The sequence below is a fragment of the Streptomyces sp. NPDC048462 genome, assembly GCF_043200175.1.
Classification (GTDB): Bacteria; Actinomycetota; Actinomycetes; order Streptomycetales; family Streptomycetaceae; genus Streptomyces.
In genome coordinates this window covers 148,412-205,620 of sequence record NZ_JBICXG010000013.1, presented here as the reverse complement: position 1 = coordinate 205,620, position 57,209 = coordinate 148,412, and the positions used below count along the sequence as shown (strand labels likewise).

Annotated in this window: 50 protein-coding genes (1 of these 50 cut by a window edge); 24 read left to right on the top strand and 26 right to left on the bottom strand. The window is 72.1% G+C overall.

What is annotated here, in order from left to right; translation table 11 throughout:
- Positions 1-733, bottom strand: partial view of a hypothetical protein gene (locus tag ACGFU6_RS22825; protein ID WP_393613335.1) — the 5' portion only. 428 nt of this gene lie to the left of the window's left edge; 733 of the gene's 1,161 nt are visible here — the first part of the coding sequence; it begins with the start codon at positions 731-733; its stop codon lies off the left edge, out of view.
- A 75-nt stretch (positions 734-808) separates the two neighbouring features.
- On the opposite strand from ACGFU6_RS22825, the gene ACGFU6_RS22820 reads away from it, so the two are divergent.
- Together ACGFU6_RS22820 and ACGFU6_RS22815 are read left to right on the top strand one after the other, a co-directional pair.
- Complete coding sequence (locus ACGFU6_RS22820; protein WP_393613333.1) at positions 809-3,262, top strand: helicase C-terminal domain-containing protein; 2,454 nt, start codon at positions 809-811, stop codon at positions 3,260-3,262.
- A gap of 270 nt (positions 3,263-3,532) precedes the next feature.
- Positions 3,533-5,176, top strand: a complete 1,644-nt coding sequence (locus ACGFU6_RS22815; protein ID WP_393613331.1) for a DNA repair helicase XPB — start codon at positions 3,533-3,535, stop codon at positions 5,174-5,176.
- 12 nt (positions 5,177-5,188) lie between these two features.
- Here the strand turns inward: ACGFU6_RS22815 and ACGFU6_RS22810 are convergent, their stop codons facing one another.
- The gene (locus ACGFU6_RS22810) at positions 5,189-5,377 is read right to left on the bottom strand and encodes a hypothetical protein (protein ID WP_393613329.1); all 189 of its coding nucleotides are present in this window, start codon (positions 5,375-5,377) and stop codon (positions 5,189-5,191) included.
- Positions 5,378-5,783: 406 nt separating this feature from the next.
- On the opposite strand from ACGFU6_RS22810, the gene ACGFU6_RS22805 reads away from it, so the two are divergent.
- Entirely contained in the window at positions 5,784-7,886 is a 2,103-nt protein-coding gene (locus ACGFU6_RS22805; RefSeq protein ID WP_393613327.1) for a HelD family protein, read from the top strand.
- 150 nt (positions 7,887-8,036) lie between these two features.
- Here ACGFU6_RS22805 and ACGFU6_RS22800 read toward each other — a convergent pair whose 3' ends face one another.
- Positions 8,037-8,726, bottom strand: a complete 690-nt coding sequence (locus ACGFU6_RS22800; RefSeq protein WP_393613325.1) for a copper homeostasis protein CutC — start codon at positions 8,724-8,726, stop codon at positions 8,037-8,039.
- Between the two features lie 250 nt (positions 8,727-8,976).
- Between ACGFU6_RS22800 and ACGFU6_RS22795 the strand changes: the two genes are divergently transcribed.
- On the top strand, positions 8,977-11,280 hold the full coding sequence (locus ACGFU6_RS22795) for a heavy metal translocating P-type ATPase (RefSeq protein WP_393613323.1): 2,304 nt from the start codon (positions 8,977-8,979) through the stop codon (positions 11,278-11,280).
- A gap of 36 nt (positions 11,281-11,316) precedes the next feature.
- Here ACGFU6_RS22795 and ACGFU6_RS22790 read toward each other — a convergent pair whose 3' ends face one another.
- A complete protein-coding gene (locus tag ACGFU6_RS22790) occupies positions 11,317-11,979 on the bottom strand; it encodes a GNAT family N-acetyltransferase (RefSeq protein WP_393613321.1) in 663 nt (220 codons plus the stop codon).
- Positions 11,980-12,134: 155 nt separating this feature from the next.
- On the opposite strand from ACGFU6_RS22790, the gene ACGFU6_RS22785 reads away from it, so the two are divergent.
- The gene (locus tag ACGFU6_RS22785) at positions 12,135-12,683 is read left to right on the top strand and encodes a hypothetical protein (protein WP_393613319.1); all 549 of its coding nucleotides are present in this window, start codon (positions 12,135-12,137) and stop codon (positions 12,681-12,683) included.
- 5 nt (positions 12,684-12,688) lie between these two features.
- Positions 12,689-13,222, top strand: coding sequence for a hypothetical protein (locus ACGFU6_RS22780; RefSeq protein ID WP_393613317.1), 534 nt, complete (start codon positions 12,689-12,691; stop codon positions 13,220-13,222).
- 15 nt (positions 13,223-13,237) lie between these two features.
- Here ACGFU6_RS22780 and ACGFU6_RS22775 read toward each other — a convergent pair whose 3' ends face one another.
- From ACGFU6_RS22775 to ACGFU6_RS22760, 4 genes are all read right to left on the bottom strand, one after another.
- Positions 13,238-14,116, bottom strand: coding sequence for a biotin-dependent carboxyltransferase family protein (locus ACGFU6_RS22775; RefSeq protein ID WP_393613315.1), 879 nt, complete (start codon positions 14,114-14,116; stop codon positions 13,238-13,240).
- Positions 14,113-14,799 (bottom strand): allophanate hydrolase subunit 1, encoded by a 687-nt coding sequence (locus tag ACGFU6_RS22770; RefSeq protein ID WP_393613384.1) that lies wholly within the window; start codon positions 14,797-14,799, stop codon positions 14,113-14,115. The genes ACGFU6_RS22775 and ACGFU6_RS22770 overlap by 4 nt, the downstream gene beginning before the upstream one ends.
- A gap of 47 nt (positions 14,800-14,846) precedes the next feature.
- A complete protein-coding gene (locus tag ACGFU6_RS22765; protein ID WP_393613383.1) occupies positions 14,847-15,596 on the bottom strand; it encodes a LamB/YcsF family protein in 750 nt (249 codons plus the stop codon).
- A gap of 97 nt (positions 15,597-15,693) precedes the next feature.
- Positions 15,694-16,371 (bottom strand): maleylpyruvate isomerase family mycothiol-dependent enzyme, encoded by a 678-nt coding sequence (locus ACGFU6_RS22760; RefSeq protein WP_393613313.1) that lies wholly within the window; start codon positions 16,369-16,371, stop codon positions 15,694-15,696.
- Between the two features lie 95 nt (positions 16,372-16,466).
- Between ACGFU6_RS22760 and ACGFU6_RS22755 the strand changes: the two genes are divergently transcribed.
- The 4 genes from ACGFU6_RS22755 (at position 16,467) to ACGFU6_RS22740 (ending at position 20,091) form a co-directional block, all read left to right on the top strand.
- Positions 16,467-17,141, top strand: a complete 675-nt coding sequence (locus tag ACGFU6_RS22755; protein WP_393613312.1) for a hypothetical protein — start codon at positions 16,467-16,469, stop codon at positions 17,139-17,141.
- Between the two features lie 135 nt (positions 17,142-17,276).
- Positions 17,277-18,509, top strand: a complete 1,233-nt coding sequence (locus ACGFU6_RS22750; protein WP_393613310.1) for a Cmx/CmrA family chloramphenicol efflux MFS transporter — start codon at positions 17,277-17,279, stop codon at positions 18,507-18,509.
- Positions 18,510-18,649: 140 nt separating this feature from the next.
- Positions 18,650-19,027, top strand: coding sequence for a MerR family transcriptional regulator (locus ACGFU6_RS22745; protein WP_393613308.1), 378 nt, complete (start codon positions 18,650-18,652; stop codon positions 19,025-19,027).
- Positions 19,028-19,161: 134 nt separating this feature from the next.
- Positions 19,162-20,091 carry an NADP-dependent oxidoreductase gene (locus ACGFU6_RS22740; RefSeq protein ID WP_393613306.1) on the top strand — a complete coding sequence of 310 codons (930 nt, stop codon included), beginning with the start codon at positions 19,162-19,164 and terminating at the stop codon, positions 20,089-20,091.
- A 534-nt stretch (positions 20,092-20,625) separates the two neighbouring features.
- Here the strand turns inward: ACGFU6_RS22740 and ACGFU6_RS22735 are convergent.
- Together ACGFU6_RS22735 and ACGFU6_RS22730 are read right to left on the bottom strand one after the other, a co-directional pair.
- Entirely contained in the window at positions 20,626-20,898 is a 273-nt protein-coding gene (locus tag ACGFU6_RS22735; protein ID WP_393613305.1) for a DUF4031 domain-containing protein, read from the bottom strand.
- Positions 20,895-21,263 (bottom strand): hypothetical protein, encoded by a 369-nt coding sequence (locus ACGFU6_RS22730; protein ID WP_393613303.1) that lies wholly within the window; start codon positions 21,261-21,263, stop codon positions 20,895-20,897. Before ACGFU6_RS22730 ends, ACGFU6_RS22735 begins: the two co-directional genes overlap by 4 nt.
- A 99-nt stretch (positions 21,264-21,362) precedes the next feature.
- Between ACGFU6_RS22730 and ACGFU6_RS22725 the strand changes: the two genes are divergently transcribed.
- The 3 genes from ACGFU6_RS22725 (at position 21,363) to ACGFU6_RS22715 (ending at position 24,918) form a co-directional block, all read left to right on the top strand.
- Complete coding sequence (locus tag ACGFU6_RS22725) at positions 21,363-22,280, top strand: MurR/RpiR family transcriptional regulator (RefSeq protein WP_393613302.1); 918 nt, start codon at positions 21,363-21,365, stop codon at positions 22,278-22,280.
- A 98-nt stretch (positions 22,281-22,378) separates the two neighbouring features.
- The gene (gene murQ, locus ACGFU6_RS22720) at positions 22,379-23,344 is read left to right on the top strand and encodes an N-acetylmuramic acid 6-phosphate etherase (protein WP_393613300.1); all 966 of its coding nucleotides are present in this window, start codon (positions 22,379-22,381) and stop codon (positions 23,342-23,344) included.
- Positions 23,345-23,382: 38 nt separating this feature from the next.
- A complete protein-coding gene (locus ACGFU6_RS22715) occupies positions 23,383-24,918 on the top strand; it encodes a PTS transporter subunit EIIC (RefSeq protein WP_393613298.1) in 1,536 nt (511 codons plus the stop codon).
- A gap of 115 nt (positions 24,919-25,033) precedes the next feature.
- Here ACGFU6_RS22715 and ACGFU6_RS22710 read toward each other — a convergent pair whose 3' ends face one another.
- Positions 25,034-25,234 carry a DUF6059 family protein gene (locus tag ACGFU6_RS22710; RefSeq protein WP_148083840.1) on the bottom strand — a complete coding sequence of 67 codons (201 nt, stop codon included), beginning with the start codon at positions 25,232-25,234 and terminating at the stop codon, positions 25,034-25,036.
- Positions 25,235-25,442: 208 nt separating this feature from the next.
- Here ACGFU6_RS22710 and ACGFU6_RS22705 point away from each other — a divergent pair, with 208 nt between their 5' ends.
- From ACGFU6_RS22705 to ACGFU6_RS22690, 4 genes are all read left to right on the top strand, one after another.
- Positions 25,443-25,616, top strand: a complete 174-nt coding sequence (locus ACGFU6_RS22705; RefSeq protein WP_393613296.1) for a hypothetical protein — start codon at positions 25,443-25,445, stop codon at positions 25,614-25,616.
- Positions 25,613-27,946 (top strand): TOMM precursor leader peptide-binding protein, encoded by a 2,334-nt coding sequence (locus ACGFU6_RS22700; RefSeq protein WP_393613295.1) that lies wholly within the window; start codon positions 25,613-25,615, stop codon positions 27,944-27,946. Before ACGFU6_RS22705 ends, ACGFU6_RS22700 begins: the two co-directional genes overlap by 4 nt.
- Positions 27,947-28,129: 183 nt before the next feature.
- Positions 28,130-29,215 carry a sensor histidine kinase gene (locus ACGFU6_RS22695; RefSeq protein ID WP_393613293.1) on the top strand — a complete coding sequence of 362 codons (1,086 nt, stop codon included), beginning with the start codon at positions 28,130-28,132 and terminating at the stop codon, positions 29,213-29,215.
- A 176-nt stretch (positions 29,216-29,391) separates the two neighbouring features.
- Positions 29,392-30,000: a response regulator transcription factor gene (locus ACGFU6_RS22690; protein ID WP_393613291.1), complete on the top strand. Its 609-nt coding sequence runs from the start codon at positions 29,392-29,394 to the stop codon at positions 29,998-30,000.
- 6 nt (positions 30,001-30,006) lie between these two features.
- Here ACGFU6_RS22690 and ACGFU6_RS22685 read toward each other — a convergent pair whose 3' ends face one another.
- Positions 30,007-30,708 carry an NADH oxidase gene (locus tag ACGFU6_RS22685; RefSeq protein WP_393613290.1) on the bottom strand — a complete coding sequence of 234 codons (702 nt, stop codon included), beginning with the start codon at positions 30,706-30,708 and terminating at the stop codon, positions 30,007-30,009.
- Between the two features lie 200 nt (positions 30,709-30,908).
- Between ACGFU6_RS22685 and ACGFU6_RS22680 the strand changes: the two genes are divergently transcribed.
- The 5 genes from ACGFU6_RS22680 (at position 30,909) to ACGFU6_RS22660 (ending at position 38,131) form a co-directional block, all read left to right on the top strand.
- Positions 30,909-32,816: a 2-oxoacid:acceptor oxidoreductase subunit alpha gene (locus ACGFU6_RS22680; protein ID WP_393613288.1), complete on the top strand. Its 1,908-nt coding sequence runs from the start codon at positions 30,909-30,911 to the stop codon at positions 32,814-32,816.
- 4 nt (positions 32,817-32,820) lie between these two features.
- A complete protein-coding gene (locus ACGFU6_RS22675; protein ID WP_393613382.1) occupies positions 32,821-33,888 on the top strand; it encodes a 2-oxoacid:ferredoxin oxidoreductase subunit beta in 1,068 nt (355 codons plus the stop codon).
- The gene (fdxA, locus tag ACGFU6_RS22670; RefSeq protein WP_393613286.1) at positions 33,885-34,208 is read left to right on the top strand and encodes a ferredoxin; all 324 of its coding nucleotides are present in this window, start codon (positions 33,885-33,887) and stop codon (positions 34,206-34,208) included. The genes ACGFU6_RS22675 and fdxA overlap by 4 nt, the downstream gene beginning before the upstream one ends.
- Positions 34,209-34,365: 157 nt before the next feature.
- Entirely contained in the window at positions 34,366-35,433 is a 1,068-nt protein-coding gene (locus ACGFU6_RS22665; RefSeq protein WP_393613284.1) for an AfsA-related hotdog domain-containing protein, read from the top strand.
- 49 nt (positions 35,434-35,482) lie between these two features.
- Positions 35,483-38,131 (top strand): BTAD domain-containing putative transcriptional regulator, encoded by a 2,649-nt coding sequence (locus ACGFU6_RS22660; protein WP_393613282.1) that lies wholly within the window; start codon positions 35,483-35,485, stop codon positions 38,129-38,131.
- Positions 38,132-38,201: 70 nt separating this feature from the next.
- On the opposite strand, the gene ACGFU6_RS22655 is transcribed toward ACGFU6_RS22660, so the two are convergent.
- The 14 genes from ACGFU6_RS22655 to ACGFU6_RS22590 form a co-directional block, all read right to left on the bottom strand.
- Complete coding sequence (locus ACGFU6_RS22655) at positions 38,202-39,215, bottom strand: alpha/beta fold hydrolase (protein ID WP_393613280.1); 1,014 nt, start codon at positions 39,213-39,215, stop codon at positions 38,202-38,204.
- Positions 39,212-39,394, bottom strand: a complete 183-nt coding sequence (locus ACGFU6_RS22650; RefSeq protein ID WP_123524454.1) for a hypothetical protein — start codon at positions 39,392-39,394, stop codon at positions 39,212-39,214. The genes ACGFU6_RS22655 and ACGFU6_RS22650 overlap by 4 nt, the downstream gene beginning before the upstream one ends.
- Positions 39,391-40,464, bottom strand: coding sequence for an alpha/beta fold hydrolase (locus ACGFU6_RS22645; protein WP_393613278.1), 1,074 nt, complete (start codon positions 40,462-40,464; stop codon positions 39,391-39,393). Before ACGFU6_RS22645 ends, ACGFU6_RS22650 begins: the two co-directional genes overlap by 4 nt.
- A 91-nt stretch (positions 40,465-40,555) precedes the next feature.
- Positions 40,556-41,434, bottom strand: coding sequence for a 4'-phosphopantetheinyl transferase family protein (locus tag ACGFU6_RS22640; RefSeq protein ID WP_393613276.1), 879 nt, complete (start codon positions 41,432-41,434; stop codon positions 40,556-40,558).
- On the bottom strand, positions 41,391-42,215 hold the full coding sequence (locus ACGFU6_RS22635) for a 2-oxo acid dehydrogenase subunit E2 (protein ID WP_393613275.1): 825 nt from the start codon (positions 42,213-42,215) through the stop codon (positions 41,391-41,393). The genes ACGFU6_RS22640 and ACGFU6_RS22635 overlap by 44 nt, the downstream gene beginning before the upstream one ends.
- Positions 42,212-42,460, bottom strand: a complete 249-nt coding sequence (locus tag ACGFU6_RS22630; protein WP_393613273.1) for an acyl carrier protein — start codon at positions 42,458-42,460, stop codon at positions 42,212-42,214. The genes ACGFU6_RS22635 and ACGFU6_RS22630 overlap by 4 nt, the downstream gene beginning before the upstream one ends.
- A 13-nt stretch (positions 42,461-42,473) precedes the next feature.
- Positions 42,474-43,508 (bottom strand): 3-oxoacyl-ACP synthase III family protein, encoded by a 1,035-nt coding sequence (locus ACGFU6_RS22625; protein WP_393613271.1) that lies wholly within the window; start codon positions 43,506-43,508, stop codon positions 42,474-42,476.
- On the bottom strand, positions 43,505-46,573 hold the full coding sequence (locus ACGFU6_RS22620; protein WP_393613269.1) for a beta-ketoacyl synthase N-terminal-like domain-containing protein: 3,069 nt from the start codon (positions 46,571-46,573) through the stop codon (positions 43,505-43,507). Before ACGFU6_RS22620 ends, ACGFU6_RS22625 begins: the two co-directional genes overlap by 4 nt.
- The gene (locus tag ACGFU6_RS22615; protein WP_123524458.1) at positions 46,573-46,851 is read right to left on the bottom strand and encodes an acyl carrier protein; all 279 of its coding nucleotides are present in this window, start codon (positions 46,849-46,851) and stop codon (positions 46,573-46,575) included. Before ACGFU6_RS22615 ends, ACGFU6_RS22620 begins: the two co-directional genes overlap by 1 nt.
- Before the next feature lie 57 nt (positions 46,852-46,908).
- Positions 46,909-48,693, bottom strand: a complete 1,785-nt coding sequence (locus tag ACGFU6_RS22610; protein WP_393613267.1) for an acyl-CoA dehydrogenase family protein — start codon at positions 48,691-48,693, stop codon at positions 46,909-46,911.
- Between the two features lie 11 nt (positions 48,694-48,704).
- Positions 48,705-50,486: an acyl-CoA dehydrogenase family protein gene (locus tag ACGFU6_RS22605; RefSeq protein WP_393613265.1), complete on the bottom strand. Its 1,782-nt coding sequence runs from the start codon at positions 50,484-50,486 to the stop codon at positions 48,705-48,707.
- Between the two features lies 1 nt (position 50,487).
- Entirely contained in the window at positions 50,488-52,278 is a 1,791-nt protein-coding gene (locus ACGFU6_RS22600; RefSeq protein WP_393613263.1) for a fatty acyl-AMP ligase, read from the bottom strand.
- A gap of 201 nt (positions 52,279-52,479) precedes the next feature.
- Complete coding sequence (locus ACGFU6_RS22595; protein WP_393613261.1) at positions 52,480-54,411, bottom strand: HAD-IIIC family phosphatase; 1,932 nt, start codon at positions 54,409-54,411, stop codon at positions 52,480-52,482.
- Positions 54,408-55,115 (bottom strand): hemerythrin domain-containing protein, encoded by a 708-nt coding sequence (locus tag ACGFU6_RS22590; protein WP_393613259.1) that lies wholly within the window; start codon positions 55,113-55,115, stop codon positions 54,408-54,410. Before ACGFU6_RS22590 ends, ACGFU6_RS22595 begins: the two co-directional genes overlap by 4 nt.
- A 206-nt stretch (positions 55,116-55,321) precedes the next feature.
- Here ACGFU6_RS22590 and ACGFU6_RS22585 point away from each other — a divergent pair, with 206 nt between their 5' ends.
- Positions 55,322-55,768 carry an SRPBCC family protein gene (locus tag ACGFU6_RS22585; protein ID WP_393613257.1) on the top strand — a complete coding sequence of 149 codons (447 nt, stop codon included), beginning with the start codon at positions 55,322-55,324 and terminating at the stop codon, positions 55,766-55,768.
- Between the two features lie 52 nt (positions 55,769-55,820).
- The gene (locus ACGFU6_RS22580) at positions 55,821-57,071 is read left to right on the top strand and encodes an FAD-dependent oxidoreductase (RefSeq protein WP_393613256.1); all 1,251 of its coding nucleotides are present in this window, start codon (positions 55,821-55,823) and stop codon (positions 57,069-57,071) included.
- The last annotated feature ends 138 nt before the right edge of the window (positions 57,072-57,209 follow it).

The window sequence follows — 57,209 nt, the reverse complement described above, 5'->3', positions numbered from 1 at the left end:
GCTCCTCCTCGTACTCCTCCTCCCCGGGCTGCTCCTCGACGCCCTCGTCGTACTCGTCCTCGTCGTCCTCGTCGTCGTCCGCGACCGGCGGGCGCAGCAGCGCCGGGATCTCCACGCCGCCGCGGAACCCCGCCACCTCGGTGCCCGCGCCGAACTCGCCGGTCTCGCCGAAGGGGCCCGGCTCGACGCGCCACCAGTCGGCCTCGCTGCCGGACGGACCGAGCTCGTCCGTGCCGGCCCGGTGCGGCGCGGACGGCCCGCCGCCGGCCGGCATCCCGCCCCGTGTCCCGTCCCAGAGCCCGAACGGATCGCCGGCCGGGGCCGCCGGGGGCTCCGACGCGCCCTTGGCGGAACTGTCTTTCCGGCTGTCTTTCCGCCCGGCCGGGCGGCCCTCCCCGCGACTGTCCCGGCGGAGCTTCGGCCTGCGCGGCCGGGGAACCCCGGGCGCCTTCGCGGGACCCGGCTCCGCCTCCGGCCGCTGCGGCGGTCGCACCGATCCGTCGGCCGACGAGGCCGCCGCGGCGACCAGTTCGTCGGGCGTGCCGAGCTTCCCGATGATGCGGCGCACCGCCGCCGGAGTGTCGGCGGCCTGCGTCACCCGCTGCCGGTCGATCTCGCCCCGCAACTCCGAAACGAGTCTCATCCGGGTGCCCGAGGACAGCTGTTGCCGCTGTGCCATGTCCCCGACCCGGCTCAGGTAGTCGTAGACCAGCTGATCGCTCTCGATCCCCACGCGATGGTTCCCCTCTACCGCCCTGCACCGACGGTAGCGCCCTCGGGCCCGTCCGGAGCGACTACCGTGGGACGGATGGGGATGACCACACCACCGCGGACGCTGGCCGAGGCTCTGCGCGCCCGGGACGACGAGTCACTGGCCGGGCTGCTGCACGCCCGGCCCGACCTCCTCAACCCCGTGCCGGGCGACATCACCCAGCTCGCGACCCGGGCGGGCACCCGTGCCTCCGTCGTCCGCGCGCTGGAACACCTCGACCGGTTCGCCCTGCAGACCGCCGAAGCGCTCGCGGTAGCGCCCGATCCCGCTCCCTACGACACCCTGCTCGGGCTGCTCACGGGTGACGGCCGGGACGACGGCGAGCTCCGCGGCGACGCGGGCGCCGCCATCGTGGACGCGCTGCCCGGGGCCCTCACCACCCTGCGCGAACAGGCCCTCGTCTGGGGCGAGGACGAACGGCTGCACCTGGTGCGGACCGCCCGCGAGCTCCTCGCGCCCTCACCGCAGCACCCCTCGCCCACCGGTCTCGGCCCGACCGTCTCGGAGGCCACCGCCGGCATGTCGCCGGGCCGGCTCCAGGAGATCCTCACCGCGGCCGGACTGCCCGCCACCTACGACCCGGTCTCCGCGGTGAGCTCCCTCTCCGCGCTCTTCACCGACCGGACCAGGATGGGCGAACTGCTGGACACCGCCCCCGTGGAGGCGCTGTCGGTGCTGGACCGGCTGGTGTGGGGCCCGCCGTACGGCGAGGTGACCCCGAATCCGACGCCGCCCGTGAAGTGGCTGCGCGACCGGGGGCTGCTGCTGCCGGTGTCGACCCGCACCGTCGTACTGCCGCGCGAGGCCGCCCTGCACCTGCGGGCCGGGCGGGCCCACCGGGTGCCCGAGCCGCTGCCGCCGGTCGTGGCGGCCGCCGCCGAACGCGATCCACAGGCTGTGGACAGCGCGGCGGCCGGCCAGGCGTTCCTGTCGGTCTCCACCGTCGAGGAGCTGCTCAAGAGCTGGAACGGCGGCGGCCCCGCCATACTGCGGGCCGGCGGCCTCAGCGTCCGCGAGCTGAAGAAGACCGCGACGGTACTGGACGTGTCGGAGCCCGTCGCCGCGTTCTGGATCGAACTGGCCTACGCGGCCGGGCTGCTGGCCTCCGACGGTGAGGCCGACGAGCGGTACGCGCCGACCCCCGCGTACGACGACTGGACCGAACTCCCCGCCGAGGACCGCTGGGTGCGCCTGGCCGCCGCCTGGCTCGCCGCCACCCGCACCTCGGGGCTGGTGGGCGGCCAGGACGCCAAGGGCCGCGCCCTGTCCACCCTCGGCCCCGGCCTGGACCGCTCGGCCGCCCCCGAGGTCCGCCACCGCGTGCTGGCCCTGCTCGACGCGCTGGCGCCCGGCACCGCGCCGGAACCGGAGACCCTGCTGGCCCGGCTGCGCTGGGAACGCCCGCTGCGCGGCGCCTCCAACTCCGCCGGGGACACCACCGACCTGCGGTCCCGGATCGCCCTGTGGACGCTGAACGAGTCGGAGCTCCTCGGCATCACCGGCCGCGGCGCCCTCGCCTCGCAGACCCGCGCCCTGCTGACATCCGGCCCCGCCGAGGCCGCGGCCCGCCTCGCCCCGCTCATCCCGGAGCCCCTGGACCACGTCCTGCTCCAGGCCGACCTGACCGCCGTGGCCCCCGGCCCGCTGGAACGCCCCCTCGCCGACATGCTCGCCGCGCTCGCGGACATCGAGTCGAAGGGCGGCGCGACGGTCTACCGGTTCACGCCCGGCTCCGTACGGCGCGCCCTGGACGCCGGGCAGTCCGCCGCCGACCTGCACGCCTTCCTGGCCGCGCACAGCCGTACGCCGGTGCCGCAGCCGCTGAGCTACCTCATCGACGACGTCGCCCGGCGCCACGGCCACCTGCGGATCGGCGCCGCCTCCTCGTACGTGCGCTGCGACGACGAGGCCGTCCTCAACGAGATCCTCGCCGACAAGCGCTCGGCCACCCTGCGGCTGCGCCGCCTCGCCCCCACGGCCCTCGCCGCCCAGATCGACCCGGCCTCGCTCCTGGACGGCCTGCGCGAACTCGGCTACGCGCCCGCCGCGGAGTCCGCCGACGGCGACGTCCTGATCACCCGGGCGGGCGCCCGCCGCACCCCGCCCCGCTCGGCCCCCGCCCCCGTACCCGAGGGCCCGCCGCTCCCGGAGCCCGCCCTGCTGGGCGCGGCGGTCCGGGCGATCCGGGCCGGTGACACGGCCGCCACGGTCGTCCACAAGGACACCGGCCCCTCGGCGCCCGGGGACGCGCTGCCCCGTACGACGTCGGCCGAGACCCTCGTCACGGTCCAGGCGGCCGCGATGACGGGCTCCGCGATCTGGATCGGCTACGTCAACGCGGAGGGCGCCGCCAGCCAGCGCGTCATCGCCCCGGTCCGCGTCGAGGGCGGCTACGTCACGGCCTACGACCACACGGCCGACGAGGTCCGCACGTACCCCCTGCACCGGATCACGGGCGTCGCGGAACTGGCGGACGACCAGCGCGCCTGACGGCCCGGGGTACGGGTGCTCCGCCGGGTGCGGGGCCTGCGGGTGCGGGGTTCCGTCCTCAAGCGCCGGACGGGCTTGAGCTGGGGTCCCTCCGGGCGGAACACACCCTGCGGGGCACCCGCGCCTATGGAGCCCGTCCGGCGTTTGAGGCGGAACCCCGCGCCCAGGAACCCCGCACCCGGGCCGAGCACCCGCATCCCGCCACCGCATACGGCACACTGGACGTTTGGCCGGTACACGGCCACCCCGCCGTAGAAAGGGCCGAAGCGCGTGACCGGACCCCTCATCGTCCAGAGCGACAAGACGCTGCTGCTGGAAGTCGACCACGAGCAGGCCGACGCCTGCCGTCGTGTGATCGCGCCCTTCGCCGAGCTGGAGCGCGCGCCCGAGCACATCCACACCTACCGGCTGACCCCGCTCGGGCTGTGGAACGCGCGGGCCGCCGGACACGACGCCGAGCAGGTCGTCGACGCGCTGGTGAAGTACTCGCGCTACCCCGTACCGCACGCGCTGCTCGTCGACATCGCAGAGACGATGGGCCGGTACGGCCGCCTCACGCTCTCCAAGCACCCGGTCCACGGACTGGTGCTGACCTCCACCGACCGGCCCGTCCTGGAGGAGATCCTCCGGTCGAAGAAGGTGCAGCCGCTGGTCGGCACCCGGATCGACCCCGACACCGTGGCCGTCCACCCGTCCGAGCGCGGGCAGGTCAAGCAGACACTGCTGAAGCTGGGCTGGCCCGCCGAGGACCTCGCCGGTTACGTGGACGGCGAGGCGCACGCGATCGAGCTGGACGAGACCAGCTGGTCCCTGCGGCCCTACCAGCAGCAGGCCGTCGAGGGGTTCTGGCACGGCGGTTCCGGTGTCGTCGTGCTGCCCTGCGGGGCGGGCAAGACGCTGGTCGGCGCCGGTGCGATGGCGCAGGCCAAGGCGACCACGCTGATCCTGGTCACCAACACCGTCTCCGCCCGGCAGTGGAAACACGAGCTGGTGAAGCGGACCTCGCTGACCGAGGAGGAGATCGGCGAGTACAGCGGTACCCGCAAGGAGATCCGGCCGGTCACCATCGCCACGTACCAGGTGCTCACGACACGCCGCAAGGGCGTCTACGCGCACCTGGAGCTGTTCGACTCCCGCGACTGGGGCCTGGTGATCTACGACGAGGTGCACCTGCTGCCCGCGCCGGTCTTCAAGTTCACCGCCGATCTCCAGGCGCGGCGCCGGCTGGGGCTGACGGCCACGCTGGTCAGGGAGGACGGCCGCGAGTCGGACGTCTTCTCGCTGATCGGGCCCAAGCGGTTCGACGCCCCGTGGAAGGAGATCGAGGCGCAGGGCTACATCGCCCCCGCCGACTGTGTCGAGGTACGGGTCAATCTGACGGACAGCGAGCGGCTCGCGTACGCGACCGCCGAGGCTGAGGAGAAGTACCGGTACTGCGCCACGACCGCGACCAAGCGGAAGGTCACCGAGGCTCTGGTGCGCAAGCACAAGGGCGAGCAGACCCTGGTCATCGGGCAGTACATCGACCAGCTCGACGAGCTGGGCGAGCATCTGGACGCGCCCGTGATCAAGGGCGAGACCAGCAACGCCCAGCGGGAGAAGCTGTTCGGCGCGTTCCGGGAGGGCGAGATCAGCGTGCTCGTCGTGTCGAAGGTGGCGAACTTCTCCATCGACCTGCCGGAGGCCACCGTCGCGATCCAGGTGTCCGGAACGTTCGGCTCGCGCCAGGAGGAGGCCCAGCGGCTCGGCCGGGTGCTGCGGCCGAAGGCGGACGGGCACGAGGCGCGCTTCTACTCGGTGGTCGCCCGCGACACGATCGACCAGGACTTCGCGGCCCACCGCCAGCGCTTCCTGGCCGAGCAGGGCTACGCGTACCGGATCGTCGACGCGGACGAGCTGCTGACGGACAACTGAGGCGGGCGGCGGTCAGCGGTTGCGGCGGACGCCCGCCTCCTCCGCGTACTCACCGAGGACGACGACGCCGAACGCGGTCCGTACGAAGATCCCGGCGGCGCGCAGGGCCTTCCCGGCGCGGTGGCCGTAGTGGTGACCGGTGGCCGCGGTCGCGCCGTGCGCGGGGCCGGTCCTTCGCGGGTTCAGGGTGACGGTGCTCATGTATTCCATGGTGCTCCGCCCGGCCCGCGAAGGCGTCGGCCCGCAGGGGGAAGGTTCCGGGGCCGCTCCTGCACCTGAGGTCGGATGCCGTCCCCTACGGGGTGGACCCGCCGTGGCCCCGTGGGCGTACGCCGTTCTTCGTTCGCGGATATTCATTCGCACCCGGCCCGGCCCGTCGATACAATCGCCGGTCTGCCCGCCTCCCGCACCGTGGTACCGGCAGCCCGGAAGGGCTCGCGCCGGCAGCCGGGGGAGCGCCGCCGACCGGACGGAAACCGGCCGACAGCCGTACGCGCACCCTCGCGCGTACCAGTGATCGATCCCCGAGCGGACCGCATCGCCCCCGGTGAACGGCCGGGGACGGGAAGCGGTCCGCCGTCCTGCGTTGAATGCCGGAGGCAACACCGTGCCCGCGCACGAACACGAAAGCGACACCACCACCGACCCCCTGGCTCATGAACGCGCCCATCTCGCCGCCTCGCGCGCCGCGCTGCGCGCCATGCGCGAGGACGCCCAGGCCCTGAACATCCGCGATGTCACGGCGAACTGGGTGAACGCCGCAGTGCTGCAGGCCCAGATCACCGACCGCATCAAGTCGCTGGCCGACCTCTCCCACACCCCGCTCTTCTTCGGGCGCCTGGACTACCTCCACGTGGTCGGCGCGGAGAAGGCCGAGGGCGCGGAGGGCGAGCAGTTCTACATCGGGCGCCGCCACGTCCACGACGCCGACGGCGACCCGATGGTGATCGACTGGCGGGCGCCGGTCTCCCAGCCGTTCTACCGGGCGTCCCGCAACGAGCCGCTCGACGTCGGCCAGCGGCGCCGCTTCGGCTACACCGGCGGCGAGCTGACCGCCTACGAGGACGAACACCTCACCGACCCGGCCGAGACGACGCAGACCAGCAAGCTCCTCCAGGCGGAGATCGAGCGGCCGCGCGTCGGCCCGATGCGCGACATCGTCGCGACGATCCAGCCGGAGCAGGACGAGATCGTCCGCAGCGGGCTGGGCGGCTCGGTCTGCGTGCAGGGCGGCCCCGGCACCGGGAAGACCGCCGTCGGCCTGCACCGGGTCGCGTATCTGCTGTACGCGCACCGGGAACGGCTGGCCCGAACAGGGACGCTGGTCATCGGACCGAACCGGTCCTTCCTGCACTACATCGAGCAGGTGCTGCCGGCCCTCGGTGAGCTGGAGGTCAAGCAGGCGACCGTCGACGACCTGGTGACCACGCACATCGAGGTACGGGGCACGGACGAGGCGCCGGCCGCCGTCGTGAAGGGCGACGCCCGGATGGCGCAGGTGCTGCGGCGGGCGATCCGTTCGCACGTGACGCCGCCGACGGAGCCGGTGATGGTGGTGCGCGGCTCGCGGCGCTGGCGGGTGCCCGCGTACGAGATCGAGGAGATGGTCGACGAGCTGCTGGCCCGCGACATGCGGTACGGGGCGGCGCACGAGGCCCTTCCGCAGCGCATCGCGCACGCCGTGCTGGTGCGGATGGAGGAGGCGGGCGAGGCGCCCGACGACCGGGTGCAGAACGCCGTGGCGCGCAACCCCGCGGTGAAGGCGGCGGTGAAGGCGGCCTGGCCCTCGGTCGAGCCGGCGAAGCTGGTGCTGCGGCTGCTGTCCGACCCGGAGTTCCTGGCCGCGCAGGCGGAGGGGCTGCTGACCGAGGACGAGCAGAAGACGATCCTGTGGGCCAAGCCGGCCCGCAGCGTGAAGTCCGCGAAGTGGTCGGCGGCGGACGCGGTGCTGATCGACGAGGCGAACGACCTGGTGGCGCGCACGCACTCGCTGGGCCATGTGGTGATCGACGAGGCGCAGGACCTCTCCCCCATGCAGTACCGGGCGGTGGGCCGGCGCTGTTCGACCGGTTCGGCCACGGTCCTCGGGGACCTGGCGCAGGGCACGACGCCGTGGTCGACGCAGAGCTGGGAGCAGGCGCTGCACCACCTGGGCAAGTCCGACGCGGTGGTGGAGGAGCTGACGGCCGGTTTCCGCGTGCCGCGCGAGGTGATCGCGTACGCGTCCCGGCTGCTGCCGGTGATCTCTCCGGGCCTGGCGGCGGTCGAGTCGGTGCGTGAGTCGCCCGGTTCGCTGTCGGTACGGGAGGTGCCGGGTGTGGGGCCACTGGACGCGGAGGCGCCGGATTCGGGGGCGCTGGACGCGGCGGTGGTCGCGGCCTGCGAGGAGTCCCTGAAGCAGGAGGGTTCGACCGGCCTGATCGCCGCCGACGCCCGTATTCCGGCGCTGGCGGCCGCCCTGGCGGCGGCGGGCCACAGCCACCTCTCCCCCGGCGAGGAGACGACCGCCGAGTCCCGGCTGACCCTGGTCCCGGCGTCACTGGCGAAGGGCCTGGAGTACGACTACGTGGTGCTGGACGAGCCGGCGGCCGTCGTCGACGGCGAACCGGACGAGCGGACCGGCCTGCGCCGCCTGTACGTGGCCCTGACCCGAGCGGTCTCCGGCCTCATCGTGGTCCACGCGACCCGGCTGCCGGACCAGCTGACCTGAGCAGCCCCATCAAGCCCCTCCGCCAATCGAGGAACGGGGGCCCCATCAAGCCCCTCCGGCGATTGAGGAGCGGGGGTCCGGGGGCGGAGCCCCCGCTCCACGGACCGGGCCCCCGCCCACCGGAGGACGAACCCCGGCGGCTCCGCCGCCCTACGCGTCGAGCACCGCCCGCCACTCCCGTACCGCCGCCGCGTCCACCGGACCCGACCAGCCGTAGGGCCGCGCCGCACCGCCGATGTGGACGGCGTCGATCCCCGCCTCCAGCAGTTCCGGCAGGTGGTCGAGGCGCAGCCCGCCCCCGACGAGGATCTGCGGCTCGTACCCCGGCTCCCCCTTGCGCGCGGCCTCGACCAGCAGCGTGGGGATTCCGTCGTCCACCCCGGCCGCCGATCCCGCCGTGAGGTACGTGTCCAGCCCCGGCAGGTCCGCGAGCGCCTTGCGCAGGCCGTCCCGGTCGGGGGCGCGGTCGATCGCGCGGTGGAAGGTCCAGGCGCAGCCGTCCAGCTCCGCGATGATCCGCTCGACCGCGACGAGGTCCGGGCGGCCCTCCTCGTCCAGGAAGCCGAACACGAACTCGTCCGCGCCCTCCGCCCGCAGCTCGCGCGCCTTGCGTACGAGTACGTCGATGTCACCGGCCGCGAAGCCGTCCGCCACTCTGAGCATCACCCGCAGGGGGATGTCCACCGCGGCGCGGATCGCCGCGAAGGTCGCACAGGACGGGGTGAGGCCGTCCGCCGCCATGTCGGTGACCAGCTCAAGCCGGTCCGCACCACCCGCCTGGGCAGCGACCGCGTCCTCCGCGTCGAGAGCGATCACCTCCAGGACTGCACGGTTGCTCATGGGAACCCAATCCTCCAGGAAGCAGCTATAGGTCTAGTCCAATGGCCAGCCTACGGGCCGAGCGGCCCAGGACACAGCCTCACCGCGCACGTGAAGATACGCGAGGTCAGAGGCGTGCCAGCCGACCGGACAGCCGGAATCCGCGCATCCATCACGGACCACTCTTGCGGATCGATAGGGGTAGGGGGTATACCTGAATCAGCACCGCATACCCCCTAGGGGTATAAATGATCCCTACCGAGGAGGCCCAGTGTCCGCGCAGACCGCAGCCACCACCGGCGCCACCGGTACCACCAGCACCGCTGGTACCGGCGCCGCAGAGGTCGAGCTCGCCATCGGCGGCATGACCTGCGCCTCGTGCGCGGCCCGTATCGAGAAGAAGCTCAACCGGATGGACGGGGTCGAGGCCACCGTCAACTACGCCACCGAGAAGGCCAGGGTCAGCTACCGGGGCGAGGACGTCTCCGTGCAGGACCTGATCGCCACCGTCGAGAAGACCGGGTACACCGCGCAGGAGCCCGCTCCCCCGGTGCGTGCGCAGGAGGCACCGGCCGAAACGGCCGAGGCCGACGAGCTCCGCCCGCTGCGGCAGCGGCTGATCACCTCGGTCCTGCTCGCGGTGCCGGTGATCGCGATGTCGATGATCCCGGCGCTCCAGTTCGACAACTGGCAGTGGCTCTCGCTGACCCTCGCCGCGCCCGTCGTCACGTACGCCGGCTGGCCCTTCCACCGGGCCGCGTGGACCAACGCCCGGCACGGCGCGGCCACCATGGACACCCTGGTCTCGGTCGGCACCTCCGCCGCGTTCCTGTGGTCGCTGTGGGCGCTCTTCTTCGGCACCGCCGGGATGACCGGCATGACGCACCCCTTCGAGCTGACCATCGGCCGCAGCGACGGCGCCGGGAACATCTACCTCGAAGCCGCCGCCGGAGTCACCGCGTTCATCCTGGCCGGGCGCTACTTCGAGGCCCGCTCCAAGCGGAAGGCGGGCGCCGCGCTGAAGGCCCTGCTCGAACTGGGCGCCAAGGAGGTCACCGTCCTGCGCGACGGCCGCGAGGTGACCGTGGACACGGCGGACCTCCAGGTCGGGGACCGCTTCCTGGTCCGGCCCGGCGAGAAGATCGCCACCGACGGCACCGTCGTCGAGGGCAACTCGGCGGTGGACGCCTCCATGCTCACCGGCGAGTCCGTCCCCGTCGAGGTCGGCATCGGGGACCCGGTGACCGGTGCCACGCTCAACGCGGGCGGCCGGCTCGTCATCGAGGCGACCCGGATCGGCTCCGACACCCAGCTGGCCCGGATGGCGAAGCTGGTCGAGGACGCGCAGAACGGCAAGGCGGCGGCCCAGCGGCTCGCGGACCGGATCTCGGCGGTGTTCGTCCCCGTGGTGATCCTGCTCGCGCTCGGCACGCTCGGCTTCTGGCTGGCCACCGGCTCGGGCCTGACGGCCGCGTTCACCGCCGCCGTCGCCGTACTGATCATCGCCTGCCCCTGCGCCCTCGGCCTCGCCACCCCCACCGCCCTCATGGTCGGGACCGGACGCGGCGCGCAGCTCGGCATCCTGATCAAGGGCCCCGAAGTCCTGGAGACCACCCGCCGCATCGACACGATCGTCCTCGACAAGACCGGCACCGTCACCACCGGCAAGATGACCCTCCAAGCCGTCCACACCACCCCCGGCACCGCCGAACCCGACGTCCTGCGCCTCGCCGGCGCCCTGGAACACGCCTCCGAACACCCCATCGCCCAGGCCGTCGCCACCGGAGCCACCGAACGCACCACCACCACCACCCCCCTCCCCGCCCCCGAGGACTTCACCAACGTCCCCGGCCTCGGCGTCCAAGGCGTCGTCGAGGGCCATGCCGTCCTCGTCGGCCGCGAACAGTTGCTGGCCAAGTGGGAGATCCGCCTCCCCGCGGAGCTGGCGCGCCGCAAGGCCGAGGCCGAGGCGGCGGGCCGTACGGCGATCGCGGTCGCCTGGGACGGCGAGGCGCGGGCGGTCCTGGAGGTGGCCGACGCGGTGAAGGACACCAGCGCCGAGGCGATCGTGCGGCTCCGTGCACTCGGTCTGACACCGATCCTGCTGACCGGTGACAACCGGGCGGTGGCGGAGTCGGTCGCGGCCGAGGTCGGCATCGAAGAGGTGTACGCGGAGGTCATGCCCGAGGACAAGGTCGACGTCGTCAAGCGCCTCCAGGCACAGGGCCGTTCGGTCGCGATGGTCGGGGACGGCGTGAACGACGCGGCCGCCCTCGCCCAGGCCGACCTGGGCCTCGCGATGGGCACCGGCACGGACGCGGCGATCGAGGCCGGAGACCTGACCCTGGTCCGGGGCGACCTGCGGGCCGCAGCCGACGCGATCCGGCTGTCGCGCAGGACGCTGGGCACCATCCGGACGAACCTGTTCTGGGCCTTCGCCTACAACGTGGCCGCCCTGCCGCTGGCCGCCGCCGGCCTGCTCAACCCGATGATCGCGGGTGCGGCCATGGCGTTCTCGTCGGTGTTCGTGGTCGGCAACTCGCTGCGGCTGCGGGGCTTCCGCGCCGCGGCGTGACCGATCGCGTCCCTCCCGCCCCCGGGCGGCCGGGGCTCAGCTCCCTCCGGGGAGCCGGGCCTGCGGCCGCCCTTCGGCGCGTCCGCGTGCGAGATGCTCTTCGAGCCGCGCCCGGACGTCCGGCCACTCCGCGGCGGTGACCGAGAAGACCGCGGAGTCCCGCAGCCGCCCGTCCTCACCCGGCGCCGACGACCGGGACCAGTTCCGCAGCACGCCCTCGAACCGGGCGCCCACCCGCTCGATCGCGGCCCGCGAACGGGCGTTGCGGGCATCGGTCTTCAGGTCGACCCGTTCCACGCCCCACGCCTCGAAGGCGTGCCGGAACAGCAGGTACTTCGACTCGGTGTTCACCCCCGTGCCCTGGGCGGACGCGCCGAGCCAGGTGTACCCGACCTCGATCGCGCTCAGGACGTCCTCGCCCAGCCAGTACCGGGGCTCCCAGTACGCCGTCGCTCCGACCGCCCGCCCGGACTCCCGGTCCACCTGCGCGTACGGGGCCATCATCCCGGACGCGGCACGGGCCAACTGTGCGTCGACGTACCCCTCGGCCTCGGCGGGACTTCCCGGCACCCAGGTGAACCCGTAGGAGCCGCGGTCCTCCCGCGCGGCCCTGAACAGATCCTCCGCATGCCGGTGCGCCAACGGTTCGAGGCGCACCCGCGCGCCTTCCAGAACCGGTCCCTCCAGCGTGAAACCCATGGCTCCCCCTTCGATCGGCAGCGCGGCCACCCGCCCCCGGGCCCGAAGGGTCCCAGAGGGACCGCGCCCTGTCGCGCGAATATCGCCTGCCGGACGGCCGCTCAACAGGGCGGCCGTATCGCCTTGTTGTCAGTGGCCGCGCTTAGGATTCCGGCATGATCAGCTGGATGCACGATTCGTTTCCCGGCCACGAGGTGAACCTCGTCCTCGCGCGTGGCCAGTCACTCGACGCCCTGACGGCCGGCCTGCGCGAGCTGGACCGCGAGCCGCTCGCCCACGGCGAGGCGGGCGGCTGGGCGTGGGCGGTGCACGACATGGTGGACGAGGGTTCCGAGGACTACGCGGAGGTCGACTACCGGCCCCTGTGCCCCGAGGGCACGGAGCTCGTGGTGTTCGTGACCGAGCCGTGCAGCGCGAAGGCGCACGGGCCCCAGTTCCACTACCTGCGCGACGGCGTCCCGACCCTGTACTTCAGTTTCGAGGACATCGGCCAGCGGCTGGGCGCGAACCCCGACTACATATCGGCGGAGCTCCTCGCCGCGAACCTCATCGGCCCGGATGCCGAGTGCGAGAAGTGGCACGCCGACGAGAGCCACCACTGCGACGAGCACGAGGACGGTGCGCGGGAGCGGCTGGTGAAGACGATCGCCGAGGCCTTCGCCCTGCCGTCGCCCCCGCTCGCACGTGAGGTGACGGCGAAGTGAACCCGATGGCTCCGAACACCTACCTCACCTACGCCAGGGGCCTGGACCTGCCCACCCTCACGGCCATCCACACCGAGGCGATGCTCCCCGTCCGCACGGCGGGCGAAGCGAACGGCTGGGCCTGGGTGACGCACGACGCGACCACCGTCAGCGGTGAGACGGTCACGTCCCTGGCCCGCGACATCACCGGTTTCCGCTACGCGGAGCGGTTCGGCGGGCCGGACCGGGTGGATACGGTCTTCCTGGCCTCCACCCCCGCGTGCGAGTGCCCGCACGGGCAGAACTACTCGATCCCGCACTGCGAGGACCACCCGTTCAACTACTCCTACAGCCGGGGCGGGTTCGAGCTGGACTACTTCAACATCGGAATGCGCCGCGAGGCGCACCGCAGTGGCGACCTGTTGATCCGGGGGCTGCTCGACGCCGGGATCGCCGGCCGGGAGACCCCCGTGTACGACACCGATCCGGCGTACAACGCCGACGGCTCGGTGACGTTGCGGATCATCACCGACCACTTCGGACTGCCCGCCGCGAACTGAGCGGCGCCCTGCGGCTCACCTCGCCGTGAGCACGAACCGCACCACCGTTCCCGGGGTCACCCGCGCCGCCCCGGCCAGCGCGGGTTCCGGGACGACGCCCACCACCGGGTAACCGCCCGTCGTCGGATGGTCGTTCAGGAACACCACCGGGCGGCCGTCCGGCGGGATCTGGACCGCACCGAGCACCATGCCCTCGCTGGGCAGCTCGCCCTGCCGGGCACGGTCCAGCGCGGGGCCCTCGGTACGCAGTCCGATCCGGTTGCTCTTCTCCGAGACGCGATACGCCGCGGTGGTGAGCGTGCGCAGTCCGGCGGAGGTGAACCAGGGGTGGCGGGGGCCGAAGACCACCGGGAGTACGAGTTCGGCGGGCACCCCCGGCCACGGCACCGCCGCCGCCTCTCCCGCCGCCTCCGGGTACCCGGCCGGCGGGGGCGGGCCGAGCGGCAGCACGTCGCCGTCGCTCAGGGGCGCCGGGCCGAGCCCGGAGAGCAGGTCGGCGGACCGGCTGCCGAGCACCGGCTCCGGTTCCAGGCCGCCCGCGAACGCCAGGTACGAGCGCAGCCCGTGCACGGCGGGGCCCGCGTCCAGCACCGCGCCCGCCGGTACGCGGACCGCCGCTCCCCACGCCACCGGCCGCCCGTCCACCGTCACCCGGCAGGGCGCACCGCCGACGACCGCCCGCACCGCGCGGTCCGGGCGGACCGCGCAGCCGGTGACGGTCGTCTCCAGGAGCGCCGCGGTGACGGGGTTGCCGGCCAGCCGGTTGGCGAGCCGGGCGGACGGCGTGTCCAGGGCCCCGGCCCGTCCCACCCCCAGGTGGGCGTGGCCGAAGCGTCCCTCGTCCTGCACGGTGGTCAGGGCCCCGGCGCGCACGACCTCGATGCCCGCGCTCACGCCTCCGCCCCAGAAGCCGGAGCAGAAGCCGAAGGCGTTCCCGTACCGGTACCTGTACCTGATCCCGTGCCCGCCTCGACGAAGCGGACGCGCGCCCCGGGCACCAGCAGTGCGGGTGGTTCGCGGTCCGGGTCCCACAGGGCGGCCGGGTCCGGCATCCGGCCGATCAGCTGCCAGCCGCCGGGGGACGGGCGCGGGTACACACCGGTGTACGGGCCTGCCAGGGCCACCGCACCGGCCGGGACCCGGGTGCGCGGGGTGGACCGGCGCGGCAGGTGGAGGTGGTCGGGCAGGCCCGTCAGGTAGCCGAAGCCGGGGGCGAACCCGCAGAAGGCGACCCGGAACTCCGTCCCGGAGTGGGTGGCGGCCACCTCGGCGGCCGCCACCCCCCACGCCTCCGCGACCTCGGCCAGGTCGGGGCCGTCGTACACGACGGGGATCTCCACCGCAGGACCGTCGGCCCGCCGCAGCGGCGGAACCCGCCAGGACGCCAGCTCACGGGCGAGTACGGCCGGGTCATGCGCGATGCCGTCCAGGAGCACCGTCCGCGCACCGGGCACCACCTCGCGCACGCCGGGCAGTTCACCGGCCGCGCGGCGCCGCAGCAGCTCCGCGTGGAAGGCTTCCGTCTCCTCGCCGGAGCCGAGCTCGACCAGCAGGGCGCCGGAGCCGGCGGCCAGCACGACCGGCGCCGGACCGTGCTCGGTCCGCTCCCCCTGCGGCGCCGTACTCACGCGAACGCCCGGACCGCGACGCCCGCCTCTTCGAGCGCCGCCCGGACCCGCCGGGCGATCGCCGCCGCTCCGGGGGTGTCGCCGTGGACGCACAGGGAGCGGGCCGCCACCGCGATCCGGCCGCCGTCGGCCGCGATCACGCTCCGGTCCACCGCGATCCCGACGCTGCGGCGCACCACCTCGTCCGCGTCGTGCACGACCGCGTCCGGCTCGGTGCGTGGGACGAGCGTGCCCTGCGGGGTGTACGCGCGGTCCGCGAAGGCCTCCTCGACCGCCGTCAGCCCCGCGTCGGCGGCCCGTGCGAGCAGCCGGGAGCCGGGCAGCCCGAGGACGGCCGGGCTGCCGCCCGCCAGCCGGACGCCCTCGATCACCGCGCCCGCCTGCTCGTCGTCGTGGACCGCGCGGTTGTAGAGGGCGCCGTGCGGCTTGACGTACGAGACGGTGGTCCCGGCCGCCTCGGCGAAGACCCGCAACGCGCCGATCTGGTAGGCCACTTCGGCGGCCAGCTCGCCGGACGGGACGTCCATGGAGCGGCGGCCGAACCCGGCCAGGTCGCGGTACGAGACCTGCGCGCCGATCCGTACGCCCCGTTCGGCCGCCGTGTCGCAGACCCGCCGCATCACCGAGGGGTCCCCCGCGTGGAAGCCGCACGCCACGTTGGCGCTGGTCACGCACGCGAGGAGCGCCTCGTCGTCGGTGAGCGACCAGCGCCCGAACCCTTCGCCGAGATCCGCGTTGAGGTCCATGGGAGCGGCCGGGGACGACGCGTCCCCCGGGTCCGCCGGATTCATCAGATTCGTCACGAAGCGCACGTTAGCCTCTGCGCGCACGGGAAGGGCGGGTTCAGAACACGGACAGCTCGCTCTCCTTCACACCCTCAAGCTCGTACCGCGTCCCCACCAGTGGCCGGTCCGCGTACAGCCGGATCAGCGTCGCCCCGTCGCCCCGGTACCGGCCGGGGGCGCGGCCCTCCTGCTCGGTGCCGATGGTCAGCTCGTCGCCGCCGTCCTCCAGCCGGGCGATCAGCAGCGGCGTCTTTCGGCGCCGGGCGAACGGGGCCAGGAGCCTGAGCGCGTGCGGCAGCCCGTCGCCCCGGTAGGCCCCTTCGAGCCCCCACGCCTCGCGTACGTCCCCGGCGTGGATCCACTCCCCGAGGGCCACCCCGTCCAGCACCCCGCCCGCCTTGGCGATCGCGGCCCCTGCCTCCGCCATCCCCTGCTCCAGCTCGTCCACCACCTGCGCGTTCGTCCAGCCGGCCCGCTCGGCGATGTCGCGGTCGTTGCACTCGGGGCTGAAGACGTCCGGCTCGAAGCGGCTCTCCACCACCCGGTTCAGCACGGAACCGCAGTGCGCGAGTACGTGCCGCACCGTCCAGCCGGGACACGCGGTGCGCAGGGCGAAATCGCTGTCGCCGGCGGAGCGCAGCAGCGGGAGGAGGGCGTCGCGCTCGGTGCGCAGGAGGAGACCGGGCAGCTCGGGATCGCGTTCGAGGTCATGTGCGGTGTCGCGTTCGTCAGCCATGCCCCCAGCCAACCATCCCGCGCCCCGGCCGACTTGGCGTTCGGCGGACGAGCGGCCCGCGCTTCGGCGGTGGGCGAGGTCGTAACCTCGGAGTCATGGACGACGACACCGCTCAGGCCCGCCGCCGCAGCCCCGACGACGCGCTGCGGCGCCGCTGGCGCGACTGCCTGGTCCGCGCCCGGGGCGGCGCCGAGGGCCCGGACCCGCTGCCGTACGCCGACAACCTGCTGGCGCGCTGGGCCGAGCCCCAGCGCAAGTACCACTCGACCGCCCATCTGACGGCGGTCCTGGACCACGTGGACACGCTCGCCGCCCATGCCGCGGACGCCGACGCCGTACGGCTCGCCGCCTGGTTCCACGACGCGGTCTACCGCCCCGACCGCTCCGGGAACGAGGAGCGCAGCGCCGTCCTCGCCGAGCGCGCGCTGCCCGAGGCCGGGGTGCCCGCCGCGACGGCCGCCGAGGTGGCCCGGCTGGTCCGGCTCACGGTCACGCACGACCCGGCCGCCGGCGACCTGAACGGCGAGGCGCTGTGCGATGCGGACCTGGCGGTCCTGGCGTCGTCACCGAAGGACTACGCGCAGTACGCGGCCCAGGTGCGCGAGGAGTACGGCTTCGTGCCGGACGACGCGTTCCGGGAGGGGCGGGCGGCCGTGCTGCGGCAGCTCCTGGAGCTGCCGAGGCTGTTCCGTACACCGCACGGGGCGGCCGAGTGGGAGTCGGGGGCCCGGCACAACCTGCGCACGGAGCTGGCGCTGCTCGCGCGCTGAGCGGACCCAGGGGCAGGTCACCGGGCCGGCGAGCCGCTCGGACCGGCCGGCCGCCCGGTCACCCGGCCGGGAATGCGACAGGTGTACTCACTGTTGAGATGTGTCATGCCTGACTCTGCCGCTCGCCGCTCGCGCATGCCCCTGGCCGTATACATACTCGGCCTCTCCGTCTTCGCCCTCGGCACCAGCGAGTTCATGCTCTCCGGACTGCTGCCGCCCATCGCCGACGACATGAACGTGTCGATCCCGCGCGCCGGGCTCCTCATATCCGCCTTCGCGATCGGCATGGTGGTGGGCGCCCCGCTGCTCGCCGTCGCGACGCTGCGGCTGCCGCGCCGCACCACTCTCATCTCGCTGATCTCGGTCTTCGGGCTCGGCCAGATCGCGGGCGCGCTCGCGCCTACGTACGAGATCCTCTTCGCGTCCCGGGTGGTCAGCGCCTTCGCGTGCGCCGGGTTCTGGGCCGTGGGTTCCGCCGTCGCCATCGCGATGGTCCGGGTCGACCAGCGGGCCCGCGCCATGGCCGTGATGATCGGCGGGCTGTCCATCGCCAACGTGCTCGGGGTGCCGCTGGGCGCCTTCCTCGGGGAGAACCTCGGCTGGCGGTCGGCGTTCTGGGCGGTCGGCGTGGCCTCCGTGATCGCCCTGGTCGGGGTGGCGACGCTGATTCCGCGTATCCCGGTACCGGCCCAGAAGCCGCAGCTGAAGCGGGAGGTGGGCATCTACCGCGACCGGCAGGTGTGGCTGTCCATCACGATCACCGCGCTCTCGGCGGGCGGGGTGTTCTGTGCGTTCAGCTACCTCGCGCCGGTGCTCACGGACGTCGCCGGGCTGGACTCCGGCTGGGTGCCCGCCGTCCTCGCGCTGTTCGGGGTCGGTGCGCTGATCGGTACGACGGTCGGCGGCCGGGTCGCGGACGCGCACCTCTTCGGGGTGCTGCTGAGCGGCATCACCGCGTCCACGGTCTTCCTGGCGGCGCTGGCGCTGTTCGCCTCCAACCAGGTCGCCGTGATCGTGCTCTCGTTCCTGCTGGGCCTGTCGGCGTTCTACACGGCCCCCGCTCTGAACGCCCGGATGTTCAACGTCGCGGGTGCCGCCCCCACGCTGGCCGGTGCGACGACCACCGCCGCGTTCAACAGCGGCAACACCGGTGGGCCCTGGCTGGGCGGCGCGGTGATCGACGCGGACTTCGGGTTCGCGGCGACCGCGTGGGCGGGTGCGGCGATGACCGTGCTGGCGCTGGTGGCCGTGGTCCTCTCGCTGCGGCTGGCGCGCGACCGGGGCTCGTCGTCGCGACTGGTGACGGGCTCGCCGGCCGCCGCGTCGCTGGACGAGGCGGCGCGGTCCGCGCCCTCGACGGCCCTCTGAAGGCGGGCGGCGGGGCGGCCGCCACGAACGTGTGGCTCTCGATGGGCGGTCATCGAGCGATCTACCCTTGTCATTGATGTCAAGGTGGTGCCGAACGCGCTGCCGACAGCTGTGACCAGCAAGTGAGAGGTCGTGCGGTGATGCGTATTGGTGAGCTGGCCAAGGCCACTGGGGCCAGTTCCCGGGCGCTTCGCTACTACGAAGAACAGCGACTGATCCTCTCGGATCGCAGTCCGAGCGGGCAGCGGCTCTATTCAGAGGAGGCGATCGAGCGGGTGCGCTGGATCCAGGCTCTCTACCGCGCGGGCCTGAACAGCAGGACGATCGTCGACCTGCTCCCCTGCTCGCCCGCCGGTGTCACGGCGGAGCCCGTGGCCGACCGCCTCGTGGTCGAGCGCGATCGCATTGATGCCCAGGTGAGGGAGCTCATGAGCACCAGGGACCGGCTCGACGCACTGATCACCACCGCGATGGACCCGCACCCAGGCTGCGAACCCCCCGCGCCCCCCTCCGTCTGATTGCTCACTGCGGCTCTCCGGGCCCACGATTTGCCCTTGACGTCAACGTCAGGGTTTAGCGTCGGGAGACATCGGCAGGATGCCGGCGGCAACGTTCGCCGCCACCCGTATGACGTGTTCCCCAGGAGATGACCATGAGCGAAGCGTTCGGTTTCCGTGAGTTCGGCGGCCCACAGACCCAGGAGTTCTTCGACCGGCCGGACCCGGTTCCCGGCCCGACGGAAGTCCTGATCCGTGTAACAGTCGCAAGCGTGAACCCTTCCGACTACAAGCTGCGCTCCGGCCTAGCACCGGCCATGTACGAGGGGCGGCCCTTCCCGCAGGTACTGGGAGGAGAAGCGACCGGTGTCGTGCTATCGGTGGGAGCCGACGTAGAGGGACTGGCCGTGGGCGACACCGTGTTCGGGTCCGCGCTCACCGGAGCCGGAACCTACGCGAGGACCACAGTCCTGCACGGGAGCTACACCGCGCGTAAGCCCGCCGAACTTCGCGACGACTGGGCCGCGACGATCCCCGTCGCGGTGACCACCGCCGTGGACGCGCTGGACCAGCTTGCTCTGCCCCGCGGGGCGACGGTACTGATCAATGGTGTTGGAGGAGGCGTCGGGCTGGTAACCGCTCAAGTTGCCCGCGACAGGGGCATGCGCGTCCTCGGCACCGGCAGCACGGCCAAGCGCGGCGCAGCCGAAGCGGTCGACGTGACCTTCGCCGACTACAGCGACGCAGACCTTCCCGCCCGGTTGTGCGCCCTGGCGCCGGAGGGAATCGACGCTCTGGTGGACCTCGTGGGCGGGGACTCCCTGCGCACGCTCGCACCGCTGGTCGATGATCCCGCACGCGTACTCTCTGTCACCGACCCGGCCGTCGTCGAGCTCGGCGGAGCGATGGTGGTCCGACGCGGGGAACGTGCCGACCTGGAACGTGCGGCTGCGCTCCTCCTGGAAGGGAACATCGATCCCCACGTCGTCGCAACCTACCCATTCTCCCGGGCAGCCGATGCACTGGCTCTCGTAGAGAGCGGACACTCGCTTGGCAAGGTCGTCATCGACATGACAGCCACCTGATCCTGCTTTTGAGGGCCGGGCGGAACGTTGGCCGGCCGGGCTCCCCCTGCCCGGGTGAGAGGGCGGATCATCATCGCGACTGCCGTCCACCGCCCGTGCCGATGCCCGATCGCAGTGGGTGAGGGGCGAGGAACGCACGGCTCTCCTGGTTCTCTTTCCCGCCGCGCTTCTGTTTCCCGCCGCACTTCGTCATTCCCGTGCTTCGTTTTCCTGCGCTTCGTTTCCCTGTGCCGTTCAAAGACTGTTGATCTCCTGGTTGCAGAGTGTCGCACCGACCGTCTGTTTACGGGGAGTTGACATCCAGGAGCAAGAGAAGGAAACAGGACGAACGGCCGAAGCCGGTATTTGTGGACGCGACGCCCGGCACGGCCACGGAGAGTTGCAGGCCGAATCATCCGAACTGCCGCCTCCGGAAAGGAGATTAACTGGAGGGCTCGACAAAGGACCGGGGGATTCCGCCCCCGATCCGGCAACTTGTTATCGGATTTCCGGAATTGGGGGGGTACCCGAACACGGCCACCCGAGCCGTAGGCGCTATCCCGGTGCCGGCCGGCCCTTCGGGCGGCGCAGGCCCGCCTCGGTGATGCGGCGGACCAGCTCCTTCGAGCCGATCTGCCGGGCGCCGGCCCGCACGGCGTCCTCGTACCGGGCCTCCGGCACGTCGTAGTGGTCCCGCTCGAAGGCCCGCTCCGGGCAGCCGATCGACGCCGCGAAGGCGTGCAGCTCGTCGAACGACTCGTCGCTGACCAGGTGCGACCAGAGCCGCCCGTGGCCCGGCCAGTCCGGCGGATCGATGTAGACGGTCACGGCCGCCGTATCCCGCCGAGCGCACCGACCGGGGCGACCGCGACGGCGGCCTTCGTGCAGACCCAGTGCGGGTCCGGGCCCAGCTCCGGTTCGACGTCGAGCGCGTGCGGGTCGCCCGAGTCGCAGACCGGGCACAGCGGCCAGCGGCCGTACTGCTCCAGGAGCGCGTCCTGGACGTCCTGGGCGACCAGGCCGACGACGAATTCCACCCCCTGCGGCCACTGCTCGACCCACCAGCGGCGGTGCGTCACCGCGTCCTCGACCATCGAGACGATCTGCGCCTGAGCCACGTCTCCGGCGGCGAGGTCGGCCATGACGAGTGCGCGGGCGGTGTGCAGCGCCTGCTCCAGGGGATTCAGCTCCATCCCTCCATTGTCCACCTGCGCGCGCCGGAGCCTCCCGCCGCCAGAGGTCAGGACCAAAGAGGGGTTGACGGACCCGGGTCCTGAAAATATCTTTCAAATGTGACCAATGACCTGAAGGAAAGTTTCAGCACTGATTCGCCGCCCGCCCCGGCCGCCCTCGCCGCCAAGGTGCGCACGCTCGCGCCGTCCATGACCCGCTCCATGCAGCGGGTCGCCGAGGCGGTCGCGGGCGATCCGGCCGGCTGCGCCGCGCTGACGGTCACCGGTCTCGCCGAGCTCACCGGCACCAGCGAGGCCACGGTGGTCCGCACCGCCCGCCTCCTGGGCTACCCCGGCTACCGCGACCTGCGCCTCGCGCTCGCCGGTCTCGCCGCCCACCAGCAGTCCGGCCGGGCGCCCGCCGTCACCGCCGACATAGCGGTCGACGACCCGATCGCGGACGTGGTCGCCAAGCTCGCCTACGACGAGCAGCAGACCCTCGCGGACACGGCCGCCGGGCTCGACACCGTGCAGCTCGGTGCCGCCGTGGCCGCCGCCGCGACCGCCCGCCGGATCGACATCTACGGGGTCGGCGCCTCCTCGCTCGTCGGCCAGGACCTGGCCCAGAAGCTGGCCCGGATCGGCCTGATCGCGCACTCCAACATGGACCCGCACCTCGCGGTCACCAACGCCGTGCAGCTGCGCGCCGGTGACGTGGCCATCGCGATCACGCACTCCGGCTCTACCGGTGACGTCATCGAGCCGCTGCGGGTCGCCTTCGACCGGGGCGCGACGACGATCGCGATCACCGGCCGCCCCGACGGGCCGGTCACGCAGTACGCCGACCACGTGCTGACCACGTCCACGGCCCGCGAGAGCGAGCTGCGCCCGGCGGCCATGTCGAGCCGTACGAGCCAGCTCCTGGTTGTCGACTGCTTGTTCATCGGGGTCGCACAGCGCACCTATGAGACGGCCGCCCCGGCCCTCGCCGCGTCCTACGAGGCGCTGGCCCACCGCCACAACCCCCGCACCCGCTGACGGCCGCCGACCCGCCCGCGTAACGCACCGCACCCGCACCCGCACCCGCACCCGCACCCGCAGAACCGTACGAGTTCAAGAAAGCAGAGCCGCTCTCCATGACCTCCATCACCGACGCCGACGCCACCGCCCCCGACGGATACGGCGAGCTGCGCGCCCAGCTCGAAACCCTCACCACCGAGGCCTTCCGCCCCGAGCTGGCCGACATCGACCAGCTGGCCACCGCGGAGATCGCCCGGATCATGAACGGCGAGGACCGGACCGTCCCCGCCGCCGTCGCCGCCCGGCTGCCCGAGATCTCCGCCGCGATCGACGCCACCGCGGCGCGCATGGCCCGCGGCGGCCGGCTGATCTACGCGGGCGCCGGCACCGCGGGCCGCCTCGGCGTGCTGGACGCCAGCGAGTGCCCGCCCACCTTCAACACCGACCCCGCCGACGTGGTCGGTCTGATCGCGGGCGGCCCGTCCGCGATGGTCACCGCCGTCGAGGGCGCCGAGGACAGCAAGGAGCTGGCCGCCGCCGACCTGGACGCGCTGGGGCTCACCGCCGATGACACCGTCGTCGGCATCTCCGCCTCCGGCCGCACGCCGTACGCGATCGGTGCCGTCGAGCACGCCCGCGCCGAGGGGGCCCTGACCATCGGCCTGTCCTGCAACGCGGACTCCGCGCTGGGCGCCGCCGCCGAGCATCCCGTCGAGGTCGTCGTCGGCCCGGAGCTGCTCACCGGCTCCACCCGGCTCAAGGCGGGCACGGCCCAGAAGCTCGTCCTCAACATGCTCTCGACGATCACGATGATCCGGCTCGGCAAGACGTACGGAAACCTCATGGTCGACGTCCGCGCCTCCAACGAGAAGCTGCGTGCCCGCTCCCGGCGGATCGTCTCGCTGGCCACCGGCGCCTCGGACCAGGAGATCGAGGCCGCGCTCGCCGCCACCGACGGCGAGGTGAAGAACGCCATCCTGACCATCCTCGGCCAGGTCGACGGCCCCACCGCCGCCACGCTGCTGTCCGCCTCGGACGGCCACCTGCGCGCCGCCCTCGCCGCCGCCCCCCGCACCACCTAGACCCTCCCCTCTCCCCGCACAGCAAGGCACCACGCACCATGGCTACAGAAGACAAGAACCGCGCCACTGCCGCCGCGATCCTTCCGCTCGTCGGTGGCGCCGCGAACGTCAGCTCCATCGCCCACTGCATGACCCGGCTCCGGCTGGGCCTGCACGACCGCTCGCTCGTGCAGGACGATGCGCTGAAGGCCGTCCCCGCCGTCATGGGCGTGGTCGACGACGACACGTACCAGATCGTTCTCGGTCCCGGTACGGTCGCCCGCGTCACGCCGGAGTTCGAGAAGCTCGTCGAGGAGGGGCGGGCCGCGACCCCGGCGGCCGCCCCCGCCCCGGCCTCCGGGGCCCCGCTCGGCGCGGAGGAGCTGGCCGCGCAGGGGGCCGGGATGAAGGCGGCCAGGAAGGCGAAGAACGCCACCCCGTTCAAGCTGTTCCTGCGCAAGATCGCCAACATCTTCGTCCCGCTGATCCCGGCCCTGATCGGCTGCGGCATCATCGCGGGGCTGAACGGCCTGCTGGTCAACCTGGAGTGGCTGCCCTCGGTCACCCCGGCACTGGCGGCGATGGCGTCCGGTTTCATGGCGCTGATCGCGGTCTTCGTCGGCTACAACACGGCGAAGGAGTTCGGCGGTACGCCGATCCTCGGCGGTGCGGTCGCGGCCATCATCGTCTTCCCGGGCGTCGCGAACATCGAGGCGTTCGGCCAGAAGCTCTCCCCCGGCCAGGGCGGCGTCCTGGGCGCCCTGGGCGCGGCGGTGCTCGCGGTGTACGTGGAGAAGTGGTGCCGGCGCTGGGTCCCGGAGGCGCTGGACGTCCTGGTCACCCCGACCCTGACGGTCCTGATCTCCGGCCTGGTGACGATCTTCGGCCTGATGTACGTGGCCGGTGAGGTGTCCACCGCGATCGGTACGTTCGCCAACTGGCTGCTGTCCAACGGCGGCGCGGGCGCGGGCCTGGTCCTCGGCGGGTTCTTCCTCCCGCTGGTCATGCTGGGCCTGCACCAGGCGCTGATCCCGATCCACACCACGCTGATCGAGCAGCAGGGCTACACCGTCCTGCTGCCGATCCTCGCCATGGCCGGTGCCGGCCAGGTCGGTGCGGCCATCGCGGTCTACTTCCGTCTCCCGCGCAACGAGTCGATCCGCAAGACGATCAAGTCCGCGCTGCCCGCAGGGTTCCTGGGCGTCGGGGAGCCGCTGATCTACGGTGTCTCGCTGCCGCTGGGGCGCCCGTTCATCACGGCGTGCGTGGGCGGTGCGTTCGGCGGAGCGTTCGTCGGCTTCTTCAACCAGCTCGGTGACGCGGTCGGCTCCACCGCGATCGGCCCGTCCGGCTGGGCCCTGTTCCCGCTGCTCGACGGCAACCACGGGCTGGGCGCGACGATCGCGATCTACGCGGGCGGCCTGGTCGTCGGCTACCTGGCCGGCTTCGTCGCCACGTACTTCTTCGGCTTCAGCAAGGACCTGCTGACGGAGTTCAACGTGTCGCAGGAACCGGCGGTCTCCCCGGCGACAGCGCCGGAGCCGTCCACCGCGACGACCTCCCCCGCACCGGCCAAGGCCCCGGCCGGGGTCTGAACCGTCGAGTGACACCAGGGCGGCACCCGGTTCCGGGTGCCGCCCTCCTCGCTGCCCGGCCGGGTCGGACACCGGCGAGCGCCACCACCGGCATCCGCTCGCGGACGCCGGTCCCTCACAGTTCGATGTCGCTGAGCTGGTGGTCCATCGCGCGTTCCACCGCGCTCAACGGGATGTCGGGGCGCACCCGTTCCAGGTCGCGCGGGTGCGGGGGCGCGTCCTCGGGTACGTGGACCCATATCGAACCGGCCCCGATGAGCGCGCGGTAGACGCAGCGCACCATGCGAGCGCCCAGTTCGAACCATGAACGACGCATATGCGGGCTCAGCTCCCCTGCCACCGGAACGGACTGCCGAGCCTTCCGCACTCCTCCTGAGCGCCGCTAAAGAGCCCCGGGGCCGCAGGCGCGTGAGAACTTCACGCCCCACTGATGACAGGGGCACTGCCTGGCACAACGCGCCTCTCGCAGAATCATCACAACGGAACGCAGGCCATTCCCTGACGAAGAAAAGGATCGTGAATCCATGGACAGCGTCATATCGAACGGCGTTCAGAGCCTCGACGAGATCACCGCACAGTCCACCGGTTCCTCCGGCCAGAAACTGGTGATCGAGCATCTCGACCTCGTCTCGGACCAGCACATCGCACTGCTGAGCTGGTGCATTCGCACCGAGCCGCTCGGACAACTCTCGGCATGACGGGGCGGGGGGCAAGGGACGTCCGGGCGGCACTGCCGGACGACACCGCACTGGTGGGGTTCAAGCGCCATCTGCGCCCGACCGTCATCCCGGGGGAGGCGACGTACCTGGTGTCCCCCCGGAATGTCACGGCGCTGTACGGCGCCCATGCCGAAGTGCTGGTGCCGTTGCTCGACGGCACCAGGAGCATCCGCTCCGTGCTGCACGCCGCGGCACCGGAGCTGACCGCCGAGGAGGCCGGCACCTCGTTGCAGGCTCTGACCGGCTCGGGGCTGCTGAGCTTCCGCCCCGCGCCGTCGGAGGGCGACCCCGATCCCCTCGGCGACCCGGTGGCCGAGGCGTACTGGGACCTGGCCGGCCTCGACGGCGGCCGGGCCTCGGCGGAACTGGCCGCCGCCAGCGTGCGGATCGTGACGGTGGGCGACCTGGACACCGGGGCGGTGGAGGACGCCTGCCGGGACTCCCGGATCGCGGTGGCGCCCCCCGGCTCCGCCGCCGGGCTCTCCCTTGTCCTGTGCGACGACTACCTGGCGCCCGGGCTGCGTGAGGTGGACGCCGCACACCGGGCGAGCGGCACGCCGTGGCTGATCGCCAAGGTGTCCGGTGCGGATCCGTGGGTGGGTCCGGTCTTCCGGCCCGGCCGCGGCCCGTGCTGGTCCTGCCTCGCGGTCCGGCTGCGCGGCCACCGCGGCTCGGAGTGGCCCGTGCGGCGCGCGCTGAGCCTGGACGGCCCGCTCGCCCGGCCGTCGGCCTCCCTGGCGGCCGGGCGCGCCGTCGCCGCGCACATCGTGGTGCTCGAAACGGCAAAGTGGCTGGCCGGAATGCGCTATCCCTCGCAGGATCTCGTCCACACCCTGGACACACTCTTGCTCCGGGTCGCCACCCACCCCGTGAGCAGGCTGCCGCAATGTGCGGTCTGCGGCGATCCGGGTCTGGTCGCACGGACCGTACGCGCGCCCTTCCGGCCCGTGTCGCGGCTGAAGGCCGAGCAGGAGCTGGGCGGCGACCGCGCGCTGACCCCCGACGAGATGCTCGACCGGTACGGGCATCTGGTCAGCCCGGTCACCGGGATCGTCAAGGAGATCCGGCGTGCCCCGCACACCCCGGACTTCGTCGCCAGTTACCTCTCGGGCCACAATCTCGCCGTCAGCCCCCACACCCTCGCCGGGCTCCGCGCCGGACTGCGCGCACTCAGCGGCGGCAAGGGCCTCACCAGCACGGAGGCCCGGACAAGTGCCCTGTGCGAGGCGGTGGAACGCTTCAGCGGCACCCGGCAGGGCGACGAGCCGGTGGTGCGGGACAGCTACCGGGCGCTGGGGCCGGTGGCCGTACACCCCAACTCCTGCCAGCTGTACGACGAGAGGCAGTACCGGAACCGGGACGTGTGGAACCGGGGCCGCTCCCATTTCCAGTACGTGCCCCGGCCGTTCGACGAAGACATGCCGACCGACTGGACACCGGTGTGGTCGCTGACGGGGCAGACGCAACGGTTGCTGCCCACCTCGATGCTCTACTTCGGCAACGGCTCGACCGCCGACGACGCGAGCACCCGCGACGGCCTGCTGGCCGATTCCAACGGCAACGCCGCGGGCAGCAGCCCCGAGGACGCCCTGGTCCAGGGGTTCCTGGAGTTGGTCGAGCGGGACGCGGTCGCGCTGTGGTGGTACAACCGCACACGGCAGCCGGCCGTCGACCTCGACGCCTTCGACGCGCCCTACGTCCGGCGCATCCGGGACGGCTACCGCAGGATCGACCGCGACCTGTGGGTGCTGGACCTGACTTCGGACTTCGGGATCCCGGTCATGGTGGCGCTGTCACGGCGCAACGACAAGCCCGCCCAGGACGTGATCTTCGGATTCGGGGCGCACTTCGACCCACGAACGGCGCTGCGACGGGCACTGACCGAAATGGGCCAGCTGCTGCCGGCGGTTTCCATGGCCAGGGGCGACGGCACGGGCTACGCCCTCGACGATCCGGAGCTGTGTACCTGGTGGCGCACAGCCACCGTTGACAATCAGCCATATCTGCAACCGGACCCAGGCATCAGGGCACGGAAACCGGCCAGTTGGCCCTTCGCACCGCGCGCCGACTTGCTCACCGACGTGGAAGCCATCACCCGGCTCGTGCAGGCCCGCGGCATGGAACTGCTGGTCCTGAACCAGACTCGCCCCGACCTGGACATGCCTGTGGTCAAGGTCATAGTGCCGGGCATGCGGCACTTCTGGGCCAGACTCGGACCCGGTCGCCTGTACCAAGTGCCGGTTGATTTAGGAAGGTTGAGCGAGCCAACTACTTACGGGGAACTCAACCCCATTCCGCTCTTCGTCTGAGACGGAATCCAGCCACACCACCTCGACCTCTTCCCATATGATCCCCAAAAAACGCACACATTTGCGAAAGAGGAGGCTGTGGGAACGGAACCGAGCGTCGCGTCCGGCGAAAGAGAACGCCACCCGGAGGTACACGCCTACAGGCATATTCCACGTGAACACGGCAAGAACCTTCCGGGTCCCGTGCTGGCGCGGGTAATCCTCCGGGTGGTCGTGCTGAGTTATCTGATCATCACCGCGCTGAATATCTTCGCCGCCGATCTCTCCACGGGCGTCAAATCCCTCGGCGTCGCCGTGCTCACCGCGGTCTTCGTGATCCAGCTCGTCCACTCGACGCCGGACGCCAACCGCGCGTCGGTCCCGCGCAAGTGCCTCACCCTGGGCACCCAGGCCCTGCTCACGTATCTGCCGGTCCTGCTCTTCGGCGCGCAGTGGGGGTCGATGGCCGGCTTCCTGGCCGGTTCGCTGCTGCTCATGCTGCCGCCGCGTCTCGGCTGGACCCTGTACGGCCTGGTGGGCGTCACCATGTTCGTACCGCCCCTGCTGCTCGGCCTTTCGCCGGTGGACGCCTTCTACGCGGGGATGAGCACGCTCCTGACCGGTCTCGTCGTCTACGGGCTCACGCGCCTCGCCGAGCTGATCCAGGAGCTGCACAGCGCCCGCGACGAGGTCGCCCGTATGGCGGTGACGCAGGAGCGGCTGCGGTTCTCCCGGGACCTGCACGACCTGCTCGGGTACAGCCTGTCCGCAATCACGCTCAAGAGTGAGTTGATCCACCGGCTGATTCCGATGCAGCCCGACCGGGCCGTGGCGGAGGTCGAGGACGTCCTCGGCATCTCCCGGCAGTCCCTGGCCGATGTCCGCAGGGTCGCCAGCGGCTTCAGGGACATGTCGCTGCCCCAGGAGATCGAGACCGCGGAATCCGTGCTGATGGCCGCCAATGTGGACGTCGAGGTCAAAGGAGCGATCTGCGACGTCAGCCAGCAGATCGAGAACGTACTGGCGGCGGTACTGCGCGAGGCGGTGACCAACGTCCTGCGTCACAGCGAGGCCCAGAGGTGCGTCATCGAGGCCTCGCAGAGGGCGGGAAGCGTCCGGCTCTCGGTGCTCAACGACGGTACGGACCCCCTGCACCGCGACCCGTCGCCGCACAGCGGGAGCGGCCTCGGCAACCTTCAGCTGCGGCTGCGCGAGGTCGGCGGCAGCCTCGCCTCCGGGCTGGCGGCCGACGGCGGGTTCCACGTGCGGGCGGAGGTTCCCACGGCGTGAACAGGCCAGGGCCCCGGCGCCGCGAAACCGTTCGGATCATGGAGTAGGACCCTCCGTATACAGGCGGCCGGCAACGCAGAGCAAGCATGTGAATCCCGCCACGAATCCCGGGGCCGGATGCCGTACGATCGCCCCGCGTGAGGCGCGGGGGAGCGCCGCCGGAGAACGGGGGACGCGTGATTCGTATTCTGCTGGCCGAAGACATGAACATGGTTCGCGGCGCCTTGGTCGCGCTGCTGGATCTCGAGGATGACTTCGAGGTCGTCTGCGAACTCGAGCGCGGCGACGAGATCGTGGCAGGCGCCCTGAAGCACCGGCCCGACGTCGCCGTCATCGACATCGACCTGCCGGGCATGGACGGCCTCACCGCGGCAGCCGAACTGCGGGAGCGGATGCCGCAGTGCCACACCCTGATCCTGACCAGCCTCGGCCGGCCGGGCACACTGCACCGTGCCATCGGGGCCCAGGTGGCGGGATACCTCCTCAAGGACGCCCCGCCCAGAGAACTCGCCAGCGCAGTCAGACGAGTGGCGGCCGGACACCGGGTCGTCGATCCCCAACTGGCCGTCTCCGCCTGGGGCGTCGGCCCCAATCCGCTGACCCTCCGGGAAACCGAGGTGCTCCGGCTGGCGGCGAAGGGCGCGGAGCCTCCGGAGATCGCGGCCGCGCTCCACCTGTCGACCGGAACCGTACGGAACTACCTGACGACCGTCATCGCGAAGCTGAACGCCCGCAATCGGGTCGACGCCATTCTGATCGCGCAGGAGTCGGGCTGGCTGCTGTGAACGGCCTCACGCACCGGGGTTCCCGCGGCTGCTGAAAGCGCCCGGGTCGCCCTCGGCCGGGGCAGCCGCCCAGTCCTGCTCCTCGTCCCGCACCGGCGCCACCATGCCGGCCGCCGCCAGGTATTCGAGGATGGCCTTCGTCACCTCGGCCGGCAGCGGCAGCGCGGCCGAGGCCGCGTCCGGGGTGATCGGCCACGCGAGCAGGCCGACGACCCACACCGCTTCCGGGCGGTGCAACTGCACCCGGTGCGGTGACCCGACGGCCTCCAGGACGAACCCGGCCTTCTCCAGGGTGAGGGAGACCCCTCCGGGCAGCCTCAGTAATCGCCGGTCCGGAACGCCCACGGGCGTGAAGACCGCGTGCCTGGACCTCGCGGACACCGAAAGCAGCGGGCCGTTGCGGTCGGTGATCATCCCCAGGGTCCGCACGATGAGGTGGGACAGCGCTCGCAGGGTCGGCAGCACCACGAGGTACGTGCCGCCCGCGCTCTCCGTGCCCTCGGACCGGTCGTCGATGTTCGCCAGGAGGACCGGCCCGAGCTCCATCCGCCGCAGCGCCTCGCGGATCAGGGGGCCCGGCCGGCGTACCCGCTCCGTGCCCAGTCGGCCCCGGAGCACGAGATCTTCCCCGGTCTCGTCGGCTTCGACCAGGACGTCCTCGTGCAGCGACCACAGATCGACTGTGTGACGCCCGGTGGGCTGCGCCATGGCGTCCCCTTCCGTCAACTCGAGACTCCCTCGATTCTGACTCCGTGCACGTCCCGTTCACAGCCACGAGGCCACGTGCCTGGCGTGAAGATCTCATACCGGGCGGCCGGAAACCGGGCGCTTTGGCAGGTCACAAGTGCGCATTCCTACGGTGCGACCTGCAGGGCGACAGCAGAGTCCGAGGGAAGGGAGGGCGGCCGGTGGCCGTTCAGACGACTGAGCGTGCGGGAGAACCGCCGCGAAGGCACGCGGTGGAAAAGACGGTCCGCCGTCTGGACCGGGTGATCATCCGTTTCGCGGGTGACTCCGGTGACGGTATGCAGCTCACGGGTGACCGGTTCACCTCGGAGACCGCTTCCTTCGGGAACGACCTCTCCACCCTGCCGAACTTCCCCGCCGAGATCCGCGCCCCCGCAGGCACCCTGCCCGGCGTCTCCTCGTTCCAGCTGCACTTCGCCGACCACGACATCCTCACCCCCGGCGACGCACCCAACGTCCTCGTCGCGATGAACCCGGCCGCACTCAAAGCCAACATCGCCGACGTCCCACGCGGCGCCGAAATCATCGTCAACACCGACGAGTTCACCAAACGCCCGATGGCCAAGGTCGGATATCAGACAAGTCCGCTGGAGGACGGCTCGCTGGAGGCGTACAACGTCCACCCGGTGCCGCTGACCACCCTCACCATCGAGGCGCTGAAGGACTTCGGACTCCCCCGCAAGGAAGCCGAACGCTCCAAGAACATGTTCGCCCTCGGACTCCTCTCCTGGATGTACCACCGCCCGACCGAGGGGACCGAGACCTTCCTGCGGGCCAAGTTCGCCAAGAAGCCCCAGATCGCCGAAGCGAACGTGGCCGCCTTCCGGGCCGGCTGGAACTTCGGGGAGACCACCGAGGACTTCGCCGTCAGCTACGAGGTCGCCCCCGCCACCCAGGCCTTCCCCACCGGCACCTACCGCAACATCTCAGGAAACCTCGCCCTGTCCTACGGCCTGATCGCCGCAGGCCGGCAGGCCGACCTGCCCATCTACCTGGGCTCGTACCCCATCACGCCGGCCTCCGACATCCTGCACGAACTCTCCAAACACAAGAACTTCGGCGTGCGCACCTTCCAGGCCGAGGACGAGATCGCGGGCATCGGCGCCGCACTCGGCGCCGCCTTCGGCGGTGCGCTCGGGGTGACGACGACATCGGGCCCCGGAGTGGCACTCAAGTCCGAGACGATCGGCCTGGCCGTGTCCCTCGAACTCCCCCTCCTCATCATCGACATCCAGCGGGGCGGCCCGTCCACCGGGCTGCCCACCAAGACCGAGCAGGCCGACCTGCTCCAGGCGATGTACGGGCGCAACGGCGAGGCCCCCGTCCCGATCGTCGCCCCGAAAACCCCCGCGGACTGCTTCGACGCCGCACTCGACGCCGCCCGGATCGCCCTGACCTACCGCACCCCGGTCTTCCTGCTCTCCGACGGCTACCTCGCCAACGGCTCCGAACCCTGGCGCATCCCCGAAACGGACAGCCTCCCCGACCTGCGCGTCCAGTTCGCCCACGCACCCAACCACGAACTGGCCGACGGCACCGAAGTGTTCTGGCCCTACAAACGCGACCCACAGACCCTGGCCCGCCCCTGGGCCGTCCCCGGCACCCCCGGCCTCGAACACCGCATCGGCGGCATCGAGAAACAGGACGGCACCGGCAACATCTCCTACGACCCCGCCAACCACGACTTCATGGTCCGCACCCGCCAAGCCAAGATCGACGGCATCGAAGTCCCCGACCTCGACGTCGACGACCCCGCAGGCGCGAAGACCCTGGTGCTCGGCTGGGGCTCCACATACGGGCCCATCACCGCCGCCGTCCGCCGGCTTCGCGCCGCCGGACAGCCCATCGCCCAGGCACACCTGCGCCACATCAATCCGTTCCCCCGGAACCTCGGCGACGTACTCAAGCACTACGACAAGGTCGTCGTCCCGGAAATGAACCTCGGGCAGCTGGCTGCCCTCATCCGGGCCAAGTACCTGGTGGACGCGCACAGTTACAACCAGGTCAACGGCATGCCGTTCAAGGCCGAGCAGCTCGCGACGGCCCTCAAGGAGGCCATCGATGCCTGACACCATGCCCACGACCGGAACCAACGAACTCCTGCGACTCGTGCCGAAGTCCGAGGCCACGCAGTCCATGAAGGACTTCAAGTCGGACCAGGAAGTGCGCTGGTGCCCCGGCTGCGGCGACTACGCCGTCCTCGCCGCCGTACAGGGCTTCATGCCCGAACTCGGACTGGCAAAAGAGAACATCGTCTTCGTCTCCGGCATCGGCTGCTCCTCCCGCTTCCCGTACTACATGAACACCTACGGGATGCACTCCATCCACGGCCGCGCCCCCTCCATCGCCACCGGACTCGCCACCTCCCGCCGCGACCTGTCCGTCTGGGTCGTCACCGGCGACGGCGACGCACTCTCCATCGGCGGCAACCACCTCATCCACGCCCTCCGCCGCAACGTCAACCTCAAAATCCTCCTCTTCAACAACCGCATCTACGGCCTCACCAAAGGCCAGTACTCCCCCACCTCCGAAGTCGGAAAGATCACCAAGTCCACGCCCATGGGCTCACTCGACGCCCCCTTCAACCCGCTGTCCCTGGCCATCGGCGCCGAGGCGTCCTTCGTCGCCCGCACCGTCGACTCCGACCGCAAACACCTCACCAGCGTCCTGCGCGCCGCCGCCGACCACCCCGGCACCGCACTCGTCGAGATCTACCAGAACTGCAACATCTTCAACGACGGCGCCTTCGAAGTCCTCAAGGACCGCGAACAAGCCCAGGAAGCCGTCATCCGCCTGGAGCACGGACAGCCGATCCTCTTCGGCACCGACAACACCAAGGGCGTCGTACGCGACACCCTCACCGGCGACCTGACCGTGGTCGCCGTCACCGAGGACAACAAGTCACAGATCCTCGTCCACGACGCACACGCCACCAGCCCCACCACCGCCTTCGCACTCACCCGACTCGCAGACACCGACACCCTCCACCACACCCCCATCGGGGTAATCCGCGACGTCGAACGGCCGGTCTACGACACCCTCATGGCCGACCAGCTCGACACCGCCGTCGAACTGCACGGCAAGGGCGACCTCGATGTCCTGCTCACCGGTAACGACACCTGGAAAGTGCGGACTTCATGACCTACGTCATCGCCCAGCCCTGCGTGGACCTCAAGGACAAGGCGTGCATCGACGAGTGCCCCGTCGACTGCATCTACGAGGGCCCGCGCAAGATGTACATCCACCCCGACGAGTGCGTCGACTGCGGAGCCTGCGAGCCCGTCTGCCCGGTCGAGGCCATCTTCTACGAGGACGCACTGCCCACCGAGTGGGCGGGGTACGCGGTCGCCGACCGGGAGATCTTCGTCCCCCTGGGCTCGCCGGCCGGGGCCGCGTCCCACGGGGTGTTCGCCGAGGACCACCCCACGGTCGAGATGGAGCCGGTGCGCGAACCAGGCTGAGCTGCAACGGAGGGCGGGCGGTCCTCCGGCGGGGGTGCGGGCTCCCGTCCTTCTTCCCTGGTTCTTCAGTGGGACGGTCCACCGTGGAGGGAGTCAATTCAAGCCGTTGCTTTGACGCCACGCCAGAGAGCCGCCAGGACACTCGCAAAGGATCTCCATGGACATCGCTCCCTCACCCTTCGCCGTTCGGCAGACCTTCGGCCCGCGGGCCGGCGACGTGGACCAGCACGAGCACCTGCCCGCTCCCTCCCCGTCCGCCTCGTTCCTCGGCCCGCACCATCTCGTCCACTGCCCGGACACTCCGGAGGCGTTCGTGCTCGCCTCCACGGAGCCGGTCCGTCAGCACTTCGCCTTCTCCACCGAACTCCCGCAGGACCACCCGCTGTTCTCCGATGCGACGGCGCCCTTCCACGATCTGCTGTACCCGGTCGAGTCGCTGCGGCAGACGGCGCTCTTCGCCGCCGGGCGGTACTTCCGGGTGCCGGAGAACCGGCGCACGCTCGTCACCACCAGCGCGGCGGTGGTAACCGATGTGGCTCCGTGGCAGCGTTCCCGGACCGGCAGCCAGCTCGGCCTCGACCTCGATCTGACGCCGACCGAGGTCGTGAAGGGCGTACCGCGCGGGATGCGGTGCCGTGCGTCGGTGAGCATCGACGGTGCGCAGTGCGGCACGGCCGAGGCCCGGCTCCTGTTCCTGATGCCGGGGGTGTACCGCAACCACCGCACGCACGGCCGGCAGGAGAGCGACCACTCCGCCCAGCGCAACAGCGGACTGCCGCCGGGCCACGCCACCCCCGCGCCCTCGCTGGTCGGCCGCGGCTCGGCACGCAACGTCATGATCGGGCTGCCGTTCGACGAGTCGGAGGAAGGGCTGACGTTCCCGGTGGACGTGCCCGCGGCCAGGGAGGTCCTGCCGGACGCGGGACACGAGGTGCCCGCCTCGCTCTTCCTGGAGACCTCCCGCCAGGCGGCGCTGTTCGCCGCCGGTGAGCTCTACGGCTTCGCGCCCTCCCACACCCTGCTGACGAACTGGCGGGCGTCGTTCCGAGGCTTCGCTGAACCGGGGCTGCCGCTGCGCTGCTCCGTACAGCCGCTCGGTGAACAAGCGGGGTCCGAGCTGCGTCGCAACGCCTCCGGGCAGCCCGTCGCGGAGCTGAGGCTGACCTTCGTCCAGGGTTCCCGCGTGGTGTCGACCGTGGCCGCATCCGTCCTGCAGATCTGCTGATCGGCACGTTCCGGCCTCGTGCCGCCGGACGGCCGCGAAGGAGCACACCATGCGATTTCATGTGCTGGGCCCGGTCCGGATGGAACAGAGAACACCGTCCGCCGCCAAGCCCAGAGTCGTACTCGCCACGCTTCTGGTCCAGGGGAACAACGTCGTCTCCACCCACAGCCTGATCGACGAGCTGTGGGGCATGGAGCCGCCGCGCACCGCCGCGACCACGCTCCAGGTCTACGTGTCGCAGTTGCGCAAGGCGCTGGCCGACGCCGTGGACGACGAGCGGCAGCAGCCGCTCCTGACCAGGCCGCCCGGCTATGTGATCCAGGTGCGCCCGGGAGAGCTGGACCTCGCGGTCTTCGAGTCGCTGCGCACCCGGGGCCGCGCCGCCTACGAGCAGCGGGACTTCGAGGCGGCCTCGCGGTGGCTCGGCGAGTCGCTGGCCCTGTGGTCGGGGCCCGCGCTGTCCGGGATTCCGCACGGGCCTTCGCTGGAGACGAACGCCATACGGCTCAACGAGCTGCGCACGGAGGTGCTGGAGCAGCGGATCGCCGCCGATCTCCTGCTGGGACGCCACCATGAGCTGATCGGCGAACTGATGGCGCTGGCCAACGAGTTCCCGATGCGGGAGACGCTGCAGGCCCATCTGATGGTCGCCCTGTACCGGTCGGGGCGGGAGGCGGAAGCCCTGCGGACCTACCACCGGGCGCGCCGGACGCTGATCAACGAACTGGGGGTCGAGCCCGGCCCCACGCTGACCCGGCTCCTGGACCGGGTACTGGCCGCCGACCCCGGACTGGCCTGGCACGACACCCCGCTGCGGGCCTCCGGGACGGTCGCGTCCGGCTCCCCTTCGCGGCCGCGCCAGGGTGCCCCGTCCCTGCACCGGCTGCCGCCGAGGGCGGCTCACTTCACCGGCCGGGACGAGGAACTGGCCCGGGGGCGACGGTTCCTGGCCGCCACCGCCCCGGTGGCGGCCCGGGTGCTGGCGGTCTCGGGAAGGCCCGGGGTGGGCAAGTCCTCGCTGGCCGTCCAACTGGCGCACGCCGCAGACGGGTTCGCCGACGGGAGGATCCATATCGGGCTGCGCGACGCGGCGGGGGCGGCCGTTCTGCCGGAGACGGCGATGGCGATGCTGCTGCGCCGGCTGCGGGCCGACGACCCGGCACCGGACGACCCGCTGCCGGCCGGTGCCGAGGAACTCGGCGAGCTGCTGCACCGGCACACCCAGGGCCGGGACCTGCTGCTCGTCCTCGACGACGCCGTGTCCGAGGCCCAGGTGCGGCCGCTGCTCGCGTCCGTACCGGACAGCATGGTCGTACTGACCAGCCGCCGGACGCTGGCGGCGCTGGACGACGTGCAGCATCTGGTCCTCGATGTGCTCGGCCCCGAGGAGGCCGAGCGGCTCCTGACCGACGCGGGCGGGCCGCGCATGGCGCAGGACCCGGCGGCGGTCGCCGAGCTGGCGCGGCTGTGCGGCCGGCTGCCGCTCGCCCTGCGCGTGACCGCCGGCGGCCTGGCGGTCCGGCCGCACTGGACCGCGGCCGGGCTGGTGAAGCGGCTGGCCGACGAACGGACCCGGCTGTCCGCGCTGACACTGGGCGACCTGGACGTGCGCAGCGGACTGCTGGCCGCCTACCGGGATGTCCCGGCCCCCGAGCGGGCGGCGTTCCGGCTGCTCGGTCTCGCCCCGCTGCCCGGCTTCCGGCTGTGGACCGCGGCCGCGTTGCTCGGCCTGGATCCCCCCGAGGCCGAAGGGCGGCTGGAGACGCTCGTGCGGGCGCACCTCCTGGAGGCGCGGGGGCGTTCCGGGACGCAGGCTCCGGTGAGCTACGGGTTCCATTCGCTGCTGAGGTCGCTGGCCCTGGAGATGCTGGCCGAGGAACCCGCGCCGGTCGTGCCGGCCGCGATGGACCGGCTCGGCCGGGCGGGTGTCGTACTGGCGCGCCGGGCGGACGCCTTGCTCGCGCCCGGCCGGGACCGGCTCGCGGCCTCCGAGGGGGCCGGTGCGGCGCGGCCGCCGGGGTTCTCGCCGCTGACGTGGTTCCGGGAGGAGTCCGCCGGTCTCCTGGCGGTCGTACGGCAGACGCATGCGGCCGGGCTGTGGGGGCCGACGAGCGCGCTGGCGTCCGCCCTGAGCGGGTACTACGAGGCGTGCGCGCGGTGGGACGACTGGCAGGTCAGCCACGATCTGGCGGTCGACGCGGCCCGGCGCTCCGCAGACCTGGCCGCGGAGGCGTCCTTGGTGCGGTCCCTGGGTGATCTGGCCTGGCAGCGCCGCCGGTACGACCGGGCCATGGGCTGCTACGAGCTCGGCGGCCGGCTGTTCATCCGGCACGGCGACCGGGCCGGAGCGGGCCGTTGCTCCTGCGGCGAGGGCGATGTGCTCTTCGGCCGGGGCCGGGTGGCGGAGGCCGGGACGCGGTACGCGCGGGCGCTGGGCGCGGGCCGTGCGGAGGGTGACGCGCGGGGCCTGGCGGACGCGCTGCGCGGGCTCGCCTTCGTGGCGCTGCGCGAGGGGCGCTCCGAGGAGGCGCTGCGCCTGCTCGGCGAGTGCGCCGACGCGGCGACGGCGGCGGGCGACGAGCGCTGGCACGCCTACGCGCGGCGGACCGGCGCCCTGGTGGCCGAGACGGCCGAGGCTTCGTGGTCCCGGCTGGAAGTGCGCCCCGGGGTCTGGCTGCTGGACCCGTCGGCGGGCTGACGTGCGGGCCCCGGGCGGTGGGCCCGGCATCCCTACCGGGCCCTCGGCCTCTCCACCGCCCGCCGGAGCCCTACTGGGCGGGCCGCAGCACCCGGACCGAGGGGGTGACGGGGCTGTCGCCCGTGCGGGAGCCGTCCAGGGCGGGCCGACGGGTGCGGAGCATCTGACGCCACTGCTCGGCGCTGTAGGCGGCGGGTTCCGTGGTGGCGATGAAGTCGCGTACGACTTCGAGGAAGCGGTCGGGTTCGGAACGGAACGGGAAGTGGCCCGAGTTCTCGAAGATCTCCAGCCGGCTGCCGGGCATCGACACGTGGCCCAGGCCCGCGTGGAGTGCGGGGACCACCTGGTCGCGGCCGCCCCACAGGAGCATCGTGGGCATCCCCTGGGCGAGGTAGCAGCGGTCGAGCATCGTGCCGACCTGGCCGCGCCAGTCGACCACCGCGCGCAGGGTGCGGATGAAGGCGTTGCGGGCGTGCGCGTCCGGCAGCGCGTCCACCACCCGGAGCAGGTCGGGGGCGTCGACACCGAGGCCGTTGCCGAGACGCTGCAGGACCTTGACCGCCATTTCGAACTGCCGGCGCATGGTGGGCAGCCGCAGCCCCTGGAGCAGGAACTGGGCGCCCGGCAGCGAGGCCGCGCGGAGCAGCGGGGTGACCTGCCGGCCGATGCCGCCGGTGCCGACGAGCACGAGCCTCTCGCAACGCTCGGGGAACTGGTAGGCGAACTGCATGGCCACCGCGCCGCCGAGCGAGTGCCCGATGAGGGTGGCCCGCTCGATGCCGAGGACGCCCAGCAGGTCCCGCATGCCGTTGGCGTACGCCGGCAGTGAGTAGTCGGCCCTGGGCTTCTCGGACTCGCCGTGGCCCAGCAGGTCGGGGGCGATGACCCGGTAGTTCCTGGCCAGGTCCGGCATGACGTCGCTCCACGTGTCGGAGGAGGCGCCGATGCCGTGGATGAGCAGTACCGCGTCGCCCTTGCCGGCCATGCGGAACGCCCGCCGGTAGCCGTGCACGGTGCGGTGGCGGAGCCGGATCGGGGAGCCGGTGCGCCCGGGGGCTCTCTTCGGTCCGGCCGCCTCGCTCATGCCTCCTCCGACCGTGCGGAGCGGCGCTCGGACGCCCGGTGGCCGAACCGTTCGTGGACGGCGGGGGCGGAGACCGAACGGGTGTGGGTCAGATCGCTCTCGATCACGCCGAGAGAGGCGAGACTGTGCCAGGGGCGTACGGTGGCGACCGTGCTGTTTGAATAGCGTTTGTCCGTCATGACTGCCTCCTTGACTGGGTGACCGGCCGGGACGGGCCGGGAACGCGTCGTCGCGTGAGTCGTGCGCGGAGCAGTGATCCGATCAGCCAGCGCCGCATCGCGCCCAGGTGGGCGGGCGAGCCGTGCACATCGTCGAAGACCTTGACCCGTACGTCGGGGGCCGTGCGGAGCAGGAGCCGCTGGTCCGAGGCCGGGATGATCTCGTCCCGGGCGCTGGCCACGTACCGCACCGGAACCCGGACGTTCCGCAGCTGCCCGGCGGTGAGGGCGAACTCCGCCAGCGTGGCGCGCAGTTCGTCGCGGCCGGCGGATTCGGTGAGCCGGACCAGGGTGTCCACGGTGATGCTGGGGACCTTCGGCCACCAGGTCTCGTCGGTGAAGAACTCCGCGACCGGGGCGCCCACGGTCAGGACGCGCCGGATGCGGGGGTCCTCGGCGGCGGCCCGCAGGGCGAGGTGGCCGCTGAAGCTGAGGGTCAGCATGGACGTGTCCGTGGTGTCGGCCCGTCCGGCCAGCTGGTCCATCAGCTCGGTGAGCAGCCGCCAGGAGTCGGGCCGGTAGGCGGTGGTGTTCTCGCCGACACCGGGGAACTCGGTCACCACCGCGGCGAAGCCCAGGCGCCGCAGCAGCGGCAGCAGCCGTGCCCACTGTTCCTTCACGCTGACGATGCCGCCCATGACGACGAGCAGGGGCCTGGGGCGGGCCGCGTCGAGGCCGGAGGCCCAGCAGACCACTTCCCCGCCGGGGTGTTTCAGCTCCACGCGTTCGATGTCGCGCTGCCCGCGTCGCCAGGTGTCGAAGGTCTCCACCCCCAGCCGCTGTGCCTCCTGGCGGGCGGGGTCCCCGTGGTGCGGGAACCTGGCCAGTGCGAAGTGGCTGCAGGCACTGAGCAGTTCGCCGTCCGCGGCGGCCGCCCGTCCCGCCCCGGTCCACACCGAGGTCCAGGAGGCGGGGTCGCCCTGCGTGTCGTTGGTGATCCGGCCGAGGAGCCGGGTGGTGTGCTGGGGGTCCATGCCCTGACTGCGGGCGTGCAGCCGGGCGAACTCTTTCAGTTCCTCAAGGTGGTTCACGTCCATCACCCTCCCGTCGACATCGACTTTCACCGCTGTTCCTAGCGGCCCGGTTGTGCCCCTGAGTGCGGCTGACGGCACGTCGGGGAGCTCACCACCACTCGTTCTCGGCGCCGGCCTCCGCCTCGTCCTCGCCGAGCGCCTCGGTGAGGGCGTCGACGATTCCGCCATCCAGCGTGGTGTGCGCCCGGGTGTCCCCGGTGCCCCCGAAACCGGAGTCCCCGGCGGCGACGCTGATGGTGTACTCGTCGTCGAGGTAGAAGGTGCGGAAGGCCCATTCGGTGCCGGTGCCCGGTGTGCCGTCGGGCCGGCGCACCTCCGTGGGGGTGCCGTCCGTCTCGAACCCGAAATCGGTGAACCGGAACTGCATGCCGAGGCCGATCGCCTTGCTGTACGCCTCTTTGAGCGTCCAGAGCCGGATCAGTGCGGCATCCCGTCCGGCGGGGTCCATGGCCTCGATCAGCTCGACCTCGCGCGGGGTGCACAGGTGCCGGCCGAGGTTGGGGCCGTACAGCACGCGGTCGGAGCGTTCGGCGTCCACGCCGATGACCGCGCCGGTGGCGAGTCCCACCAGGAGCAGGTCCTCGGTGTGGCTGAGGCTGATCTGCACGCCGTCGTAGCCGCGCAGGTAGGGCCGGCCGGACGGCGTGTAGCCCAGCTCCACCGACTGCGGAGGCACGCGCAGCGCCGCGGCGGCCGCGAACTTGAGCAGCACCCGCGAGGAGGCGAACCTGGTCCGGACGTCCGGGTGGGTCAGGTCCAGGTAGCGGGCCCAGTCCCGGCCCAGGAGGGCCCGCAGCCGAGGCCCGCCGGCCCGTTCCGGGCGCCAGTCGTCCAGCCGTGCGTACAGCACCGCGCAGGCGTGTTCCGCCAGGTCGGCCCGGACCCTGTTCCAGTCTCCGTCGGGTCCGGAGATCAGGATCGGTTCACCGAACGTCCGGCTCGGGGGCTGCTTCCCTGGAGCCGTCATCGAAGTCCTCCATGGTCTGGTGCAGGGCGCTCAGGACATCGGCCGCGGTGGCTCCGTCGATCACTCGGTGGTCGAAGGTGAGGCCGAGCCGCATCATCGGCGCCGGTACGATCTCGCCGTCGCGGACCACCGCGCGCTCCACGATCCTTCCGGCGCAAAGGGTGACGGCCGTGCCGCCGGCGGAGTGGAATCCGTCGACGGTCCGGTGGCCGAGCGAGCTGACCGACACCGTGCCGAGGATCCCGGGCCGCTTCGCCGGGTCGCGCAGGGCGGCCGCGAAGGCGAGGCGGCCCAGCGGGGCGGGGATGCGGCTCAGCATCCGTACCCCCTTGAACTCCGGGAGATCTGCCGCTTCCTCGCCCCGGTAGCGCTCGACCCGCTCCTGGATCTCGGCCAGTGACGCCTTCTCCAGGCCGGGGACGAGCGCCGAGAGCACGCTGCGTTCGCCGTCCACCGGCCGGTCCAGGGCCAGCTTGCCCGTGACCGTGCCGAACCGCATGAGGCGTGGACGGCGCAGGATTCCCGGCCAGCCGGGGGCCATCACCGCGTTGGCCTCGGGGTGCTGTGCGAGGACGCGCCCCGCGGTGTGCAGCAGGTAGCTCACCACCGAGTAGCGCGCTCCGCGCTCCCGGGCGGCGGCGCGGTGTTCCTGGATCCGGGTCATGTCGATGTCGGTGTCCAGGTGCACCGGGCGCTGGCCCGCCGCCCATTCCAGGAAGTAGAGGGTGTGGCGGCGCCGGCGCACCGTGCCGGGGCCGGCGCCGCCGGACGCGCCGCTCACGCCGGTACCGCCAGCTCGTAGATCTCCTTCAGGCTGCGTGCCTCGAGCACCCGGCCGACCGGGATCGACGAGCCGAGTGCCTGCTCGACGGCGGTGACCAGCTTGAGCAGGTAGAGCGAGTCCCATTCCGGCAACTCATCGAAGTCCGCGCCGATCTGCTCGTCGGTCAGCGGCAGGCCGAGCTCGTCACGGACCGTACTGATGAAGTCGTCGATGCTGTATCCGACGGGGGTGGCGCTGCTCATCTCTCCTCCAGGGTCATATCTTCTCCAGGGCGAATCCGGCCTTGATCCATTTGCTGGACTCGATGGCCACGGCGAGTGCCTTCTCCCCCGCCGACATCTGTGTCAGAAGCTTCTCGATCTGGAGGAAGGGCAGTGCGTTGCCGTTGTTGCCGGTGTCGGCGACGCAGGAGATCTCCAGTGCCGTCGGCACGTCGAGCTGCTCGGTGATCTTCCGGGTCATCCGGCCGGACAGCTGGGGCGGCAGGAGGTAGTCCAGCTGGTCGGTGTCCCAGTCGAGTTCGCCGAGCAGCTCCCAGAGGATCTCCACGGCCATCACCGGGACGTGCTCCTCGATGGCCTTGTAGTCCTCGGTGACCGCCTGCCGGTCCTCGTGCCGGTCGGCGAGCCCGAACCATTCGATGACCTGGCCCGGCTTGCGGCCGAGGCCGGTGAAGCGGTTGAGGACCTGGCGCACCGCCACCGCCTTGCCGCGCGGCTCCGCGCTGACGAGGGCGGCACCCGCGCCGTCCCCGAACAGGACGAAGTTCACCAGGTCGCTCGGTGCCGCTCCGGTCAGGTCGCGCTGGACGTCCAGATGCTTGCTGCACACGTCGCCGCCGATGACCAGACCGGTGCGGTACTGGCCGGAGGCGATCATCGTCTGTGCCAGGCCGAGCGCCTGGACGGCGCCGGCGCAGCCCGACTGGAGCTGGAAGGTGGGCACCTGGTCCAGGCCCAGCTGGTCGGCGATGTCGTTGACGGTGGCGGGCATCAGGGTGTCGGGGGTGGCGGTCCCGAGGACGATGAAGTCGATCTCGCCGGGGTCGGTGTCCGAGCCGCCCAGGGCGCGTTCGCAGGCCTGGGCGCAGAGGTCCGCCAGCGTCCAGCGCACCTCCCCGGTGCCCAGATCGCGGGCGAAGTGGCGGGTCCTGGTGCCGATGAACACCTCGATCCATTCCTCGTTGACGCCGAGCACCTTGGCGAGCTGGGCGTTGTCGACCGGCTCACCGGGCAGTGCGGTGCCGACGGACACGACGTAGGTCGTCGGGGTGCGGTTCTCCTCGGTCATGCGGTCCTCTCCTCAATGCCGGCGCCGGCGGCGGAGGCGTCACGTGCGCACAGGTAGTTCACGAGGTCGCCGACCGAGGAGAGAACGGGCAGCAGGTCCTGCACCGTGAGCGGGCCGATACCGGTCAGCCGTTCCTCGATACGGTTCTTCAGCTCCATGACCATCACGGAGTCGAAGCCGAGTTCCTCGTAGAGCCGCAGGTGCGGGGCGAGTTCGCTGGTCTCGTACCCCCCGACCTGTCCGATCGCCTCCAGCACCGCCTCGGCCACGGGGTCCGCGGCGGCCGGCCGGTTCAGCACGAGTACGGGGGTGGCCGCGCGGGCCCCGCCGGATGCGCCCCCGTCCGCCGCGGCCCCCGGAGCGGAGTTCGCCGCCGGACCGTACGGGAAGTCCTCGCGCGGGGTCTGCGCGGACCGGACCGGGCCGCGGGTCCAGTAGCGGTGCTCGTCACTGAACGCGTACAGGGGCAGTCGCTGCGGGGTGCGCTCCGCCTCGGTGTAGGCGGCATCCCAGTCCGGGTCGGCGCCGCCCCGGTAGAGGTCGGACAGCGCCTGCGCCAGGTCGCGGCCGCCGGACTCCGCGTTCCGTACGGGCAGGACGAAGGCCGGGCGCGGGCCCGACTTGGGCGGACCGATCTTGCGTGCCATGGAGGTGAGGACCGGCGAGGGGCCGAGCTCGACCGCCTGGCCGGGGCCGTCGTCCAGCAGCTGGGAGGCGGCGTCCCCGAACAGCACCGGCTGCCTGATGTGCGCGGTCCAGTAGGCGGCGTCCATGGCCTCGCCGTCCAGCCTCCGGCCGTACACGGTCGAGTACACGGGCAGTTCGGGTATCCCGCCGCCCACCTCTTCGGCGACCTTGGCGAACCGTTCCACCATCGGGTCCATCAGGTAGGAGTGGAAGGCGTGCGAGACCTTGAGCATCCGGGTGCGGAAGCGGTCCCGGCCGAGGTCCTTCTCGACCCGGCGCAGCGCCGCCAGCTCTCCCGAAAGCACCACGGCCTGGGGCCCGTTGACCACCGCGATGCCGACCTGGTCCTCACCCGCCAGCCGGTCGGCGAGGACCTCGCGGCCGGCCAGCACGGCCAGCATGCCGCCGCCGTCGGGGAGTTCCTGCATCAGGGCGCCCCTGGCGGCTATCAGCCGGGCCGCGCCCTCCAGCGGGAACACCCCGCCCAGGCACGCGGCCGCGTACTCGCCCACGCTGTGGCCGAGCAGCAGACCGGGCCGCACACCGAGCTCCTGGAGGGTGCGCCCCAGGGCGTACCCGACCGCGAACAGCGCGGGCTGTGCCCAGGCCGTACGGTGCACCGCCTCGTCCCCGGCCAGGATCAGATCGCGTACCGACCCCTGGGTGTGCGGCCGGAGCGCGGCATCCGCCTCGTCGAGGAACCTGCGGTAGAGCGGCGAGTCCTGGTAGAGCCGCGCGGTCATCCTCGGGTACTGCGAGCCCTGGCCGGTGAACAGGAACGCGGTGCGCGGCCGGGCGGTGGGCGCGCCGGTGAACCGGGCCAGCCGGTCCGGGTCGGCGGCGGCCTCGCGCAGCCCGCGCACCAGCTCGCCGGTGTCGCCGGCGGGCATCGCGAACCGGTAGCGGTGACCGGACTTGACCCGGTTGCCGCTCCAGCTGAGCGCTCCGACCGGCAGCCGCCGGCGGGAGAGCTCGTCGGCCTGGCGCACCAGGTTGCGGCGCAGCGCGTCCGGCGTGGGCGCGGTCAGCGTGAAGACCGCGCAGCCGATGCCGGTCCCCGCGTCTCCGCCGGATCCGGCGGATCCGGCGGACCGGGGGCGGACCGCGTGCGCGGGCGCGGACTCCAGCACGGCGTGCGCGTTGGTGCCGCCCATGCCGAAACTGCTGAGGCCGGCCAGCGACGGTGTGTTCGCCAGCTTCAACGGTGCCTTGAGCAGCCGCAGCCCGTGCTCGCGCAGCTTGAGCTGCTGGTTCTCCTTGACCGCGAACCGGCTGGGCGGCACGGTGCGGTGGTGCAGGGAGAGCGCCACCTTGATGAGCCCGGCGATGCCGGCGGCGCCCTCGGTGTGACCGAGGTTGCCCTTGACCGAACCGAGCGCCATGGGCTTGCCGGTGCGTCCGGCGTGGTGGTGGCCGAGTGCCTTGACCTCCATCATGTCGCCGAGCGCGGTGCCGGTGCCGTGTCCTTCGGTGAAGACCATGTCGGCCGCCTCGACACCGGCCCGCTCGTAGGCGTGCTCCAGCACTTCCTGCTGGGCCCAGCGGTTGGGGGCGGTGAGGCCGTTGCTGCGTCCGTCCTGGTTGACGGCCGTGCCCCGGATCACCGCGTACACCTGCTGGCCGTCGGCCAGTGCGTCCTCCAGCCTGCGCAGCACGACGGCGCCGACGCCCTCGCCCCGGCCGATGCCGTTGGCCTCGGAACTGAACGGCTTGCACCGGCCGTCCGGCGCGGACAGCCCTGCCTGGGTGTAGAAGATCGACAGGGCGGGTGTGAGGGCGACGTTGACGCCGCCCGCGATCGCGTGGTCGCACTCCCCCGCGAGCAGCGCGTTGGCCGCCAGGTGCACGGCCACCAGTGAGGAGGAGCAGGCCGTGTCGACGGCGAGGCTCGGCCCCTTGAGGTCCAGGTGGTACGAGATCCGGTTGGCGGTCATGCAGTAGCCGTTGCCGGACCCCACCTGGGCGGTGACCCGGGCGTAGTCGGTCAGGTGCAGCTGCGCCCATTCGTTGCCCATGATGCCGACGAAGACTCCGGTGCGGGTGCCCGCCAGCTTCTGCGGCGGCAGTCCCGCGTCCTCGACGGCCCGCCAGGCGCACTGGAGCAGCAGCCGCTGCTGGGGGTCCATGGCGGCCGCCTCGCGCGGCGAGATGGTGAAGAACTCGTTGTCGAACGCGTCCGGGTCCTCGATGAACCCGCCCTCGGTGGTGTTGGAGTGCCCCTCGGCCGCGGTGGGCGAGTGGAACTCGGCGGCGTCCCAGCGCTGCCCGGGGACCTGTCCGACCCCGTCCCCGGACCGCATGAGGAGCTCCCAGTAGGCGCCGGCATCGGGCGCCCCCGGGAACCGGCAGTCGATACCGACTATGGCGATCTGGCCCATCAGGCAGTCCTCACCCCGTCGGCGAATGTCTCCATCAGGTGTCCGGCGAGCGCGGCGACCGTCGGGTAGTCCCAGGCGACGGTCGGCTCCAGTACGAGGTCGAAGTCCTCCTCGATGTCACCGCACAGGCTGAGTGCGGCGACCGAGTCGAGACCGTACTCGGCGAGCGGCACGGCCGGGTCGATCTCACCCGGCTGCCGCTTCAGGTACAGGGCGATGCGCTCGGCCAGCCACGTGGTCAGCTCTTCCGTGGTGTGTCCAGTGGTCGGAACGGGCATGGTGCACTCCTCGGCGAAATTCGGACGGTCCGGCGGTTGCCGGCCGAGCTCCGGCCGTCAGCCGGCCAGTGGGGTGTTGTACAGGTCGTAACTGCGGTTCTCGCGGAAGCGGTGGAGCACCTCCTCGTGCACCCGTCGGTCGCAGGATTCCGGCAGGTCGGGCTGGGGGCGGCCGAGCCTGCGGCCGAGCCGGTCCAGGGCGGCGGCCGCCCAGGAGGGGTCGGCGAGGAACGGGTCGTCGCCGTCGCGGGCCTGCTGCCAGACGCCGATCACCGAGGCGGCTGCCAGCAGTACGGTGTAGCGGTCCGCCAGCGCGAAGCTGCTCGGGCTCGCCAGGGCCGTGCGGTCCTGGGGTTCGAGGCCCCGGCTCTGCTCCTGGAGCTGCCGCAGCTCGTCCATCATCCGGAGCGCCGAGCCGTGTACGGCCCGCTCCTCGGGCGTGCTGCTGGGCAGTTCGTCCACCGCGGCGACGAGTGAGGCGCTGAGCGAGTCCCGTCCGCTGGCCAGCGTCAGCCGGTCGAACGGGATCTCCGGCAGTTCCTCGCGGAGCCGGAAGAGGGAGGGCGGGGCCGGGTCGCCGGCGAACCAGGCACGCCTGGCCAGCCTGGACAGCTGCGGAATGATGGTGGCCTGGCAGGCGGCGGATCCCGCGTGGCCGAGGCTGAGCACCGGCAGGTCGCGGACGTGCTTCTGGAAGATCCCGAACTCGCCGTCGCGGACGTAGAAGCGGGCACCGAGCACGATCGAGAGGTCGTACATGGCGTCCGTGAGCATCTTCGGGACCAGGTACTTGACGGCTGCCGCGTACACGCTGGTCTCCTCCGGCAGCACGTGGACGGCGCGGGTGGCGGCGAGCGAGAGGCTGTCGCAGATCAGCAGGTCCAGGAAGGCGCTGGACAGGGTGGCCTTGGCGTGCGGGATATCCATGACCGAACGCCGGTACAGCTGCCTGCCGAGCGCGAACTTGACGACGGTCCGCAGATTGGTGTCGGTCGCCCCGAGCGCCATGCCGGGGACGGCGCTGCGGGTGATCTGGAAGGCGCGGAGGGCGAGTTCGACGCCCTTCCCCTCCTGCCCGACGAGCGCGGAGGCGGGCACCTGGCAGTCGTCGAAGTCCAGGCCGGACAGATGACAGCCGCGCACCCCCACCGCGTCGTAGCGCGGCAGGACCCGGTAGCGGTCCTCGTCGAGGCCGTCGCGCTCGGCGAACAGCACCGAGTGGCTGCGGCTGCCCGGCGCCGGGTCGGTCCGGCTGAACAGGACCCACGCCGCCGCCCGGTCCGCGTTGTTGATGACCTGCTTGGCGCCGCCCAGCAGGTAGCCGCCGGGCGCCGGGCGGGCCCGGAACTCGTTGCGTACGAAGTCGTTGCCGTGGGCGAGCTCGTGGTACGCGACGGACACCTTGCCGCCGTCGAGCAGCAGCCGGGCGAGCCGGGCGCGCTGTTCGTCGCTGCCCGAGGCCCAGACGTTGACACCGGCCATGAAGGAGGTGACTCCGTAGCCCAGCCCGAGGGCGATGTCCCGGCGGAACACCTGGCGCATCACGCGCACCAGCGTGTCGATCCGCTCCAGCCGCCCGCCGTGGGCGCGCGGCACGAAGTCGGCGTTGAGCACCAGTTCGTCGAGTGCCCGCTCACCCGTCTCCGACAGTTCTCCGGCCTCGTCGGCTTCCAGGAGCCGGGCGTGGGAGACCTCGCCCCGCCCGTCGTTGGGGTCACCGAGCCGCCGTTCCAGCTCGGCGACGCGTGCGACCACCCTGGCTTCCTGGCCGGCCCTGTGGGTTTCGCCCGGGGCGTCGAAGGACACTCCGTTCGCTCCCGAGGCCGAAGTACCGATCAGCATGGCGTCCTCTCTCAACTCGTGCCGGCGGTTGCGCCGGTGCTTTTCAGCGGAAGCGGTTCCGGCAGCCGCTGAGGCAGCAGCGAGAACAGCTCTCCGGTCCGGCGGCCGGCCCGCAGATGCGCCAGCAGCCCTTCGTAAGCCTCGGTGTCACCGCTGCCCGGCTCTCCGAGCCGTTCGAGGATCCGGCCGAGCGCGGCACGCAGCCACAGCCCGTCCTGCCACAGCGCGGCGGTGCTTCCGCCGGCCGTCGCGCCGGAGCTGTGCACCCACAGGCCGAGGCAGGCCGCCCCCGCGTAGCAGAGCGTGTAGCGGCGGGCCAGGTCGAAGACCTCCGGCTCCACCTCACCGGCCGGGCTCTGCCGGCTCTCCATCTCGGTGTGCACCCGGCGCTCCACGGCGACGAGCCGCTCGGCGGACTCGACCGCCCCGCGGAGCGCCGGGTTGTCCTCGGCCAGCCGGCTCAGCTCGGCGACGGAGGCGTCGAGGCCCGCCAGTACGCCGCTGCCGTGACGGGCGACCAGCGAGAGCCGGGCCGGGTCCAGCGCCGGGACCGGCACCGACAGGTCGTAGGCCGCCACCGCTCCCGCGCTGTCGCCGGTACCGCGCCGTCTGCCGCGCACCAGTGAACGGAACTGGTTGATGAGGGAGTTGAGGTTGACCAGGGTGTTGCCGTCGAAGAGCCCGACGATCCGGTGGTCGCGCTCGATCTTCTGGAACATCCCGCCCGCGTACACGCCCTTGAGGAACGCGCGGGCGCCGAGCACCCGGGTCAGACCGGCGAGCACGGCCTCGGTGCCGCTGGGCAGCAGGTACTTGGTCACGGCCGCGGTGACACTGAGCTCGTCCGTCTGGGTGTGCACGGCGCGGGCCGCGAACACGGCGAGCGCCTCGTGCAGCAGCACGTCGGCCGCCGCGGTGCTCAGCACCGACCGGGCCTGCGGGAGGTCGATCAGGCGCCGGCCGTAGAGCTCGCGCTCCTCGGCGAAGTCCACGGCGATCCGCAGCCCGTGGTCGGCGGCGCCCAGGGAGAGCGAGGCGCACATGGTGCGGGTGAGCTGCAGGGCCTTGAGCACCGTCTCCAGGCCGCCGCCCTCGGTGCCGACCAGGTCATCCCGTCCCACCCGGGCGCCGTCGAAGACGATCCCGGAGATGTCGGCCCCCCGGATGCCGTGCGTGCGGACCTTGGGCAGGTGGCGGTAGCTCCCGGGGCCGAGCTTCCTCTTGTCGACCAGCAGAACGCTGAAACCGCGCGGCCCGCCCGCCGGGTCGGTCCGGGTGAGCAGGGAGAACACACTGCCCCGGGTGGCGTTGTTGATCAGCCACTTCTCGCCGCTGACCAGCCACCCGTCCGCCTCACCCGCACCCGCACCCGCCACCTCACCGGCCAGCAGATCGCTGCCGTGGGCCCGTTCGGTGAGCCCGAGCGAGACCGGCACACCGGCCCGGATGTCCGCGCCGAGGCGCTGCGCCTGTTCCGGCGTACCGGACACCCACACGCACACCCCGCCGAGGTAGGTCTTGCCGTGGCCGACGGCCACCGTCAGATCCCGCCGGGCGACCGTGCGCATGAGCTGCAGGACCTGTTCGTAGCTGCGCAGCCGTCCGCCGTGCTCGACCGGCACGTAGTAGTCGGTGAGCCCCCATTCCTCCAGCTGTCGGCAGATGTCGGCGGGGAACTCCTCCTTCTCGTCCAGCTCCACACAGCGCGTGTGGGAGAACGGGCGGGCGGGGTCGCCCGGGTCGCCGAGGAAGCGGTCGAGCTCCTCGGCGATCCGGTAGGGCGGATGCTCCATGTCAGACCGCCGCTTCCAGTGGGCGGTCGGTGGCGTCGGCGACGGCCTCCCGGACCGCGGGCTCCAGCACCTCGTACAGCGGGGTGAGCGCGCCCTGCAGGAAGAGCTTGCGCATCAGGGTGCGCTGGATCTTGCCGCTGGTGGTCTTGCGGATGGTGCCGGGGCGCACCAGCACCACGTTGCCGGCGGAGACGTTGAACTCCTTGCCGATCAGGCTCTGGGCGCCGGTGGCGACCGCGCGCAGATCGGTGCTGACGGCGCTGGCCCTGACCTCCTGGACGATGATCAGGTGCTCCCGGTCGGTCTCGACCGAGAACACCGCGCCCGAGCCGAAGCCCAGCGAGCCGTCGCTGGACTGGACGGCACGCTCGACGTCCTGCGGGTAGAGGTTGCGGCCGGCGAAGATGACGATCTCCTTGAGCCGGCCGGTGACGTACAGCTGGCCGTCCTCCAGGACGCCGAGGTCGCCGGTGCGCAGCCAGCCGCCGCCGTCGCGGTTGCCTTCGGCGTCGGTGATGTGCGCGTCGAAGATCTCCTCGTTGGTCAGCGGGCGCTTCCAGTACCCGCCGGCGACGCTGTCGCCCTTGACCCAGATCTCGCCGACGCCGCCCTGCGGCCGCTCCAGGAAGGTCTCCGGGTCGACGATGCGCACCTCGAAGTCCTCGGCGTGCACCACGCCGCTGCTGACCAGGGTCCGGGAGGGGCCGCCCTCCGCCGGGACGCCGAGCCGGCCCTGTTCCAGGGCGGCCGGGTCGACGGCACGGTTCACCGGGCTGAGTCCGAGCGGGGTGCCCGACACGAGCAGGGTGGTCTCCGCCATGCCGTAGCAGGGGAAGAAGGACTCGGCCCGGAAGCCCGTCGGGGCGAAGCGCTCGGTGAAGGCCTGCACCGTCTCGCGCCGGATCGGCTCCGCCCCGTTGGCGGCGGCCGTCCAGCGGGACAGGTCCAGGGTCCCCAGTTGCTCGTCGGTGATGCGCCGCACGCACAGGTCGAAGGCGAAGTTGGGGCCGCCGCCGATCGTCACACCGTAGTCGTCGATCATCTTCAGCCAGCGGTACGGCCGCCGGAGGAAGGACGTCGGGGACATCAGGACCGCCGAACCGCCGATGTAGAGCGGGTGCAGGATGTGCCCGATGAGTCCCATGTCATGGTAAAAGGGCAGCCAGCCACCGAAGCGGGACTCGCTGGTGGTGCCGGCCGAGCGATGGATCGCCGCCTCGTTGGCCAGCAGGTTGCCGTGCGAGACCATGACGCCCTTGGGGTCGCTGGTCGAGCCGGACGTGTACTGCAGGAACGCCAGGTCCTGCGGGTTCGGCGACGGCTGGACGTAGGCCCCCGGGTCACCCAGCGTCGTGTCGTCGGTGGCGAGGCAGCGGACGTCGTTCATACCCTCCGCGGCCAGCCAGGCGGATATCTCCGGGGCATGGGCGGAGTCGGTGAGCACCACCCGTACCTCGGCGTCCCGCAGGATGCCGGAGACCCGGGCGAAGTGCTGGCCCTGCTCGGTGGGGAGCGTGGCGGGCACGGCGACGGCCCCCGCGTACAGGCACGCGGTGAACGCCTTGATGAAGTCGGTGCCCGAGGGGTAGAGAAGCAGCACCTGCCGGCCGCCGGCCCGGTTCTCCTGGATCAGCGAGGCTATCCGGCGCGCTTCCCGGTCGAGACCGGCGTACGTCAGGTGTTCCGGGGCCGAACCCCCGGTGTCGTCCCGCAGGAAGATGAAGGCGTCCTCGGCGCCGAGCGCGGCGGTACGCGTCAGGACGAGTTCCGTAAAGGTTCGGAAGCTTGTCAACGTCTTTCCCTGGCCTCTCCGAGATCCGTCGGCACTGAGCCGGCGAAGGGTGTTCGGACAGGTCCGATCGTGGGTGCGCGCGCTAAGGCATCGCTTGTGTCACCTGGGAAGTCGCCCCCTGCCGGGAGCACGCGCAAGCCTGCCGTCCGCCCCGGGGGATGGGCGGACGGCAGGCGGTCGGTGGGGCGCTCGGCGGGCCCGTCAGCCGGTGCCGGGCCCGAACGCGGCGTCGAGGGTCACATGGCCGGGAACCTGCGGGAGGACGTCGAGCGCGTGACGGAAGACGAGGTGGCCCCCGGCGTTCTCGGACGTGGTGCCGAAGCCGAGCGACGGGAGGAAGTCGCGCACCTTGAGGTTCTTCGCCGTCGGCAGGTAGGTGCCGTGCACCGCCGGCGCCCCGGTGTCCCGGGCGTGCGCCAGCAGGGCGGCGAGCGCGGCCTGTTCGATGCCCCGGGCGAAGACCCGGCAGCTGAGGAGGACGTTGTCGATGTGGAGGCCGTCCGGATCGCGGTGCGCGAACAGGGCCCCCACGACGCCGTTGTCCCCGAAGCGGTCGCGGGCGCGCACGGCGAGCACGAGGTGGCCCGGGGAGTCGAGCCGTTCCTGGACGTCGGCCTTCTGCAGCCGTTGCGTGGTCAGGTTGAACTGATTGGTGCGCAGGGTGATCTGGGCGATCCGGGCGAGCTCGTGGGGCCGTACCGGCGAGAGCTCGACGCGCACGTCCAGTTCCCGCAGGTAGTCGTCCATCGATCCGGCGCTGTCCAGGAGGTCCCGGCGTCCGGCGTCGGCCCGGTACTGACCGGCCCGGTCCCGGTCGGCGTCGGTCAGCTCGCGCGTGTCGAACCAGCCGTCGGCGAGCAGCCGGCCGATGTGCAGGGCGGGCTCCTCGTCGAGGCGGACCACGGCGGTGTCGGGCAGGTTCGCGGCGACGAGCCCGCACTCGAAGGGCGAGTCGTCCGCGAAGACCAGGCTGTCCACGCCCAGGTTGAGCCGCTCCGCGATGGCGCGGAGATTGCCGTCCTTGGGCTGCCAGTTGGCGCTGATCGCCACGAAGTCGTCCTCACGCAGCCGCATGTCCGGGTGGTCACGCAGTACGTCGGTGACGGCGTCCTGGTCGTTCTTGCTGCAGACGGCGAGGAGCACCCCCTGGGAGCCGATCTGCTTGACGACCTGCTGGAACGCGCCGAACGCCGCGCCTCGGTAGGTCGTCGCCGCCGCGATGCCGCCGGGGCCGTCGTCGCCCAGGATGCCGTCCCACAGGGTGTTGTCCAGGTCGACGACCAGCACCTTCTTGGTCCGGCCGCGCAGGGCACGGGCCAGGTGGCCGATCTCGCGTGCGTACCGGGCCAGCAGCTCCGCACCGAGATGCACCCCGGCGTAGGCGGCGAGCCGGCTGTCGCGCACCGGTCCGGACTCCGCGATCAGCGGATCGAGGTCGACCACGTGCACGCGCGGGTGCGCCAGCGCCAGGCGCAGCAGACCCGCGTTGAACTCCCGCCACTTCAGGGACAGTTCACTGCGCGAGCGATGGTCGACCAGCTGCCGGGTGTGCACGGTCAGCAGCGGCAGGGTGTTGAGCACCAGCACCCCGGAGCCGTGGCTCACGTACTGCTCGACGAGTCCGCCGATGAGGCGGAGCTTCGCGTCCAGGGCCTCGGACACATCGCCCGGCCCCCAGGGGGAGGGCAGTTCACCGAAGATGATCTCCGCGTCGAGCAGGCAGAGCGCGAGGTCGGTGTCCGGCGCGTACAGCGGGCTGGCGGTGTCGCGCAGATCGCGCAGCCAGGCGTCGTGCTCCCCCTGCACCAGCCGCAGCGGCATTCCGTGCCGGGCGAGCTCCGCGGCCAGCGGGGCGCCGAGCGCGTCCAGGGTGCCGTGGCCGGTCACGGCCGCTGTCAACGGCATCGCGCCCGCGTGGAGTTCGCGGATCGCCTCGGGTGCCGTCCTGGCCAGCAGCCCGCCGGCCCGGGCCAGCCCCTTCCAGCCGTCGTCCGTCTGCGCGATCTCGGCGAGCAGCCCCGGGACCCGGGGGTACTCCGCCGCGATCCGGCCCTCGTCGTGCAGAGCGCGCAGCCGCGCCGACGCGTCGGCGCGGGTGGTCTCCGTGGGCGTCGGTGCTGTGGGTGCTGTCACGGCTTCGTCCTCCTCGCTGTCGCTCCGGCGCGGCCGGCCGGCCGCGTCCCGTGAAGCCCGGCCCTCGCGCGGCGGTGCAGCCCCTTGCCCGCGACCCGCCACAGCAGCCGCACGGGGCCCGGCAGCCGGCCGAGGAACTCGTCGTAGTGCTCGGGACCCGCGGCGACGGCCATGGCACCGAGCATGTAGATCCGCTTGTCCTTGGGCACGGCGTCCCGGCCGCGCTCGCTCAGCCGTCCCCACTCCTGCGCGGTGAACCGGCCGGGCACCAGCGGAAGGATGTGCCGCTCCTCGTCCGCGAGGTGTTCGTCCAGGGCGGGCAGGAGCTCGGCGCACGCGCGGGTGAGTACGTCGCGCAGGGCGGGGTCCGCCGTGTCCCGCCAGCGGGGCAGGACCTCGGCCACCTGCCCGAGGGACCGGGCGATCCGTTCGTGCTGCCGCTCCATCCGTAGCAGCAGCGCGGGGTCGACCTCCGGGTCCCCTTCCAGTCGGGGCCAGACCAGCTCGTCCTCGGCAAGGTGGTGTTCCTCCAGCATCGTGTCGAGTGCTTCGAGGTGGGCCGCCACGACCTTGCTGCGCCCGGTGTCCTCGGCGTCGACCGCCGCCACCAGGGCGGCCGCGGTCCGGTACTCCTGTTGGAACAGCCGGTGCACGACCACCATCTCGCCGGTGTCCGGCTCGCTCGACCGCCGCTTGGCCGCCATTTCCCTCACCCTGGCCTTCATGATCGGTCCGTTGCCCCGGAGTCTGACCGGGGCCTCTTAAGGGGGACTTGTGCCGTGTGGCCCGGGGCGCCGCGTGCGGGGCCCCGGTGTGTTTAGCAGGACTGAAGCAGGTGGCCGCAGCGTGTGGCAGGGCTCCACGCCCCGATTCCCGCCCGCCCCCTGCCGCCGTGAAGGAGTGCACCCCCGTGCGCCGAATCTCCTCCGAGGTCCACATCGTCGCCGATCCCGGCCGGGTGTGGGCCGTACTCACCGATTTCGCCCGGTTCAAGGACTGGAACCCGTTCCTGGTCTCCGCCGCCGGGCAGGCCGATCCCGGCGCACGGCTGGCGTTGCGCTTCCGGCTGCCCGGCGGCCGCGAGATGGACTTCGGGCCGACCGTGCTGGCCGTGGAACCCGGCCGGCTGTTGCGCTGGCGCGGCCGGCTCGGGATGCCGGGGATCTTCGACGGTGTGCACAGCTTCGAGCTGACCGCCCGGGACGGCGGCACCCATGTGCGGCAGAGCGAACAGTTCAGCGGGGCGCTGGTCCCCTTCTGCGGCTCGCTCATCCGGCAGAGCGGTGAGGGCTTCGCCACCCTGACCGATGCGCTGAAGACCCGGGTGGAGGAGCAGATCCCTCAAGGACGCCTTTAGCTCCCCGCCGGAGCATCGATCGACCGTGGCCCCCCAGAGAGGCAGGACGACGATGACAACAGAGCTGACCGCCCAGGTGTGCGTGGTGGGCGGTGGGCCGGCAGGGCTCGCCCTCGCGGTGGAGCTCGCCCGGCGCTCCGTCTCCGTGGTGGTGCTGGAACAGAGCGGCCACTTCGACCGCTCCTTCCGCGGTGAGTCGGTGTCGCCCGACTCGGTATGGCTGCTGGACCGGCTGGGACTGCTGGATCGCCTCGAGGGTTCCTACCAGCGCATGCACCACATGGAGATCATGGACGGCGGCCGGACCGTCATGCGAGCCGACTTCGAACGCTTCCCCTACCCGAACCCCTACCCGGTGGAGCTGCCGCAGCCCGCGCTGCTCTCCGCGCTGGCCGAGGTGGGCGAGGACCTTCCCGGCTTCACGCTGCTGCGCCGCGGCACCGCTGTGGGACTGCTGCGTGACGACAGCGGCCGGATCGGCGGCGTGCGGGCCCGCACCCCCGAGGGTGAGGTCACCGTGCGGGCCGCCCTGACGGTGGGCGCGGACGGACGCTTCAGCAAGGTCCGCGAGATGTCCGGTCTGCCGTACGAGAAGGTGCCGCTGGAGCGCGACGTGGTGTGGCTGAAGCTGCCGTTCCCCGCCGAGTGGGACGACCGCACCTACCGCGTCCGCATTCGGGGCGACCAGCACGGCCTCTTCATCCCCACCCACCCCGACAGTGTCCGGGTGGGGTTCAACATCCCGAAGGGCGGCCTGAAGGAACTGCGTGCCAAGGGCCTGACCGCACTGTACGAGCGGCTGGACCTGCTGGCCCCCGAACTGTCCGACGCCGTCCGGCAGGAGGTCACCAGCTGGTCGAACACCTCGATGCTGGACATCTTCACCAGTGTGGTGCCGCGCTGGTCGATGCCCGGTCTGGTGCTGGTCGGCGACGCCGCACACACCCTGACCCCGATCCTGGGGCAGGGTGTCAACCACGCCATCATCGACGCCGTCACGCTGGCGCCACTGCTGGAGCGGGCGTTCGCCGAGGACGACGGAGCCGCCGTGGAGCGGGCCACCGAACAGTTCCAGCGATCCCGTGAGAAGCCGGTGAGCCGTTCCCGCCGGCTCCAGCTGCGCCAGGAGAAGCTGTTCGAACTCCACAGCCCGCTGGGCGGCAGGCTCCGGCGCTCCCTCTACCGGGTGGTGGACCGCAGCCCCAGGCTCAAGCTGCGCGTTCTGGCCGGGGCCTACTTCCAGTTGCAGAAGCCCGGTCCGGCCGCCACCCGCCGTGCCACGCAGCCCCATACCGGGACCTGACGGTCCGCCCTCCCACCGGGCCTCCGGTGGGAGGACGGCGGGGGGGGCCGGGGGGGGGGGGGGGGGGGGGGGGGGGGGGGCGGGGGGCGGGGGGGGGGGGGGGGGGGGGGGGGGGGGGGGGGGGGGGGGGGGGGGGTG

Coding starts and splice junctions, on each gene's coding strand:
- ACGFU6_RS22820 (WP_393613333.1), top strand. CDS start 809: ATGGGGATGACCACACCACCGCGGACGCTGGCCGAGGCTCTGCGCGCC.
- ACGFU6_RS22810 (WP_393613329.1), bottom strand. CDS start 5,377: ATGAGCACCGTCACCCTGAACCCGCGAAGGACCGGCCCCGCGCACGGC.
- ACGFU6_RS22800 (WP_393613325.1), bottom strand. CDS start 8,726: ATGAGCAACCGTGCAGTCCTGGAGGTGATCGCTCTCGACGCGGAGGAC.
- ACGFU6_RS22790 (WP_393613321.1), bottom strand. CDS start 11,979: ATGGGTTTCACGCTGGAGGGACCGGTTCTGGAAGGCGCGCGGGTGCGC.
- ACGFU6_RS22785 (WP_393613319.1), top strand. CDS start 12,135: ATGATCAGCTGGATGCACGATTCGTTTCCCGGCCACGAGGTGAACCTC.
- ACGFU6_RS22780 (WP_393613317.1), top strand. CDS start 12,689: ATGGCTCCGAACACCTACCTCACCTACGCCAGGGGCCTGGACCTGCCC.
- ACGFU6_RS22765 (WP_393613383.1), bottom strand. CDS start 15,596: ATGGACCTCAACGCGGATCTCGGCGAAGGGTTCGGGCGCTGGTCGCTC.
- ACGFU6_RS22760 (WP_393613313.1), bottom strand. CDS start 16,371: ATGGCTGACGAACGCGACACCGCACATGACCTCGAACGCGATCCCGAG.
- ACGFU6_RS22755 (WP_393613312.1), top strand. CDS start 16,467: ATGGACGACGACACCGCTCAGGCCCGCCGCCGCAGCCCCGACGACGCG.
- ACGFU6_RS22750 (WP_393613310.1), top strand. CDS start 17,277: ATGCCCCTGGCCGTATACATACTCGGCCTCTCCGTCTTCGCCCTCGGC.
- ACGFU6_RS22745 (WP_393613308.1), top strand. CDS start 18,650: ATGCGTATTGGTGAGCTGGCCAAGGCCACTGGGGCCAGTTCCCGGGCG.
- ACGFU6_RS22740 (WP_393613306.1), top strand. CDS start 19,162: ATGAGCGAAGCGTTCGGTTTCCGTGAGTTCGGCGGCCCACAGACCCAG.
- ACGFU6_RS22730 (WP_393613303.1), bottom strand. CDS start 21,263: ATGGAGCTGAATCCCCTGGAGCAGGCGCTGCACACCGCCCGCGCACTC.
- murQ (WP_393613300.1), top strand. CDS start 22,379: ATGACCTCCATCACCGACGCCGACGCCACCGCCCCCGACGGATACGGC.
- ACGFU6_RS22715 (WP_393613298.1), top strand. CDS start 23,383: ATGGCTACAGAAGACAAGAACCGCGCCACTGCCGCCGCGATCCTTCCG.
- ACGFU6_RS22710 (WP_148083840.1), bottom strand. CDS start 25,234: ATGCGTCGTTCATGGTTCGAACTGGGCGCTCGCATGGTGCGCTGCGTC.
- ACGFU6_RS22705 (WP_393613296.1), top strand. CDS start 25,443: ATGGACAGCGTCATATCGAACGGCGTTCAGAGCCTCGACGAGATCACC.
- ACGFU6_RS22700 (WP_393613295.1), top strand. CDS start 25,613: ATGACGGGGCGGGGGGCAAGGGACGTCCGGGCGGCACTGCCGGACGAC.
- ACGFU6_RS22685 (WP_393613290.1), bottom strand. CDS start 30,708: ATGGCGCAGCCCACCGGGCGTCACACAGTCGATCTGTGGTCGCTGCAC.
- ACGFU6_RS22675 (WP_393613382.1), top strand. CDS start 32,821: ATGCCCACGACCGGAACCAACGAACTCCTGCGACTCGTGCCGAAGTCC.
- fdxA (WP_393613286.1), top strand. CDS start 33,885: ATGACCTACGTCATCGCCCAGCCCTGCGTGGACCTCAAGGACAAGGCG.
- ACGFU6_RS22665 (WP_393613284.1), top strand. CDS start 34,366: ATGGACATCGCTCCCTCACCCTTCGCCGTTCGGCAGACCTTCGGCCCG.
- ACGFU6_RS22660 (WP_393613282.1), top strand. CDS start 35,483: ATGCGATTTCATGTGCTGGGCCCGGTCCGGATGGAACAGAGAACACCG.
- ACGFU6_RS22655 (WP_393613280.1), bottom strand. CDS start 39,215: ATGAGCGAGGCGGCCGGACCGAAGAGAGCCCCCGGGCGCACCGGCTCC.
- ACGFU6_RS22650 (WP_123524454.1), bottom strand. CDS start 39,394: ATGACGGACAAACGCTATTCAAACAGCACGGTCGCCACCGTACGCCCC.
- ACGFU6_RS22640 (WP_393613276.1), bottom strand. CDS start 41,434: ATGACGGCTCCAGGGAAGCAGCCCCCGAGCCGGACGTTCGGTGAACCG.
- ACGFU6_RS22630 (WP_393613273.1), bottom strand. CDS start 42,460: ATGAGCAGCGCCACCCCCGTCGGATACAGCATCGACGACTTCATCAGT.
- ACGFU6_RS22625 (WP_393613271.1), bottom strand. CDS start 43,508: ATGACCGAGGAGAACCGCACCCCGACGACCTACGTCGTGTCCGTCGGC.
- ACGFU6_RS22620 (WP_393613269.1), bottom strand. CDS start 46,573: ATGGGCCAGATCGCCATAGTCGGTATCGACTGCCGGTTCCCGGGGGCG.
- ACGFU6_RS22615 (WP_123524458.1), bottom strand. CDS start 46,851: ATGCCCGTTCCGACCACTGGACACACCACGGAAGAGCTGACCACGTGG.
- ACGFU6_RS22610 (WP_393613267.1), bottom strand. CDS start 48,693: ATGCTGATCGGTACTTCGGCCTCGGGAGCGAACGGAGTGTCCTTCGAC.
- ACGFU6_RS22605 (WP_393613265.1), bottom strand. CDS start 50,486: ATGGAGCATCCGCCCTACCGGATCGCCGAGGAGCTCGACCGCTTCCTC.
- ACGFU6_RS22590 (WP_393613259.1), bottom strand. CDS start 55,115: ATGGCGGCCAAGCGGCGGTCGAGCGAGCCGGACACCGGCGAGATGGTG.
- ACGFU6_RS22580 (WP_393613256.1), top strand. CDS start 55,821: ATGACAACAGAGCTGACCGCCCAGGTGTGCGTGGTGGGCGGTGGGCCG.